The 55,406-nt window shown below is 66.5% G+C and carries 51 protein-coding genes and 1 tRNA gene (2 of these 52 only partly in view); 28 read left to right on the top strand and 24 right to left on the bottom strand.

From position 1 onward, the window contains the following. From AC56DV_RS19150 to AC56DV_RS19130, 5 genes are all read left to right on the top strand, one after another. On the top strand, window positions 1–79 hold the 3' portion of the coding sequence (locus tag AC56DV_RS19150) for a hypothetical protein (protein ID WP_496315833.1). 101 nt of this gene lie to the left of the window's left edge; the window shows 79 of its 180 coding nt (coding positions 102–180); its start codon lies beyond the left edge, outside the window; it ends in the stop codon at window positions 77–79. A 118-nt stretch (window positions 80–197) separates the two neighbouring features. Further along, window positions 198–524 (top strand): PEP-CTERM sorting domain-containing protein, encoded by a 327-nt coding sequence (locus tag AC56DV_RS19145; RefSeq protein WP_496315832.1) that lies wholly within the window; start codon window positions 198–200, stop codon window positions 522–524. Window positions 525–629: 105 nt separating this feature from the next. After that, window positions 630–2,432 (top strand): FAD-binding oxidoreductase, encoded by a 1,803-nt coding sequence (locus AC56DV_RS19140; RefSeq protein WP_496315831.1) that lies wholly within the window; start codon window positions 630–632, stop codon window positions 2,430–2,432. A gap of 122 nt (window positions 2,433–2,554) precedes the next feature. Further along, window positions 2,555–2,839, top strand: coding sequence for a hypothetical protein (locus tag AC56DV_RS19135; RefSeq protein WP_496315830.1), 285 nt, complete (start codon window positions 2,555–2,557; stop codon window positions 2,837–2,839). Window positions 2,840–3,375: 536 nt separating this feature from the next. Beyond that, a complete protein-coding gene (locus AC56DV_RS19130) occupies window positions 3,376–4,887 on the top strand; it encodes a CYTH and CHAD domain-containing protein (protein WP_496315829.1) in 1,512 nt (503 codons plus the stop codon). On the opposite strand, the gene AC56DV_RS19125 is transcribed toward AC56DV_RS19130, so the two are convergent. After that, window positions 4,880–5,611, bottom strand: a complete 732-nt coding sequence (locus AC56DV_RS19125; protein ID WP_496315828.1) for a sulfite exporter TauE/SafE family protein — start codon at window positions 5,609–5,611, stop codon at window positions 4,880–4,882. The two genes, AC56DV_RS19130 and AC56DV_RS19125, sit on opposite strands and share 8 nt — an antisense overlap. A 322-nt stretch (window positions 5,612–5,933) precedes the next feature. On the opposite strand from AC56DV_RS19125, the gene AC56DV_RS19120 reads away from it, so the two are divergent. Beyond that, window positions 5,934–6,251, top strand: coding sequence for a hypothetical protein (locus tag AC56DV_RS19120; RefSeq protein ID WP_496315827.1), 318 nt, complete (start codon window positions 5,934–5,936; stop codon window positions 6,249–6,251). A gap of 53 nt (window positions 6,252–6,304) precedes the next feature. Here AC56DV_RS19120 and AC56DV_RS19115 read toward each other — a convergent pair. Then, window positions 6,305–6,381, bottom strand: a tRNA-Pro gene (locus AC56DV_RS19115). A 62-nt stretch (window positions 6,382–6,443) separates the two neighbouring features. On the opposite strand from AC56DV_RS19115, the gene AC56DV_RS19110 reads away from it, so the two are divergent. Next, window positions 6,444–7,286, top strand: a complete 843-nt coding sequence (locus AC56DV_RS19110) for an SIR2 family NAD-dependent protein deacylase (RefSeq protein ID WP_496315826.1) — start codon at window positions 6,444–6,446, stop codon at window positions 7,284–7,286. Here AC56DV_RS19110 and AC56DV_RS19105 read toward each other — a convergent pair. Together AC56DV_RS19105 and AC56DV_RS19100 are read right to left on the bottom strand one after the other, a co-directional pair. Further along, window positions 7,283–8,005 carry a fumarylacetoacetate hydrolase family protein gene (locus tag AC56DV_RS19105; RefSeq protein WP_496315825.1) on the bottom strand — a complete coding sequence of 241 codons (723 nt, stop codon included), beginning with the start codon at window positions 8,003–8,005 and terminating at the stop codon, window positions 7,283–7,285. The two genes, AC56DV_RS19110 and AC56DV_RS19105, sit on opposite strands and share 4 nt — an antisense overlap. 2 nt (window positions 8,006–8,007) lie before the next feature. Continuing rightward, window positions 8,008–8,622 carry a TetR/AcrR family transcriptional regulator gene (locus tag AC56DV_RS19100; RefSeq protein WP_496315824.1) on the bottom strand — a complete coding sequence of 205 codons (615 nt, stop codon included), beginning with the start codon at window positions 8,620–8,622 and terminating at the stop codon, window positions 8,008–8,010. Between the two features lie 124 nt (window positions 8,623–8,746). On the opposite strand from AC56DV_RS19100, the gene AC56DV_RS19095 reads away from it, so the two are divergent. Further along, the gene (locus AC56DV_RS19095; protein ID WP_496315823.1) at window positions 8,747–9,235 is read left to right on the top strand and encodes a GNAT family N-acetyltransferase; all 489 of its coding nucleotides are present in this window, start codon (window positions 8,747–8,749) and stop codon (window positions 9,233–9,235) included. Window positions 9,236–9,256: 21 nt separating this feature from the next. Here AC56DV_RS19095 and AC56DV_RS19090 read toward each other — a convergent pair whose 3' ends face one another. The 3 genes from AC56DV_RS19090 to AC56DV_RS19080 are packed head-to-tail and all read right to left on the bottom strand — an operon-like array spanning window position 9,257 to window position 15,017. Further along, the gene (locus AC56DV_RS19090) at window positions 9,257–10,678 is read right to left on the bottom strand and encodes an efflux transporter outer membrane subunit (protein WP_496315822.1); all 1,422 of its coding nucleotides are present in this window, start codon (window positions 10,676–10,678) and stop codon (window positions 9,257–9,259) included. Window position 10,679: 1 nt separating this feature from the next. Continuing rightward, window positions 10,680–13,820, bottom strand: coding sequence for an efflux RND transporter permease subunit (locus tag AC56DV_RS19085; protein WP_496315821.1), 3,141 nt, complete (start codon window positions 13,818–13,820; stop codon window positions 10,680–10,682). A 12-nt stretch (window positions 13,821–13,832) separates the two neighbouring features. Continuing rightward, window positions 13,833–15,017 carry an efflux RND transporter periplasmic adaptor subunit gene (locus tag AC56DV_RS19080; protein WP_496315820.1) on the bottom strand — a complete coding sequence of 395 codons (1,185 nt, stop codon included), beginning with the start codon at window positions 15,015–15,017 and terminating at the stop codon, window positions 13,833–13,835. A gap of 302 nt (window positions 15,018–15,319) precedes the next feature. On the opposite strand from AC56DV_RS19080, the gene AC56DV_RS19075 reads away from it, so the two are divergent. Together AC56DV_RS19075 and AC56DV_RS19070 are read left to right on the top strand one after the other, a co-directional pair. After that, window positions 15,320–16,825 (top strand): ATPase domain-containing protein, encoded by a 1,506-nt coding sequence (locus AC56DV_RS19075; RefSeq protein ID WP_496315819.1) that lies wholly within the window; start codon window positions 15,320–15,322, stop codon window positions 16,823–16,825. Between the two features lie 5 nt (window positions 16,826–16,830). Continuing rightward, window positions 16,831–18,336, top strand: a complete 1,506-nt coding sequence (locus tag AC56DV_RS19070; protein ID WP_496315818.1) for a hybrid sensor histidine kinase/response regulator — start codon at window positions 16,831–16,833, stop codon at window positions 18,334–18,336. A gap of 21 nt (window positions 18,337–18,357) precedes the next feature. On the opposite strand, the gene AC56DV_RS19065 is transcribed toward AC56DV_RS19070, so the two are convergent. Further along, window positions 18,358–20,244, bottom strand: a complete 1,887-nt coding sequence (locus AC56DV_RS19065) for an MFS transporter (protein WP_496315817.1) — start codon at window positions 20,242–20,244, stop codon at window positions 18,358–18,360. Window positions 20,245–20,355: 111 nt separating this feature from the next. Beyond that, the gene (locus AC56DV_RS19060; RefSeq protein WP_496315816.1) at window positions 20,356–21,087 is read right to left on the bottom strand and encodes a helix-turn-helix domain-containing protein; all 732 of its coding nucleotides are present in this window, start codon (window positions 21,085–21,087) and stop codon (window positions 20,356–20,358) included. 131 nt (window positions 21,088–21,218) lie between these two features. Between AC56DV_RS19060 and AC56DV_RS19055 the strand changes: the two genes are divergently transcribed. From AC56DV_RS19055 to AC56DV_RS19040, 4 genes are read left to right on the top strand one after another with little or no spacing between them, the layout of a single operon-like run. Continuing rightward, window positions 21,219–21,653, top strand: a complete 435-nt coding sequence (locus AC56DV_RS19055; protein ID WP_496315815.1) for a hypothetical protein — start codon at window positions 21,219–21,221, stop codon at window positions 21,651–21,653. A 1-nt stretch (window position 21,654) separates the two neighbouring features. Next, window positions 21,655–22,449, top strand: a complete 795-nt coding sequence (locus tag AC56DV_RS19050; protein WP_496315814.1) for a DUF2145 domain-containing protein — start codon at window positions 21,655–21,657, stop codon at window positions 22,447–22,449. 20 nt (window positions 22,450–22,469) lie between these two features. Beyond that, window positions 22,470–25,712, top strand: coding sequence for a DUF2339 domain-containing protein (locus AC56DV_RS19045; protein WP_496315813.1), 3,243 nt, complete (start codon window positions 22,470–22,472; stop codon window positions 25,710–25,712). After that, entirely contained in the window at window positions 25,709–27,169 is a 1,461-nt protein-coding gene (locus tag AC56DV_RS19040) for a DUF3999 family protein (protein ID WP_496315812.1), read from the top strand. The genes AC56DV_RS19045 and AC56DV_RS19040 overlap by 4 nt, the downstream gene beginning before the upstream one ends. A 17-nt stretch (window positions 27,170–27,186) precedes the next feature. Here AC56DV_RS19040 and AC56DV_RS19035 read toward each other — a convergent pair whose 3' ends face one another. The 4 genes from AC56DV_RS19035 to AC56DV_RS19020 all read right to left on the bottom strand — a co-directional run bounded on the left by AC56DV_RS19035 (window position 27,187) and on the right by AC56DV_RS19020 (window position 29,980). Beyond that, entirely contained in the window at window positions 27,187–27,780 is a 594-nt protein-coding gene (locus AC56DV_RS19035) for a PIN domain-containing protein (RefSeq protein ID WP_496315811.1), read from the bottom strand. Beyond that, window positions 27,777–27,980, bottom strand: coding sequence for a hypothetical protein (locus tag AC56DV_RS19030; protein ID WP_496315810.1), 204 nt, complete (start codon window positions 27,978–27,980; stop codon window positions 27,777–27,779). The genes AC56DV_RS19035 and AC56DV_RS19030 overlap by 4 nt, the downstream gene beginning before the upstream one ends. A gap of 66 nt (window positions 27,981–28,046) precedes the next feature. After that, window positions 28,047–29,339, bottom strand: a complete 1,293-nt coding sequence (locus tag AC56DV_RS19025; RefSeq protein WP_496315809.1) for a sensor histidine kinase — start codon at window positions 29,337–29,339, stop codon at window positions 28,047–28,049. Next, window positions 29,339–29,980 (bottom strand): response regulator, encoded by a 642-nt coding sequence (locus AC56DV_RS19020; protein ID WP_496315808.1) that lies wholly within the window; start codon window positions 29,978–29,980, stop codon window positions 29,339–29,341. The genes AC56DV_RS19025 and AC56DV_RS19020 overlap by 1 nt, the downstream gene beginning before the upstream one ends. Window positions 29,981–30,127: 147 nt before the next feature. Here AC56DV_RS19020 and AC56DV_RS19015 point away from each other — a divergent pair, with 147 nt between their 5' ends. The 4 genes from AC56DV_RS19015 (at window position 30,128) to AC56DV_RS19000 (ending at window position 32,604) form a co-directional block, all read left to right on the top strand. Then, window positions 30,128–30,760: an energy transducer TonB gene (locus tag AC56DV_RS19015; protein ID WP_496315807.1), complete on the top strand. Its 633-nt coding sequence runs from the start codon at window positions 30,128–30,130 to the stop codon at window positions 30,758–30,760. A gap of 126 nt (window positions 30,761–30,886) precedes the next feature. Further along, the gene (locus AC56DV_RS19010) at window positions 30,887–31,564 is read left to right on the top strand and encodes a CsgG/HfaB family protein (protein WP_496315806.1); all 678 of its coding nucleotides are present in this window, start codon (window positions 30,887–30,889) and stop codon (window positions 31,562–31,564) included. A 9-nt stretch (window positions 31,565–31,573) separates the two neighbouring features. After that, on the top strand, window positions 31,574–31,945 hold the full coding sequence (locus AC56DV_RS19005) for a DUF4810 domain-containing protein (RefSeq protein ID WP_496315805.1): 372 nt from the start codon (window positions 31,574–31,576) through the stop codon (window positions 31,943–31,945). After that, on the top strand, window positions 31,942–32,604 hold the full coding sequence (locus tag AC56DV_RS19000; protein ID WP_496315804.1) for a DUF799 domain-containing protein: 663 nt from the start codon (window positions 31,942–31,944) through the stop codon (window positions 32,602–32,604). Before AC56DV_RS19005 ends, AC56DV_RS19000 begins: the two co-directional genes overlap by 4 nt. A gap of 58 nt (window positions 32,605–32,662) precedes the next feature. Here AC56DV_RS19000 and AC56DV_RS18995 read toward each other — a convergent pair whose 3' ends face one another. From AC56DV_RS18995 to AC56DV_RS18970, 6 genes are read right to left on the bottom strand one after another with little or no spacing between them, the layout of a single operon-like run. Continuing rightward, a complete protein-coding gene (locus AC56DV_RS18995; RefSeq protein WP_496315803.1) occupies window positions 32,663–33,712 on the bottom strand; it encodes an AbrB family transcriptional regulator in 1,050 nt (349 codons plus the stop codon). 5 nt (window positions 33,713–33,717) lie between these two features. Continuing rightward, window positions 33,718–34,785 carry an ABC transporter ATP-binding protein gene (locus AC56DV_RS18990; protein ID WP_496316423.1) on the bottom strand — a complete coding sequence of 356 codons (1,068 nt, stop codon included), beginning with the start codon at window positions 34,783–34,785 and terminating at the stop codon, window positions 33,718–33,720. A gap of 49 nt (window positions 34,786–34,834) precedes the next feature. Next, on the bottom strand, window positions 34,835–36,619 hold the full coding sequence (locus AC56DV_RS18985; RefSeq protein WP_496315802.1) for an ABC transporter permease: 1,785 nt from the start codon (window positions 36,617–36,619) through the stop codon (window positions 34,835–34,837). Between the two features lie 30 nt (window positions 36,620–36,649). Beyond that, the gene (locus AC56DV_RS18980; protein ID WP_496315801.1) at window positions 36,650–37,735 is read right to left on the bottom strand and encodes an ABC transporter substrate-binding protein; all 1,086 of its coding nucleotides are present in this window, start codon (window positions 37,733–37,735) and stop codon (window positions 36,650–36,652) included. A 40-nt stretch (window positions 37,736–37,775) separates the two neighbouring features. Then, window positions 37,776–38,801 carry a tripartite tricarboxylate transporter substrate binding protein gene (locus AC56DV_RS18975; RefSeq protein ID WP_496315800.1) on the bottom strand — a complete coding sequence of 342 codons (1,026 nt, stop codon included), beginning with the start codon at window positions 38,799–38,801 and terminating at the stop codon, window positions 37,776–37,778. Window positions 38,802–38,806: 5 nt separating this feature from the next. Beyond that, the gene (locus AC56DV_RS18970) at window positions 38,807–39,889 is read right to left on the bottom strand and encodes a porin (RefSeq protein ID WP_496315799.1); all 1,083 of its coding nucleotides are present in this window, start codon (window positions 39,887–39,889) and stop codon (window positions 38,807–38,809) included. 201 nt (window positions 39,890–40,090) lie between these two features. Between AC56DV_RS18970 and AC56DV_RS18965 the strand changes: the two genes are divergently transcribed. The 5 genes from AC56DV_RS18965 (at window position 40,091) to AC56DV_RS18945 (ending at window position 45,795) form a co-directional block, all read left to right on the top strand. Then, a complete protein-coding gene (locus tag AC56DV_RS18965; protein WP_496315798.1) occupies window positions 40,091–40,786 on the top strand; it encodes a response regulator in 696 nt (231 codons plus the stop codon). Next, complete coding sequence (locus AC56DV_RS18960) at window positions 40,786–42,258, top strand: sensor histidine kinase (protein WP_496315797.1); 1,473 nt, start codon at window positions 40,786–40,788, stop codon at window positions 42,256–42,258. Before AC56DV_RS18965 ends, AC56DV_RS18960 begins: the two co-directional genes overlap by 1 nt. A gap of 147 nt (window positions 42,259–42,405) precedes the next feature. Further along, on the top strand, window positions 42,406–43,839 hold the full coding sequence (locus AC56DV_RS18955; protein WP_496315796.1) for a sensor histidine kinase: 1,434 nt from the start codon (window positions 42,406–42,408) through the stop codon (window positions 43,837–43,839). Next, window positions 43,829–44,422 (top strand): hypothetical protein, encoded by a 594-nt coding sequence (locus tag AC56DV_RS18950; protein ID WP_496315795.1) that lies wholly within the window; start codon window positions 43,829–43,831, stop codon window positions 44,420–44,422. The genes AC56DV_RS18955 and AC56DV_RS18950 overlap by 11 nt, the downstream gene beginning before the upstream one ends. Further along, window positions 44,422–45,795: a sigma 54-interacting transcriptional regulator gene (locus tag AC56DV_RS18945; RefSeq protein ID WP_496315794.1), complete on the top strand. Its 1,374-nt coding sequence runs from the start codon at window positions 44,422–44,424 to the stop codon at window positions 45,793–45,795. The genes AC56DV_RS18950 and AC56DV_RS18945 overlap by 1 nt, the downstream gene beginning before the upstream one ends. A gap of 15 nt (window positions 45,796–45,810) precedes the next feature. Here the strand turns inward: AC56DV_RS18945 and AC56DV_RS18940 are convergent, their stop codons facing one another. Further along, window positions 45,811–46,944: a methyl-accepting chemotaxis protein gene (locus tag AC56DV_RS18940; protein ID WP_496315793.1), complete on the bottom strand. Its 1,134-nt coding sequence runs from the start codon at window positions 46,942–46,944 to the stop codon at window positions 45,811–45,813. 423 nt (window positions 46,945–47,367) lie between these two features. On the opposite strand from AC56DV_RS18940, the gene AC56DV_RS18935 reads away from it, so the two are divergent. Beyond that, entirely contained in the window at window positions 47,368–47,694 is a 327-nt protein-coding gene (locus tag AC56DV_RS18935) for a BON domain-containing protein (RefSeq protein WP_496315792.1), read from the top strand. Window positions 47,695–47,782: 88 nt separating this feature from the next. Here the strand turns inward: AC56DV_RS18935 and AC56DV_RS18930 are convergent, their stop codons facing one another. From AC56DV_RS18930 to AC56DV_RS18920, 3 genes are all read right to left on the bottom strand, one after another. Next, on the bottom strand, window positions 47,783–49,093 hold the full coding sequence (locus tag AC56DV_RS18930) for a right-handed parallel beta-helix repeat-containing protein (RefSeq protein WP_496315791.1): 1,311 nt from the start codon (window positions 49,091–49,093) through the stop codon (window positions 47,783–47,785). A 129-nt stretch (window positions 49,094–49,222) separates the two neighbouring features. After that, a complete protein-coding gene (locus AC56DV_RS18925; RefSeq protein ID WP_496315790.1) occupies window positions 49,223–50,545 on the bottom strand; it encodes a homoserine dehydrogenase in 1,323 nt (440 codons plus the stop codon). Between the two features lie 53 nt (window positions 50,546–50,598). Beyond that, window positions 50,599–51,831, bottom strand: coding sequence for a pyridoxal phosphate-dependent aminotransferase (locus AC56DV_RS18920; protein WP_496315789.1), 1,233 nt, complete (start codon window positions 51,829–51,831; stop codon window positions 50,599–50,601). Window positions 51,832–52,020: 189 nt separating this feature from the next. On the opposite strand from AC56DV_RS18920, the gene AC56DV_RS18915 reads away from it, so the two are divergent. The 4 genes from AC56DV_RS18915 (at window position 52,021) to AC56DV_RS18900 (ending at window position 55,383) form a co-directional block, all read left to right on the top strand. After that, the gene (locus AC56DV_RS18915; protein ID WP_496315788.1) at window positions 52,021–52,398 is read left to right on the top strand and encodes an Mth938-like domain-containing protein; all 378 of its coding nucleotides are present in this window, start codon (window positions 52,021–52,023) and stop codon (window positions 52,396–52,398) included. Between the two features lie 117 nt (window positions 52,399–52,515). Beyond that, complete coding sequence (locus AC56DV_RS18910; protein WP_496315787.1) at window positions 52,516–52,980, top strand: peroxiredoxin; 465 nt, start codon at window positions 52,516–52,518, stop codon at window positions 52,978–52,980. A gap of 205 nt (window positions 52,981–53,185) precedes the next feature. After that, window positions 53,186–55,024: a PhoH family protein gene (locus AC56DV_RS18905; RefSeq protein WP_496315786.1), complete on the top strand. Its 1,839-nt coding sequence runs from the start codon at window positions 53,186–53,188 to the stop codon at window positions 55,022–55,024. A 158-nt stretch (window positions 55,025–55,182) separates the two neighbouring features. Then, entirely contained in the window at window positions 55,183–55,383 is a 201-nt protein-coding gene (locus AC56DV_RS18900) for a heavy-metal-associated domain-containing protein (RefSeq protein WP_496315785.1), read from the top strand. 15 nt (window positions 55,384–55,398) lie between these two features. Here AC56DV_RS18900 and AC56DV_RS18895 read toward each other — a convergent pair whose 3' ends face one another. Next, window positions 55,399–55,406 carry the 3' end of a glutathione S-transferase gene (locus tag AC56DV_RS18895; RefSeq protein WP_496315784.1) on the bottom strand. The gene runs 700 nt beyond the window's last position, so the window shows 8 of its 708 coding nt (coding positions 701–708); its start codon lies beyond the right edge, outside the window — the gene reads right to left on this strand; the stop codon is at window positions 55,399–55,401.

Here is a 55,406-nt window from a genome sequence, read left to right as displayed (position 1 = left end):
CTACATGCTGCACAAGGCCGTCCCGGCCGGGGTGATCACGCGCGTCCTTGCCTACCCGGAACAGCGTCGGCGCGGGTGATCAGGAAACTTTTGCATCGCAGCAGAAACATTGTATATTTGCAATTATTAATCAAGCGACATGCCGGCTAATTTCGTGCTAAGGTGAGTTCAGATACGCAATCGCTCTGGGAGTCACCATGCACACTGTATTGAAGAAAACCCTGCTTGCGCTACTGCTGGCAGGGGCCGCTACCGGCACCGCACGCGCTGCGGATATTTTGTACCAGGCCGGCAACAAGGCCATGCTGCCGCCGCTGCCTGGCGAAGCGAACTACCTCAACGAAGCGGACCTGATCAGCCTGGCCAACGCGGCGCCTGCCGCCAGCGCCGCGCAAGCGCAGCTCGTCCCCGTCAGTCCCATTCCCGAACCGCCCGTGTACATCATGCTGCTGATCGGCGTGGGCCTGGTCAGCCTGGTGGCGCGGCGGTCGATGCCGCCGCCAAAATTCAGTACGGAGACATAAGCTTCCCGGCCGGCCCCGCCCTGCCCCGGCTCGCCCCATTTCGTTCGATCCAGCGAGCACTTTCCTCTAATCTGGCTTCCGTCATGAACTGCCGGAGACGGTCAGATGAAAAGAAGAACCTTGCTGAAACTGGCGGCGCTGCCGCTGGCCCTGTCCACGCTGCGCCCTGCGCTCGCCAGCGTGATCGCCCCGCAAACCGGCCTGCGCGCCCGCGTCCGCCCCGGCGATCCGGGCTGGCCGTCGGCGTCCAGCTGGGCCGGCTTGCGCCGGAGCGTGACGGGCAAGCTGACCAAGCTTGAACCCTTCTTTGCCGGCTGCCAGGCTGCAAAGACCAGCCCGGCATGCACCACCGCGCTGGCCCGCCTGGCCAACACATTCGAGATCGGCGACCAGCCTGCCCTGACACAGACCAGCGGCTGGATCGACGCATGGACCTCGCAGCCCAGCGCCTATGCGCTGGCCGCCGAAAACACGGCCGACGTGGCGGCCGCCATCAACTTCGCCCGCACGCACAAGCTGCGCCTGGTGGTCAAAGGCGGCGGCCACAGCTACCAGGGCACCTCCGGCGCGCCCGATTCGCTGCTGGTATGGACGCGCCGCATGAACGAGGTGCGCCTGCACGACGCCTTCGTGGCGCAGGGCTGCGCGGATGCGCCGCAGCCGGCCGTCAGCATGGGCGCCGGCGCCATGTGGATCGACGCCTACGACGCCGTCACCACGCGCGGCGGGCGCTACGTGCAGGGCGGCGGCTGCACCACGGTGGGCGTGGCCGGGCTGGTGCAAAGCGGCGGCTTCAGCAATTTCTCCAAGAACTACGGCACGGCGGCGGCCGGGCTGCTGGAAGCGGAAGTGGTCACCGCCGACGGCCAGGTGCGCATCGCCAACGCCTGCACCAATCCGGACCTGTTCTGGGCGCTCAAGGGCGGGGGCGGCGGCAGCGTGGCCGTGATCACGCGGCTGACCTTGCGCACGCGCGAACTGCCGGCCACGTTCGGCGCGGTCTTCTTCAAGGTCAAAGCCGCCTCGGAGCAGGCCTACCGCGACCTGATCGCCCGCCTGGTCGCCTTCTATGCCAGCGCGCTGTTCAATCCGCACTGGGGCGAGCAGATCTCCTTCAACGCCGACTCGGTCGACGTCTCGCTGGTGTTCCAGGGACTCAGCCAGCAGCAGGCCGATGACCTCTGGGCGCCGCTGCTCGAGTGGCTGCGCGCGCGGCCCGGGTACGTTTTCGAAAAACCCTACCAGTCGCTCGCCCTGCCCGCCCGGCACTTCTGGGACGCGGACTTCTTCCGGAAGAATGCGCCCGGCTTCATGGTGCCCGACCGGCGGCCCGGCGCGCCGGCCCACCACGCGCTGTGGAAAGGCGACCTGGAGCAAGCGGGCTGGTACATCCACGGCTACAAGTCCGCGTGGATGCCCGCTTCGCTGCTGCAGGCGGACCGGCAGGCCGCGCTGGCGGACGCCATCTTCCGCGGCAGCCGCCTGTGGCAGCTGGGCTTCCACTTCAACAAAGGCCTGGCCGGCGCGCCTGCCGCCGAAGTCGAAGCGGCGCGCCACACCGCCATGAACCCCGCCGCGCTGGACGCTTTCGCGCTGCTCATCGTCGCCGGCGGCGAGGGGCCGCAATTCCCCGGCATGCCGGGCAGCGGCCCGGACCAGGCGCACGCAAGAAACCGCGCCCGCCGGATCGGCAAGGCCATGGACGAGATGCTGAAAGTGGCGCCTGGCGCAGGCGCCTACGTGTCCGAAAGCGATTATTTCCAGTCCAACTGGCAGAGCGCCTTCTGGGGCAGCAACTACCAGCGGCTGGCGCAGGTAAAGCAGAAATACGATCCGCAAGGCCTGTTCTTCGTCCACCACGGCGTGGGCAGCGAGCGCTGGAGCGGCGACGGCTTCACGCCGGCCTAAGGCGTGGCGCCTGCATGGCGGCTTGCAGCGGTCAAGATGAGGTCATAATTTCTCGCTATCATCTGGCACAGAAGCAGCCGCTCCGCTGGTCGGAGGTATATTCATGTGACTGTGGGGAATTCATGCAACGACCGGATCAGATCAGCACTGCGCGCATCATCGCACAGGGCGTTGCCATTGACGCCGAAAAGGGGACCGCGCATGCCTGGGTCTTCCTGCTTTTTCACGGGGTACCCAGGCACGTCGCCGCCCAGGTGCTGGCCGAATCGGGGCGCCGACGCGCCGCCGGGCCGGGAGGCCTAAGCCATGCCGATACCTGTTGCCTCGGCGCGCGGCTTGGACCGGCGTTCCGGATACGGAAGAGCGGCGACTTGACCCAAGTCGGCACAGGCGGCGGTCAATTCTAGGACCGCCAGCGGTTCGCTCCACGGCAAGTCCGCCGCCGGCGTCAAACGCCCGTCATATTTGACCGTTATGATACAAGCCGGTTCAGCAACCGAACCACAATCCAGCGCCATCCGATGGCAGCTCTACCGGCGCCGGCGGTCGGGAAACATACCGGCACCAATTCCTGTCCGGGCTCGCGAGCAAGGGCACCGGCACTGAGGGCTTGCATGAAATTCAGGTGTACTTACAAATACTGTGGCCGGGTTCTACCGCTGGCGGCCATTGCGCCCGAGCAGACTGCGGACGGCTGGCGCTTTGCCTGTCCCGTGTGCGCCCACCAGTCGCCGATATTGAACATGGCCGCCCCATGCCACCCTCCCCTGTTCGTGGAGCCGGATGAAGCCGAACCGCCGCCAGGCTTCAGCATCGTCTCGCCTTAGGCCGTAGCCGGCGGCAGCCGCCATGCGTTGCCCGAGCGGCCTCGCAACGCACCGTACCCAAGCGCAAGAGCATCCGCGCCCCCTCCAGGTGTATAGTCGGCAGATGGAGGACAACAATGGAAACCGAACTGAAACTGACGCTAAGCCCCGCCGACTCGGAACGCATGCGGTCGCATCCCGTGCTGGCTGCACATGCCACGGCCGGGCCGACAGAGCATGAGCATACGGACATCTATTACGACACGCCGGAACATCAGCTGTGGCAGCACGGCGCGACGCTGAGGGTACGCTCGACAGCGGACAGCTTTATCCAGACCGTCAAAACGGTCGACAGGCATGCCACCGCGCTGCACCGGCGCGGCGAATGGGAGTGCGAGCTGCCTGATGGCCGAGTCCAGCCTGCCATGCTGGCGCGCCAGATCAAGGACGCCAAACTGGCCCAGCTGCTGTCGTCCCCGGAAATTCTCCACCGCCTAGAACCCATGTTCTCCGGCACCACGCGGCGCACCACGTGGCAGCTTCGCCTGCCTGGCGGCGAAGAGGTCGAGTGCGCCATCGACGCCGGCGATTTTCGCGGCGGCGAACGCCATGCCCGCATCTCCGAACTGGAGCTGGAATTGAAGGACGGCGCGCCGGAGAAGCTGTTCGACTTTGCGCTCGCCCTGCACCGCGAGATTCCATTGGAGCTGGCCAATGACAGCAAGGCCGCGCGCGGCTATGCGCTGCTCGGCTCCCCCGGCCCCTCGGCCGCCAAGGCCAGGCCGGTCAAGCTGGGAAAAAAAACCGCGACGGAGGACGCGCTCCGGCGCATCAGCGTGAACTGCCTGGAACAGATGGAAGCGAACATCGCGGGCGTGCTGGCCAAGGATGTGGAAAGCCTGCACCAGATGCGCGTCGGCCTGCGCCGCCTGCGCGCGCTGCTGAACATGTTCGAACCGCTGATACTGGCGCCGCAGGATATCAGCGAAGGCCTGGACTGGCTGGCCGGCGAGCTGGGCGCCACCCGGGACTGGGACGTGCTGTCCAGCGACACCATAGACCGCATCGACGGCGCCGACATGCCGGCCTTGCGCGATGCCGCCCGCGTGAAAGCCGCCAAACTGCATGGGGCGATGGTGCAGACGCTGCACATGCCGCGCTTCACGGAACTCATGCTCAGGCTGAACAGCTGGATACGCGGGCACGAATGGCGCGATCACGCCACCCCTGCCGGCCACGCCGCCATGGGCAAACGCGCTATCCGCAGCGCCATGCCGCTGTTGCGCAAGGCGGAAAGGCGGCTGCGCAAGCGTATCGCGGCGCTGGCGCCGCAGGATCCGGCGGCACTGCACCGGGTGCGCATTGCCGCCAAGAAGGCACGCTACGGCGCCGAATTCTTCCGCGACCTGCTCGACGGGAAAAGAACGGCACGCTATGTCGATCGCCTGTCCGGGCTGCAAGACCGGCTCGGCTTGCTGAACGACCTGGCCGTGGCCGACAGGCTGCTGCCGGAGCTCCAGCACGGCCACGGCCAGCTGGCGCGCGAGGCCGCGTTCACGCACGGCTACCTGTCGGCGGAAGCGAAGCACGGCATCGATCGGCTGGGCCCGCCGCTGAAAGCGGTGGCGAAGCTGCGCCTGATCAAATAAAGGCGGCGGTCCGGTGCAGCAGTCCCATGCTGCCATCCCACAGCAGCTTGAGCGCCGTGACCACCAGCAGGCCGTAGCAAATGCGGTAGAGCTGCTCCTGGTTCAGGCGTCCGTGCAATTTCCAGCCGCCCCAGACGCCGAACAGCGCTGCGGGCAAACAGATGGCCATCAGCCTCCATGAGCCGTCGGACATGTCTCCGACGGCAAGCCAGGGGCCGGCCTTCAGCAGATTGCCGATGGTGAAAAACAGGCTGGTGGTGCCCGCGTAGACTTCCTTCGACAATCCCAGCGGCAGCAGATACATCGCCAGCGGCGGCCCGCCGGAATGGGCAACCATGGTGGTGACACCGGACGCGGCGCCGGCCAGCAGCCCCTTGCCCCTGGAGCGCGGACGCGCCACTGCGGTACTCCTCCCCCGCCACCACAGGAACGCGAACAGCAGCGTAGTGACCGCCATCAGGATTTCGACCACATGCCGGTCCAGGTATTCCAGCAGGAAGTAGCCGCTGCCAATGCCAACCACCAGCCCCGGGACCAGCAAGGCGAGGTCAGGCCTGGACCAGGTGTGCGGACGCCAGAAGCGCAAAGCGTAGAGGTCCATGGCAACGAACAGCGGGGCCAGCAAGCCGCCCGCCTTGATGGGGTCCATCACCAAGGCAAGCAGCGGTATGCCGATAATCGCAAAGCCGCCGCCGAACGCTCCCTTCATGAATCCGATGGCCATGACGGCCGCCATGGAAACGCTAACCACCTGTAGGCTCAATTGCATGATGTTGTGATACGGCGAGACTAAAAGTTAAATTTTAGTCGTAAAACGGCCCGTAGAATCCCTTGCCGCCGTAATTGATAAATTCACACAAAGCGCGCTGGCCGCAGTCAAATCAAATGCTTAGCGCAGCGTCATTCGCTTGAAACGAGGGCCAAGTGTAGCAATCGGCTTGAGCCCGCCTGCGCCTGCCGCTCATACTATGGGTCACCATGCCGGCGCGTCCGGCCTGATCGTGGTAAGCTAGCCACTCCGTGTTAGCGCTATATATTAGTACGGCATGAAGGATTTCCACGAAGATGAGGAGCGCTTTGGCGTCCCCTCCGAGAACATGAACGCCGCGTTGCGCCGCCAGGCTGGCAGCACGCATAAACGCCGCCCATGGCATACCAAGGTGCCGACCAGGAACGAGGTATTGCGCCTGCCGCAGGAAGAGTTGACTGCGCTGCTGGTGGCATGGATGGAGCACAGCCCGGTTGAAATCATTCCCAGCGCGGCCCAAATACAGCTGGTCATCGAAGTACTGCTGACGCGGCCCGACGCCCGCACGCTGGAGCCGCTCGTGTCCATGTGCAGGAACTACACCAACGCGGCTTGACGGCCAAAAACGAAAAAACCGGCCAAGGCCGGTTTCGCTGAATCTTTAGTTGTTGGTCGGGGCGAGAAGATTCGAACTTCCGACCCCTTGCACCCCATGCAAGTACGCTACCAGGCTGCGCTACGCCCCGACGAACGAAAGCATTATAGCAGCAGGTTTGGGATTTTGGTAAGAGTGCTTTATGCTTAACTTATGATTAATTCCATCAACTATGCCGCCGAGCTGGTCTCCCAGGCGGATGCGCTCATCGTTGCCGCCGGCGCCGGCATGGGCGTGGACTCCGGCCTGCCGGACTTTCGCGGCAACGAGGGTTTCTGGAAGGCTTACCCGGCGCTGGGCCGCGCGCGGCTGGACTTCAGCAGCATCGCGTCGCCGCAGGCCTTCCGGGACGATCCGGCGCTGGCGTGGGGCTTCTATGGCCACAGGCTGGCGCTGTACCGCGCCACCGTGCCGCACGAAGGCTTCGCGCTGCTGCGCGCCTGGGGTGAGCGCATGGAGCACGGCGCCAGCGTCTTCACCAGCAATGTGGACGGGCAGTTCCAGCTGGCGGGATTCGACCCGCAGCGGGTGCTGGAGTGCCATGGCTCCATCCACCACCTGCAGTGCATGCGCCCGCGCGGCGATGATTCCTGCCGCGATATCTGGAGCGCGGACGGCTTCGTGCCGGAGGTGGACGCACAGGCCTGCCGCCTGCGAAACGCGCCGCCCACCTGCCCTCACTGCGGCGGGCTGGCGCGGCCGAATATCCTGATGTTCGGCGACGGCGAATGGCTGGAGCGCCGCGTGGCGGCGCAGGAGGCGCGCATGCAAACCTGGCTGGCGCGCGTGCGCCGGCCGGTGGTGGTGGAGTTGGGCGCGGGCACGGCGATTCCGTCTGTGCGCCACTTCAGCCACAGCGTGGTGCAGCACCATGGCGGACGGCTGCTGCGCATCAATCCGCGCGAGCCGCAGGTGCCTGGCGCGCGCGACGCAGGCATCGCCATGGGTGCGCTCGACGGCCTGCGGGCCATCGCCGCCGCCCTGGAAAAGCTTTAGACGACTTTCAGCGCGATCGGCGCCAGGCCTTCGATTTTCGCCACCATGGTCTGGCCGCGCACAACCGCGCCCACGCCTTCGGGCGTGCCGCTGAAGATCAGGTCGCCCGGCTGCAGGGTGAACAAGGTGGACAGGTTGGCGATGGTTTCGCTGATGGACCAGATCAGGTGCGAGATGTGGCTGGACTGCTTCACCGCGCCATCGACCTCCAGCGTGATGGCCGCCTGCGCGATGCCCTCCGCTTCGGCCGCGCGCGTGATCGCGCCGATGGGCGCCGAGTAGTCGAACGCCTTGCCGATTTCCCATGGCCGCCCGGCGTCCTTCATCTGGCCCTGCAGGTCGCGCCGCGTCATGTCCAGGCCGACCGCGTAGCCGAACACGTGCTGCAGCGCGTCCTCCACCGCGATGTCGCTGCCGCCCTTGCCGATGGCCACCACCAGTTCGCACTCGTAGTGGTAGTTGCTGGTCCTCGGCGGATACGGCAGCTCGGCCACGCCTTGCGGCGGCACCGGCAGCACGGCCATGCCGTCGCCCGGCTTGCAGAAGAAAAACGGCGGCTCGCGGGTGGGGTCGGAACCCATTTCGCGGGCGTGGCCGGCGTAGTTGCGGCCGACGCAGTAGAGCCGGCGCACCGGGAACAGCGCGTCCGTGCCGGCCACCGGCAGGCCCACGATGCCGTGTGCGGGGAAGATGTAGGGAGAGCTCATCGTGTCCTTCATGTTCATTCCGAGAACAGCATCGCCTTCATGGCGATGCCCATATAGCGCGCCAGCGCCGCCTCGTTCAGCTTGGGATTGTGCACCACGCGCAGGTCCAGCCCCTGGAACAGGCAGATCATGGCCTCGACCAGGCCGTCCATGGTGTCGTCGTCCACCGCCAGGCCTTTCTGCTCGCGCGAGGCTTTGAGGATGGCGCGGAACTGCACGCGTCCGCGCAGGTCGGCGTCGTGCACCACTTCGGCGATCTTGGGATTGCGCGCCGCTTCGGCGGAAATCTCCAGCGCCAGCGGCCAGGTGTTCGGGTCCAGGTGCTCGCTCACATGGCGCGGTGCGTCGTCCACCATCGATTGCAGCGGGTCGGCCTGCTGCTCCAGGTCGCGCATCAGCTGCGACACGCGCTCCACGTTCTGCTCGACGAAGGCGGCGATGATGGCGTCCTTGCTGTCGAAGTAATTGTAGATATGGCCGGCGCTCATGCCGGCCGCCTTGGAAATCTCGGCCATGCTGGCGCCATGAAAGCCGCTGCGCCCGAAACAGGCGGCCGCTGCGTCCAGCACCTGCTTGCGGCGCACCAGCGCGCGCTCTGGGTCGGTATGGCGTTTTTCGGTGGTGCTCATCAGGGTTCCTTGGGTTCGATGCGGTACTGTGGCCAACACCGCGCATTTTGTCAATTTGGCGTGCAACAGCGGGCAGGATTGGTGATACCATAAAGACAACAGAAACCAGCCCAGGGTGCCGCCCATGATGACCTACAAGACCGCGCCATCGATCGAGCTGCGCCCCGCCACGCGGGCCGACCAGCCCTTCCTGCTGCGCCTCTATGCCAGCGCGCGCGGCACCGAGTTCCGCCTGCACGGCTGCGACGCGGCCACCGAGGCGATGTTGCAAAATGTCCAATTCAAGGCACAGCAGACCGATTTCCAGCTGCAGTATCCGGACGCCGAATCGACCATCATCGTCGAGCGCGAGCGCCCCATCGGCCGCCTGTACGTGCAGTACAGCGACGACGAGGTGCGGCTGATCGACATCACGCTGCTGCCGGAATACCGGGGGCGCGGCATCGGCCGCGGCTTGCTGCGCGGCCTGCAGGCGCACGGCCAGCGCCTGCACCTGCCGGTGCGGCTCAATGTCCTGATCGGCAATCCTGCGCAGCGCCTGTGCCAGCGCTGCGACTTCATCATGCAGGGCCTGGACGGCCTGCACGCGGCGATGGAGTGGCGGCCGTCCTGAGCCCGCCGTCCCGGCAGCTCCTTACTGGTAGCCGCCGCCCAGCACCTTGTACAAGGTGACCTGGTTGCCGGCGCGCGCCAGGCGGGCCGAGATCAGGCTTTGCTGCGCCGCGTACAGCGCGCGCTGCGACACCAGCGCGTTCAGGTAGGACTCCGAGCCCTTCTGGTAGCGCGCCTCGTGGATGCGGAAGCTCTTCTGCGAGGCGTCGGCCAGCGCCACCTGCGAGGCCAGGCGCTCGTCCAGCGTGCCGCGCTGGGCCAGCGCATCCGCCACTTCGCGGAAGGCCGCCTGGATGGACTGCTCGTAGCGCGCCACGGCGATGTCGCGCTCCACCTTGGCCACGGTCAGGTTGGCCGTGTTGGCGCCGCCGTTGAAGATGGGCAGATTAATCTGCGGCAGGAAGCTCCAGGTGCCCGAACCGGCCTTGAACAGGCCGGACAGGTTGCTGCTGGCGCTGCCGGCGGTGCCGGTCAGCGAAATGCTGGGGAAGAAGGCCGCGCGCGCCGCGCCGATATTGGCGTTGGCCGCCTGCAGCGTGCGTTCCGCGCCGAGCACGTCCGGCCGGCGCTGCAGCACTTCGGACGGCAAGCCTGCAGGCAGCTCGGCCATCGCCGCCACGCTGGCCAGCGGCGCCTGCTGCTGTTGCAGCTCGGCCGGCACGGCCGCGCCCACCACCAGCGCCAGCGCGTTCTCGCCCTGCGCCACCTGCGCGGTGTAGACCGCCATGTCGTTGCGGGCCGCTTCCACGCTGGTCTGCGCTTCGTACATGTCCAGGCCGGAGGTGGCGCCGGCGTCGAAGCGGCGCTTGCTCAGTTCATAGGTGATCTGCTGGCTTTTCAGCGTGTCCGCCGCCAGGCGCAGGCGCTCGCGGTCCGCCTGCAGCGTGAGCCAGGTGCTGGCCACTTCGGCCACCAGGCTGATTTGCTGCGCGCGGCGCGCTTCCTCGGTGCCCAGGTACTGCTGCAGTGCCGCCTCGGACAGGCTGCGCACCTTGCCGAAGAAATCCAGCTCGTAGGACACGCCGAGGTTGGCGGTGTACTGGCGGCTGATCTGGCCTTGGCCGCCAGCGCTCATATTGTCCGCCGTGCGGGTGGCGTTCTGGCCGCCGGACGCGGTCACGCTGGGTACCAGTGCGGCGCGCTGGACGCCGTACTGCGCGCGCGCCTTCTCAATATTGAGCGCCGAGACGCGCAAGTCGCGGTTGTTGGCCAGCGCCAGCGCGATCACTTCGCGCAGGCGGTCGTCGGCGAAGTAGTCGCGCCAGGCGATGTCGGCGGCCGGCTTGGCGTCCGCCGCCACCGGGGCCGGCTTGTAGGCGTCGCCTTGCGGCCAGCCTGCCGTCACCGGCGCGGCCGGGCGCTCATACACCGGGGCCAGGCTGCACGCGCTCAGGAAGGTCGCTGCGAACGTGGCAGCGGCCAGGGAAACTAAAGTCTTTTGCATATCAATGCGCTCCTGCTGCGGTGCTGGCAGCGGCGGCGGCTTTCCGGTTCTGGAACAGGCCGCGCACCAGCACGAAAAATACCGGCACGAAGAAGATGCCGAGGAAGGTGGCCGTCAGCATGCCGCCCAGCACGCCGACGCCGATGGCGTTCTGGCTGCCCGAACCGGCGCCGCTCGCAATGGCCAGCGGCAGCACGCCCAGGCCGAAGGCGATGGAGGTCATCAGGATGGGGCGCAGGCGAAGGCGCACCGCCCTCAAGGTGGCTGCCTTCAGTTCCATGCCCTGCTCCTGCAGCTCCTTGGCGAATTCCACGATCAGGATGGCGTTCTTTGCCGCCAGGCCGACCACGGTCAGCAAGCCGACCTGGAAGTACACGTCGTTCGCCAGGTGGAAGCCCCAGGTGGCCAGCACCGTGCCGATCACGCCCAGCGGCACCACCAGCAGCACCGAGAACGGCACCGACCAGCTTTCATACAGCGCGGCCAGGCACAGGAACACCATCAGCAGCGACAGGGTGTACAGCACCGTGGTCTGCGAACCGGAGTCGCGCTCTTCCACCGACAGGCCGTTCCATTCGAAGCCGATGCCGGGCGGCAGCTGGGCCGCCAGCTTTTCGATTTCGGCCATGGCGGCGCCCGAGCTCACGCCCGGCGCAGGCATGCCCTGCACGTTCACCGACGACAGGCCGTTGAAGCGCTCCAGGCGCGGCGAGGCGTAGATCCACTGGCCGCTGGCGAAGGCGGAGAACGGCACCATCTCGCCGGCGCTGTTGCGCACGAACCATTTGCCCAGGTCTTCCGGCGCCATGCGCGAATCGGGCTGGCCTTGCAGGTACACCTTCTTCACGCGGCCGCGGTCGACGAAGTCGTTCACGTAGGACGAGCCCCAGCCGGTGCTCAGCACGCGGTTCACGTCGGCGATGGACAAGCCCAGCGCGGTGGCCTTCTGCTGGTCCACGCTGATCTTGTATTGCGGCGTATCGTCCTGGCCGTTGGGGCGCACGCCCACCAGCAGCGGGCTCTTGGAGGCCATGCCCAGCAGCTGGTTGCGCGCGCCCATCAGGGCTTCGTGTCCCAGGCCGGCCTGGTCCTGCAGCTGCAGGTCGAAGCCGCTGGCGTTGCCCAGTTCCAGCACCGCGGGCGGCGCGAAGGCGAACACGAAGGCGTCGCGGATCTGCGAGAAGCTGCCCATGGCGCGGCCGACGATGGCTTTCACACTGCCCTCGGCGCCCGGACGCTCGGACCAGTCCTTCATGCGCACGAAGGCGATGCCGGTGTTCTGGCCGTTGCCGCCGAAGCTGAAGCCGGCCACGGTGAAGATGGAAGCCACGTTCTGTTTTTCATTGGTCAGGAAATGCTGCTCGACCTGCTCGATCACTTTCAAGGTGCGCTGCTGCGTGGCGCCGGCCGGCAGCTGGATCTGCGCGAACAGCACGCCCTGGTCTTCTTCCGGCAGGAAGGACGTGGGCAGGCGCATGAACACCACGGCCAGGATGGCGACCAGCACGCCGTACAGCAGCATGGAGCGCTTGCCGCGTTTCAGCATGCCGCCCACCCAGCCTTCGTACTTGCTGCTGCCGCGCTCGAAGGTGCGGTTGAACCAGCCGAAGAAGCCGGTGCTGGCCGGCTGGTGGCCCTTGGCCACGGGTTTCAGCAGGGTGGCGCACAGCGCCGGGGTGAATACCATGGCCACCAGCACCGACAGCACCATGGCCGACACGATGGTGACGGCGAACTGGCGGTAGATCACGCCGGTGGAGCCGCCGAAGAAGGCCATCGGCACGAACACGGCCGACAGCACCAGGGCGATGCCCACCAGCGCGCCGGTGATCTGGCTCATGGACTTGGTGGTCGCCTCTTTCGGCGGCAAGCCCTCTTCCGTCATCACGCGCTCGACGTTTTCCACCACCACGATGGCGTCGTCGACCAGCAGGCCGATCGCCAGCACCATGGCGAACATGGTCAGCGTGTTGATGGAGTAGCCCAGCACGGACAGCACGCCGAAGGTCCCCAGCAGCACCACCGGCACGGCCATGGTCGGGATCAGGGTGGCGCGGAAGTTCTGCAGGAACAGGTACATCACCAGGAACACCAGGATCACCGCTTCCACCAGCGTCTTCACCACTTCTTCGATGGACAGCGTGACGAAGGGCGTGGTGTCGAACGCCACTTCGGCCTTCATCCCGGCCGGGAACTGCTTGGACAGCTGTTCGATCTTGGCGTTGACGGCCTTGGCCGTGTCCAGCGCGTTGGCGCCGGTGGCCAGTTTGATCGCCACGCCGGTGGCGGCGTTGCCGTTGAAGCGGGCCACGGTGTTGTAGCTCTCGCTGCCCAGCTCCATGCGGGCCACGTCGCGCAGGTGCACGGTGGCGCCGCTGGCGGTGGTCTTCAGCAGGATGGCGCCGAACTGCTCGGCGGTCTGCAGGCGGCTCTGCGCGGACACGGTGGCGTTCAGCTGCTGGCCCGGCACGGCGGGCGCGCCGCCCAGCTCACCGGCCGACACTTCCGTGTTCTGCGCGGTGATGGCGGCCGACACGTCGGCCGGCGTCAGCTGGTAGCTTTGCAGCTTGGTCGGGTCGAGCCAGATGCGCATGGCGTACTGGGAGCCGAACAAGGTCACGTCGCCCACGCCTTCCACCCGGCTCAGCGGGTCGATCACGTTGGCGGCCACGTAGTCGCCCAGGTCGGCCTGCTTCATGCTGCCGTTTTCGGACACGAAGCCCAGCACCATCAGGAAGTTCTTGGTGGACTTGGACACCACCAGGCCCTGCTGCGTGACGGCGGCCGGCAGCAGCGGCGTGGCCAGCTGCAGCTTGTTCTGCACCTGCACCTGCGCGATGTCCGGGTTGGTGCCGTTGTTGAAGGTCAGCGTGATGCTGATGCCGCCGGTGGAATCGCTGCTCGAGCTCATGTAGCGCAAGCCGTCGATGCCCTTCAGCTTCTGTTCGATCACCTGGGTGACGGCGTCTTCCACCGTCTTGGCCGAGGCGCCCGGATAGGAGCCGCTGATGGTGATGGCGGGCGGTGCGATGCTCGGGTATTGCGCGATCGGCAGGCCGAGGATGGCGATCAGGCCGCCCAGCATGATGACGATCGCCACCACCCAGGCGAAGATCGGCCGGTTAATAAAGAAACGTGCCATGGTCTACCTTCCTTACTGCGCCGCGCGCTTGGTGGCGGCGGCTGCCGTGCCGGGCGTGGCCGGGGCTGCCGGGGCTGCGGCAACCTGCGCCGGCGCGCCCGGGCGCACCTTCTGCAAGCCGTCGATGATGACGCGGTCGCCCGCCGCCAGGCCGGACTTCACCAGCCACTGGTCGCCCACGGTGCTGCCGGTGGCCAGCACGCGCTGCTCCACCTTGCCCTCCTTGTTCAGGATCATGGCGGTGGCTTCGCCTTTCGCGTTGCGGGTCACGCCTTGCTGCGGCACCAGGATGGCCTGCTCGTCCACGCCGCTGTCGACCACGGCGCGCACGAACATGCCCGGCAGCAGATCATGCTTCGGGTTCGGGAACAGCGCGCGCAGCACCACGTTGCCGGTGCCGGGATCGACGCTGGCGTCGGCGAACTGCAGCTTGCCTTCCTGCGCGTACTTGCTGCCGTCGGCCAGCAGCAGGGTCACCCTGGCCTGGCCGCCGTTTTGCTTCAGGCTGCCGTTTTCCAGCTCGCGCTTCAGGCGCAGCATGTCGGTGCTGGACTGGGTCACGTCCACGTAGATCGGGTCCAGCTGCTGCACGGTGGTCATGGCGCCGGCCTGGCCGGCGGTCACCAGCGCGCCCGGCGTCACGTTGGAGCGGCTGATGCGGCCCGAGATCGGCGCCGCCACCCTGGTGTAGTCGAGATTGATGCGGGCCGTGTCCAGCGCCGCCGCAGCCGCTTCCACGTCGGCCTTGGCCTGCTCGGCGGCGGCCACCGCGTCGTCATAGTCCTGGCGGCTCACGCCTTCGATCGCCACCAGGTCCTTGTAGCGCGCCACTTTCGGCGTGGCGGCCATCAGGTTGGCCTTGGCCTTGGCCAGCGCGGCCTTGGCCGAGTTGTAGGCCGCCTGGTAGGTGGCCGGGTCGATCTGGTACAGCTGCGCGCCGGCTTTCACGTCCGCGCCTTCGGCGAACAGGCGCTGCTGGATCAGGCCGCCCACTTGCGGGCGCACTTCGGCCACCTGGTAGGCGGTGGTGCGGCCCGGCAGTTCGGTGGTGATGGCCAGGCTGCGCGGGGCCACCGTGTGCACGGCCACGGCCGCCACCTGCGCCGGTTGCCCGGCGCCAGGTGCTCCGGCAGTGGTGGGTTGGCAGCCTGCGCTCAGCGCGGCTGCGGAAATCAGGAGCAGGGAAATAGGTTTCATCGTTCGCCTTCGACTATGTTCAAATTTTTGTCTTTTTATAGAATGAACGATCATTCTAAGTCTGTCAAGAAAAAAAACCCGCCAGCGGCGGGTCGGAAATGCTGCAGCAGGGGAACTGCAGCGGGGAGTAAAACCAGGTTTTACTCGCCCATTGTAATAAAACGGCAACGCTGCAACCGGGACAATTGTAACCATATGTAGTTTTCCAAAATCAACTAATTGCCAAATGTGCTCTAACGTACAGTGCCTTTTTTTAAGCTGCGCTATATTTTGAGGACCTCTCCCCCATTCGCACAACCACTATGGAACAGCAAAATACCGATTCGAGCCGCTTTCTTTCCTCCGGCGTTCCCGGCCTGGACAATATCCTGGCAGGCGGCCTGACGCGCGACCGTTTGTATCTGGTCGAGGGCGAACCCGGTACCGGCAAGACCACGCTGGCGCTGCAATTCCTGAACGAAGGCAAACGCCAGGGCGAATCCGTGCTTTACATCACGCTGGCGGAGACCACGGTGGAACTCAGTTCGGTGGCGCAGTCGCACGGCTGGACCCTGGACGGCATCCACATCGAGGAAATCATTCCCGACCAGGCCTCGCTCGACCCGGACCAGCAGTATTCGATCTTCCATCCGTCCGAGATCGAGCTGGGCACCACCACCCAGCGCATCCTGGCGGCTATCGAGAAATACAAGCCCACCCGCGCCGTGCTCGACTCGCTGTCCGAGCTGCAGCTGCTGGCCGAAAGCCCGCTGCGCTACCGGCGCCAGGTGCTCGCGCTCAAGCAGTACCTCGCCAGCCGCAACTGCACCACCATCTTCCTGGACGACCGCACCGCCCTCAGCACCGACCTGCAAGTGCGCAGCGTGGCGCACGGCGTGGTCACGCTGGAGCTGGCCAGCCAGTCCTACGGCAGCGAACGGCGCCGCCTGCGGGTGGTGAAATACCGCGGCATCGCCTTCCGCGGCGGTTCGCACGACTACCGCATCCTGCACGGCGGGCTGCACGTGTTCCCGCGCCTGGTGGCGGCCGACTCGCGCGTCTCCAGCACCCGCCGCCAGCTCTCCAGCGGCCTGCAGGCGCTGGACGAGCTGCTGGGCGGCGGCCTGGAGGAAGGCATGAGCACCCTGGTGGCCGGGCCGCCGGGCAGCGGCAAGTCCACCGTGGCGGCCCAGTTCGTGTCGGCCGCCTGCCGGCGCGGCGAGCGCGCCGCCATGTTCCTGTTCGAAGAGTCGCGCAACAATATGCTGAACCGCGCCGAAAGCCTGGGCCTGCAACTGAAGCAGGCCATCGCCGACGGCCTGCTGACGGTGCAGCAGGTGGACCCGGCCGAGCTGACCCCGGGCCAGTTCACGCAGGCCGTGGTCAGCTCGGCCGGCGCCGGCGCGCGGGTGATCGTCATCGACAGTTTGAACGGCTACCTGAACGCGGTGCCGGACGAGCGCTTCCTGTCCACCTATCTGCACGAGCTGCTCACCTACCTGGGCCAGCGCGGCGTGGTCACCATCGTGGTGGGGGTGCAGGCCGGCATGATAGGCGGCGCCATGACCACGGCGGTGGACGCCAGCTACATCGCCGACAACGTCGTCATGCTGCGCTATTTCGAAGCGGAAGGCGAAGTGCGGCAAGCCATTTCCGTGTTCAAGAAGCGCGGCAGCCGGCACGAACGCACGCTGCGCGACTTCAACATCGGCAAAGACGGGCCGCAGGTAGGGGCGGTGCTGACCGGCTTTCACGGCGTGCTGACCGGCGTGCCGACCTATCTGCACCCCTCCACCGACGCGGCGCACGGCTCCGCCAGCCAGCCCTGACAGCCATGGAAAAACGCATCCTCGTCTACGCGCCCGCCGGCCAGAACGCCGCCTTGTGCCAGAAGGTGCTGGACATGGCGCGCATCCAATGCCACGTGTGCGAAACGGTGGGCGAACTGCGGCAGGAACTGATGCAGGGCGCCGGCGCGGTGCTGACGGTGGAAGAGGCGCTGTCGGCCAGCGGCTTCCGGCTGCTGGCCGAGTATGTGGAGCAGCAGCCCAACTGGTCCGACCTGCCGATCCTGCTGCTCACCCACCGCGGCGGCGACTCGCTGCTGGTGCGGCGCGCCGTCATCAGCCTGGGCAACCTGACGCTGCTGGAGCGCCCGGTGCGCACGGTGACCCTGATCGCCGCGCTGCACGCCCAGCTGCGCGCGCGCGACAAGCAGTACCAGATGCGCGAAGTGACGCGCCGCAAGGATGAATTCCTGGCCAGCCTGGGCCACGAACTGCGCAACCCGCTGGCGCCGATCCGCACTTCGGCCGCGCTGCTGCCCAACCTGTTCCCGGGCTCCGAACCGGCCGAGCACATCAAGCAAGTGATCGAGCGCCAGGTAGTGCACCTGACACGGCTGGTGGACGACTTGCTGGACGTGGCGCGCATCACCAGCGGCAAGATCGAGCTGCAGTACGGCGCCATCGAGTTCGGCATGGTGATGCGGCACGTGCTGGAACTGAGCCAGCAGGCCGCCGCCGCCAAGCGCATCCACCTGGAGCAGGACTTGCCGCGCGAGGACATCGTGCTCGACGCGGACTACGCGCGCGTGGTGCAGATCTATTCCAACGTGCTGTCGAACGCCATCAAGTTCACGCCGCAGGGCGGCCGCGTGGCGCTGCGGGCATGGCGCGAGGCCGGCATGCTGTGCGTGAGCGTGCGCGACACCGGCATCGGCCTGGACGCCGAGGCCATCCCCAAGATTTTCAATATGTTCGAACAGAGCCGCACGGTGACGGGGCAGATGTCGAGCGGCCTGGGCATCGGCCTGAGCCTGGCGCGCCAGTTCGCGCACATGCACGGCGGCAGCATCGAAGCGCACAGCCCCGGCACCGGCCAGGGCAGCGAATTCATCATCAAGCTGCCGCTGCCGGGGCAGCCGACCGCCGCGCCGGCCGAGGCGCAGCCCTATGCGGCCGAACCGGCCGTGGCCCGGCGCACCAAGGTGCTGGTGGTGGACGACAACCGCGACGCCGCCGACTCGCTGGGCGCGCTGTTCGAGATGGAGAATTTCGACGTCAGCACCGCCTACGACGGCTACGCGGCGGTGGCCGCCGCCACCCAGCAGCGGCCGGACCTGATCATAATGGACCTGGGCATGCCGGGCATGGACGGCTACGAGGCGGCGCGCCTGATCCGCCAGCAGCCCGGCGGCGAGGCGATCCGGCTGGTGGCGCTGACCGGCTGGGGCCAGAGCGACGCCCGCCGCCGCACGCTGGACGCCGGCTTCGACCAGCACCTGATCAAGCCGGTGGACTTCGACGACCTGCTGCGCCTGGCCGCCCCGCCCCACTAACTCCGGCCCATTTGTCCCGCACTACTTCCAGTCGCCGCGCAGTTCGGCCACCTGGGCGCGCAGCAGTTCGGGGGTGGCGTCCAGCGGCGCCACCGGCTGGCCGACGGCCAGCGCCAGCCGCGAACGCCAGCCTTTGCGGAAGGCGCGCTCGAACACGTTGTCGTTGCTGCGGCTGAGCAGGTGGCCCCACAGCCCGCGCAGCGCCATCGGGATCACCGGCACTTTGCTGCGCTCGATGATCTTGGCGATGCCGCCGCGGAATTCGTTCAGCTCGCCCGTGGTGGTGAGCCGCCCTTCCGGGAAGATGCACACCAGGTCGCCCTCGTGCAGCGCCTGCGCGATGTCGATGAAGGCTTTTTCCATCAGCCACGGGTCTTCCTTGGCCGGCGCGATCGGGATCGCCTTGGCGGTGCGGAAGATCCAGCCCAGCAGCGGGGTCTTGAAGATGCGGTGGTCCATCACGAAGCGGATCGGGCGCGGACTGGCCGCGCCGATGACGATGGCGTCGACATAGCTGACGTGGTTGCACACCAGCACCGCCGGGCCGCTTTCCGGAATCCGGTCGGCGTCGATGGTCTTCACGCGGTGCAGCGTGTGGATCAGCATCCAGGCCAGGAAGCGCATCAGGAACTCCGGCACCAGCGAGAAGATGTACACCGCCACCAGCGCGTTCAGCACGGCCGTGGCCAGGAACAGTTCGGGGATGCTGAAGCCCTGCCCCAGCAGCACGATGGCGACGCCGGCGGCGGCCACCATGAACAGCGCGTTCAGGATGTTCATGCCGGCGATGGTGCGCGACAGGTGCGCCGGCGCGCAGCGCACCTGGATCAGCGCGAACAGCGGCACGATGAAGAAGCCGCCGAACACGCCTATCATCACCACGTCGAACAGGATGCGCAGCGCGCTGTCCTGCGCCATGAAACCGAGCCACTGCACCGCGCCGGTGTTGGCGTAGCCCAGGCTGGCGAAGTACAGGTCCACGCCGAACAGCGACAGGCCGATGGAGCCGAACGGCACCAGGCCGATCTCCACCTTGTGCCCGGACAGGCGTTCGCACAGCAGCGAGCCGGTGCCCACGCCCAGCGAGAACACCGTCAGCAGCAGCACGAACACGCTGTGGTCGCCATGCAGGTAGTCCTTGGCGTACACCGGGAACTGCGCCAGGATCAGCGCGCCGTAGAACCAGAACCAGGAGTTGCCCAGCATGGACAGGAACACGGTGCGGTTCTGCTTCGAGAAGCTCAGGTTGCGGATGGTTTCGCTGACCGGGTTCCAGTTGATTTTCAGCTCAGGCGCCGGGGCCGGCGTGAGCGGCACGCGGTAGCTGGCCAGCAGGCCGATCACCGCCACCGCCAGGGTGGCGCCAGCCACCAGTTCGATGCCGATATTGCCGTAGGCCACCAGCACCGCGCCCAGCACCTGGCCCAGCAGGATGCCGACAAAGGTGCCCATCTCGATCACGCCGTTGCCGCCCATCAGTTCCTCCGGCTTGAGCTGCTGCGGCAGGTAGGCGTATTTGACCGGGCCGAACAAGGTGGAGTGCACGCCCATGCCGACCACCGCCGCGATCAGCAGCCACAGCGTGTGCGACATCCAGCCCACGCCCGCCATCAGCATGATGCCCACTTCCAGCCACTTCACCAGCCGCGACAGGCCGGCCTTCTCGAACTTGTCGGCGATCTGGCCGGCGGTGGCGGAGAACACCACGTAGGGCAGGATGAACAGGCCGGGGATCAGGTTGGTCACCGTGGAGGCGGACATGGTGGTCCAGCTGGCCGCCTCGAAGCCCAGGATCACCATCAGGGCGGTCTTGAACAGGTTGTCGTTGAAGGCGCCCAGGAACTGGACCCAGAAGAACGGGGCGAAGCGGCGCTGCGTCAGCAGGGAGAACTGGCTGGGCTTGCTCATGGTCGTGGTCTTTGCAAAAGTAGAATGTTGACAAAATACATCAGGAACCCCGGGCCGACAACCCGGTTTACCGCAACTGCGCGCAAGGCCGGAATGATCTAGCGCAATGGCCTAGCGCATCAAAGCCTTAAATGCCGTCGGCATCCAGGGCCGCGCCGCCAGCATGAAGGTCAGCGAGTGGCGCTGATCGTACGGCAGCCGGGCGTCGTCCTGGTGCTGCCGGGAAAACTCGTCGGCCACCTGCTTGAGCCGCTCCAGCAGCGCCCTGGTGGAGCGCGGCGACAGCATCACGCTCACCAGCTTCATGATTTCCTGCTCGCCGGCGAAGCGCGCGTCCAGGAAGTCGCCGTAGGCTTCGCCCCGGAACCAGGTCTGGATCGGGCCGTTCGGTATCCAGCTGAAGGTGCGCGCCACCAGCAGCTTGACGCGGTTGTTCGGCAACAGCGTCAGGAAACCGATCTTGTCCAGCCGCAGCAAATACTTCACCGCTTCCGCCTCGCTGATCTTATACACCGCCACGATCTGCTCCAGCGGTATCAGATTCAGCGCCGCCACCGCCACCACCAGCAATTTCATGTCGCCGATGATTTCCTGCTCCTGCGCATAGGTCAGCTGCGCAATCAACTGGGGCGCGTCGGTGGCCGCCTGCACCAGCTCGGCGAAATCCATGCCGACCGCCTCCAGTATCTGCTCCAGCCGCTCCAGCGTGAAGCTGCGCTGCGCAAACATTCGCTTGACGCTCGCTTCGGACAGGCCGATGCGCCTGGCCAGCTCCGCGTACGTCACGGCTTTCAGTTTCAATTGCCGTTTCAGTGCATCGATCATGAGGCTGGAATTGGACATGGCGGTAGTTTTTAGCGATAAGTATCGAAAAATAATACCACTCGCGCAAATTATGACAACTAGTATCGCAAATATTGCCATCGGCGTGACCCGGGGCCATGATGCAGGCCATCAACCAACCGGAGACTCACATGAAACGCCTGCTGCTGATTTCCCTGCTGTCCCTCACCGCCATCGCCACCACTTCGGCCCGCGCCGCCAACGGCGCCGGCGGCGGCGAATCGTCCGAACTGTCGCGCGCCTCGGAAGCGCTGTCCGGCGCGGCCGGCATTATCGTGCTGGGATCGATGTCGGCGGTGGCCGCGTCCGGCTACGTCGTCATCGCCAGCGTGGACGCGGCGGCCGATGGCAGCGTGGTGGTGCTGAAAGGCGCGTCCGACGCGGCCACCGCGTCGGTCAAGCTGAGCGCCAAGGCGGCCGAGGGCCTGTCGCGCGCGGTGGGCCAGGCGGTAACGGTGACGGCCATCTCCACCGGCTACGTGCTGGTCATGTCGGGCAAGGCCATCGCCTTCATTCCGAACGAGGTGGGGCAGGCGCTGATCCACCACAGCCGCGTGGGGCAATAATATGCGCCGCCTGCTCTTTTGCGCCGCCGCCGCGCTGGCCGGCCTGGCCCTGCTGGCGCCCGCCGCCCGCGCCGGCAACAGCTGCGAAGACAAGCCGCTGGAATTGCAATCGGTGGTCAAAGGCATGGACCTGGCGCTGCGCACCAGCCGCGCGCTGGACGACAGCGGCGCGCAGATCGCCTTCATCGCGCGCGCCGGGCAGGACCTGAGCAAATACCGGCTGCGCTACTCGCACATGGCGCTGGCGTGGCGCGACCAGGAGCGCGGCCGCTGGCTGGTGGTGCACGAGCTGAACGACTGCGGCAGCGCCACTTCGGCCCTGTTCAACGAAGGCCTGGGCAATTTCTTCCTCGACGATATGTTCCTGTACGAGGCGCAGCTGGTGATACCGGGCCAGGACGTGCAGGCGCGGCTGGCGCGCGTGCTGTCCACCAGCACGCCGCGCCGGCTGCACCAGAGCAGCTACAACATGCTGTCCTACGCCTACTCCACGCGCTACCAGAACTCCAACCAGTGGGTGCTGGAGAGCTACGCCGCCGCCAGCGCCGAACCGGGGCAGGTGGAAACCCGCGCCGAAGCGCAGGCCTGGCTGAAGCAGGCGGGCTTCCGGCCCATCACCGTCGAGATCCCGGCCATGACGCGCCTGGGCGCGCGCATGTTCCGCGCCAACGTGGCCTTCGACGACCACCCCTACGAGCGCCGCATGGCCGGCCAGATCGACACCGTGACAGTGGATTCGGTCGTGCGCTTCATCAAAGCGCAGGACAAGGAAGCACGTACGATCACGATACGTTGAGCACATCGACGGAGGCAGTCATGGAACTGATCATCGTGGGACTTTTCGCGGTGGCGCTGTATTTGATCGGGATGCCGGTCTATTGCATCGCAGCCGCCAGCCGCGCCAGCCGGCAGGCGGCCGACAACGACAGGGAAATTCTGCAATTGCGCCACCTCGTGGGCGAATTGCGGCTGCAGGTGCGCGAACTGACCGCTGAACGCGCGCAGCCCTCAAGCCCGCAGGCGCGGGAAGCCGCCGCGCCAGCTCCGGCACCCGCCGCCGCCACGCCCCCGCCCGCGCCGGTCGCGCCGGTCGCCGCCGCTGCCCCGGACGAGGCGCCAGCCGCATCCACCTCGCCCGCACCTGCGCTCCCGGCCCCGCCTGCGGTTCCGGCCTCCACGGCTGCCCCTGCCGCGCCTTCCGCCCCCAGCCCTGGCACACCCTCCTCGCCCCACGTGCCAAGCCATGGCGCGCCGCCGGCGTGGCTGGTGGCCGCGCGCGAATGGCTATTGGGCGGCAACATCGTCGCCAAGCTTGGCCTGCTGATCCTGTTCATGGGCGTGAGTTTCCTGCTCAAGTACGCCGCCGCCAATTTCAACACTCCCATCGAACTGTGCCTGGGCGCCGTGGCGCTGGCCGACCTGGCCCTGCTGGCCTGGGGCTGGCGCATCCGCGGCAGCCGGCCCGGCGTCAGCCTGCCCGTGCAAGGCACGGCGATTGCCGTGTTGATCCTGACCACCTTCGCCGCCTTCCGCATCTACCACCTGCTGCCCGCCACGCCGGCTTTTGCCCTGCTGACCATCTTCGTCGCCTTCGCCTGCATGCTGGCCGTGCTGCAAAACGCCGTCTGGCTGGCCGTGTTCGGCATCATCGGCGGCTTCGCGGCGCCGGTGCTGATCTCCACCGGCAGCGGCAACCACATTGCCCTGTTCAGCTACTGCGCCATCCTCAACGCCGGCATCCTCTACATCGCAACCAAGAAATCCTGGCGCGCCCTCAACGTGCTCGGCTTCGCGTGCACCTTCGTGCTCGCCACATCCTGGGGCGTGCTGCGCTACGCGCCGGAGCACTACCTGTCGGCCCAGCTGTTCCTCGGCCTGTTCCTGATGATGTACATCGCCATCGCCGTGTTCTACGCGCAGCGGCAAGCGCCGAAACTGGCGCACTACGTGGACGGCACGCTGGTGTTCGGCACGCCGCTGGCCGCCATCGGCCTGCAGCATGGCCTGGTGCAGCCCATGGAATTCGGCATGGCCTGGTCCGCCCTGGCCATGGGCCTGCTCTACACCGGCCTGGCCCTGGCGCTGTGGCGCCGCATGGGCGCAACGGGCCGCCTGCTGTGCGAATCCTTCCTTGCGCTCGGCGTGGTGTTCGGCACGCTGGCCCTGCCCTTCGCGCTGGACGGCCGCTGGACCGCCACCGCCTGGGCGCTGGAAGGCGCAGGCGTGGTGTGGGTGGGCCTGCGCCAGCAGCGCAAGCTGGCATGGACCTTCGGCCTGCTGGTGCAGGCCGCAGCCTGGATCGGCTTCCTCGGCGACATCATCGACCTCGATGCCGGCATCATGGTCAGTTCCAACATCTGGCTCGGCTTCCTGGTCCTGGCCGCCAGCACCTTCATCGCCGCAGTGCAATTGCGCGGCGCCGACAAAGCCGTCCCCGCCACCCTGCGCGACCCGCTCGCCACGCTGCTGCTGGCGGTGGCCGCCGCCTGGCTGCTGGCCGGCACCTGGTACGAAGTGGCCAGCCGCAGCAGCGGCGCCACGCAGCTCAACCTGCTCACCGCCAGCGCGCTGGTGGTGGCAGCCTTACTCGGCGTGATTGCCGCCCGCATGCGCTGGCGCATAGCCGGCTCATACACCGTGGCCGTGCAGCTCCTGGCCGCCGGCGTGTTCCTGTACCGCACGCGCTGGGACTGGCTGGACACCCGGGTGGGCCTGCTCGACGGCCCCTTCCTCAGCGCCGCCATGCTGGGCGCCGGCCTGTTCCTGTCCAGCCTGTCCTTCCACCGCCACGCCGGCCGCAGCGCGGACCAGGACGACCGCGCCTCACTCGCCCTCACGTCCGACGCGCTGCTGCCCGGCGTGGGGCTGGCCTGGTTCGGCATGGCGCTGGCGCCGCTGGCCGCCAGCCTGGCGGACCAATACTACCTGCGCCTCAACTTCCAAAGCATGCCGCGCACCTTCGATCTGCCGGCCATGCTGTCGTTCTACGCCATACTCGCCAGCCTGCTGGCCTTGCTGGCCCAGTATCTGGCGCGCCGGCTGGACTGGAGCGGCCTGCGCGCGCTGGCGGCGCCGGTATGGCTGGCGCAGGCCGGCATCGGCGCCGCCCTGCTGCTGGTGATGTACTTCACCGGCCACACGCCCGGCGCGCTGGCCTGGTGCGCCTACGCCACCGCCTGGGCCGCGTCCGAGTACACGCTGCGGGTGTGGACGCGCATGGCGTGGCCGCTGCCGCGGGCCGCACTGACCGCCCTGCACCTGCTACGCATCGCCGTGCCGTGGCTGATGATCTGGCCCGTGCTGAATCACGCCATCGCCGGCTGGCTGCTGGCGGGCGGCACCGAACAGCAAATCGGCATGCTGCTGGAAGGCTGGGAAGCCAGCGGCGGCTGGGCGCGCTACCTGCCCGCCTGGGGCATGATGGCCGCCACCGCCTTGCTGCTGCGCTGTCCGGCTGAAGCATGGCCGCTGCAGCCGCTGGCCGCCTGGCATCGCCGCTTCCTGCTGCCCGCAGCCGCCGTCTGGACCCTGCTGCTGGCCGCGCGCTGGAACCTGCTGTACAACGGCGCCATGGCGCCGCTGCCCTACCTGCCGCTGCTTAACCCGTTGGACCTGAGCACCGGCTTCGCCCTGCTGCTGGCTGCGGAGGCGTTTCGCCGGCACCGCTGCGCCGCGCAGCTCAAACTGGCCGCAGCAGGCGCGGGCTACGTGTGGTTCAACCTGATGCTGCTGCGTTCCGTATCGAACTACCTGGATGTGCCCTACCAGTTCCACGCGCTGATGGCGTCGCAGTTCGTGCAAGCGCTGCTTTCGCTGGTGTGGACCGTGAGCGCCATGGTGCTGATGCAGGCCGCGTCGCGGCGCGGCCTGCGCACGCTGTGGGGCGTTGGCGCGGCGCTGCTCGCAGTGGTGGTACTCAAGCTGTTCTCGGTGGACCTGTCCAACGCCGGCGGCATCGAGCGCATCGTGTCCTTCATCGGCGCCGGCTTGCTGATGGTGGCCATCGGCTACGTCGCCCCGCTGCCCCCTGCCGCCCCGCGCGCCGAGGTGGCGCGATGAGCGCCCTGCTGCGCCGCGCCGCCGCAGCGGCATTGTTGCTGGCCGGCGCCTGCCAGGCAGCCGCGCCGGCGGACAGCGCCGCCGGCTACAGCCACACCATGCCGGTCAGCGTGCAAAAGGACAGCGGCCTGGCTGCGCTGCGCCTGCCGCAGCAGGTCTACCTTGGCTCCCGCTCGCCAACGCTGGACGACCTGCGCGTGTTCGACCGCAACGGCGCTGCCGTGGCGTTCGCGCTGCTGGCGCCCCCGGCGCAAACGCGCACCACCGTGACCGATCTGCCGGTGCGCATCTTCCCGTTGAAATCCGCCGTGAGCACGGCCAGCGGCGCCGCAGGCTCGCGGCTGGACATCCGCACCGACGCCAGCGGCCGCCTGCTGTCGGTCGCCAGCAATCCGGCATCGCCAACCGCCGCCGCACAGGAAAGCCTGTCGCACCTGATACTGGAGATCGGCGCAGGAAAGGACGCGCGCGGCGATGCGCCACCGGTGTCCGCGCTACGCTTCGAATTGCCACCAGGGACAGCCAGCTACAGCGCGCAGCTCTGGCTCGAAACCAGCAGCGACCTGCAGCACTGGGAACCCGCCTGCGCCGCTGAACTGAGCTGGCTCTCGAACGCGGATGCGCAAACGCTGTCGAACAGCCGCATGGCGTTCCAGCCCACACAGTTCCGCTACGCGCGCCTCAGCTGGCGCAGCGGCACGCCGCTGGTGTTCGCGCGCATCGTGGCCGAAACAGAAAATACGGCCGACGCCAGCCCGCCCATGGAGACGATGACGCTGCAGCCCACGCTGGCAAAAAACAGCACGGATCTGGTCTACCGCAGCAGCATCGCGATCCCAACCGAGCGCCTCGGCATGCAGCTCGAGGCCGCGAACGCCGTCTTCCCGGCGACCTTGGGCCGCTACGAATCGGCGCCGGCCCGCCACCGCAGGCGCCAGCCCGAGTGGTACTTTGTTCCACTGCTGAGCACCACGTTCTACCGCATCAGCCAGGAAGGCGTGGAACGCAAGTCGGGCGACGCCGCCATCGCTGAAACGCACACCGAGACCTGGGTGGCCAAGAGCCGGCAAGCACCGGCGGCGCGGCCGGCGCTGCGGGTTTCCTGGACGCCGTCCACGCTGCTGCTGCTCGCCAACGGCAACGGCCCGTACCAGCTCGCCTTCGGCCGAGACGGCGCCCAACGCACTGCGCTGCAACCTTCCCAGCTCGCCCCCGGCTTCAGCGCCGACGAGCTGCGCGCCCTGCCGCATGCGCAAGCCGCCGTGCCCACGGCGCAAAGCTCCCCGGGCGCCGCTTCGCCCTCCGCAGCGCTCCCGCCGTCAACCATGCCGCATGAATCAGGCGCCACACAGCGCACCGTCGTCCTGTGGACGGTGCTGCTGGCCGGCATCGCCCTGCTGGCCTCCTTCGCCCGCACGCTGCTGCGCCAGATGAACGACAGCCAAGAGCCGAAGTAGGAAGCTGGCGCGAGGAATCAGGATTCCCTGACGGGCGCCAACCTGGACAACCAGCGCCGCTTGGCCTCTTCCGCACCGGAAGTGGCGCGCAGGTCATCGCGAGTAACTTCCGGGCCGCGTACCGTGACGGCACGCTGCAGAACCGCATCGGCATCGGCCAGCAATCCGCGCCGCTGCAGGCCGTGCAGGTAGGCTGAGGTACTCATCAGCAGCACATTGTCCGGCATGCGCCTAAGGAAATTGGTTTTGCGAAGCGCGGAATCTTCAAAGAGCAAGATGGCGGCATCTACTTGATTCAACAGTTCACGGGCCAGAACCTCGCCTGCGGCCAACTCGCCCCGGCCACGGCTGCGCAAATCCGGCCGCAGTGCAAGCAAAGCCAGAAACTCGTCGAACACCTCCGTTTCGCCGATCTCAACGCGATCCCGGTGCAGCGCGAGCCAGTCCATCACTTCGCGTGCACCCGGCTTGTCCGCATGGCTGACCACTTCGTACTCCACCATATCCGGCACGATCACGGGCACATTCAACAACAGCAGAGTATCCAACGCGTCCGCAATGGCCAGCGTGATGAGCGGCCCGGCGTCGGTCACGATCAGCGAGACTCTCATGTGAATATCTCCCCATGCAGTGCGCGTTGTGCCGGGCTAAAATCGGCTACGCTGTCCACACGCGGCAATGGCAGGCCGCGCTCGGCCAGCGCCGCGAGAATGTCGCCGCACCACAGGCCTGTGATCTCCTGCAGGGACAACTGGTCAAGCTCGCCTGCGGAATAGGCTTGCAGCAACGAATCCAACTTGGAAGCATCCATGGCGCGCTCCGGCGGCGGCGAAAATTTAACTATACGCCGGCGCGCCGCGCGCCGCTTTGATGCAAGTCACCGCGCCAGCGGCAGGCGGATCGTGATGGTGGTGCCTTCGTGGCCGGTGGCGATGGCGAGGCTGCCGCCGAAGGCGTCGGCGCGCTCGCGCATGCCGATGATGCCGATGCCGGCAGACGCTTGCGCCGGGTCATAGCCTTTGCCGTTGTCGGCGATATCGATCAGCAGCGCGCTGTCCTGTGGCGCTGCGGCGCGCCGCAGTGTGACCACTACGCGCGTGGCGCCGGCGTGCTTGACCACGTTGGACAGCGCTTCCTGCACCGTGCGGTAGGCGGAGATGGCGACCGCGCTGTCCAGCCTGGAGAAGTCGCCCTCGGCATGGAACTCGAAGCGGCAGCCGGCGCCGGCGCGGTCGTAGTGGCGCACCATTTCTTCGATCGCGCCCTGCAAGCCCAGCATGTCCAGCACCTCGGGCCGCAAGCGCCGCACCAGCGCGCGGCCGCTGTTGTACAAGCCCAGCGCCAGCTGGATCACGCCCTGCGCGCGGGTGGCGATTTCCTGCGCTTCGGCGCCCTGCTCCAGCTTGCGCGACAAGTCCACGATGCGCTGCGACTCCAGCCGCACCGCGATCAGCGTGGCGTTCAGCTCGTCGTGGATTTCCAGCGCGATGCTCTTGCGCTCCTCCTCCACCGCGCTGTTCACCTTGCGTATCAGGCGGCGCTTCTCGGCGTCGGCCTCGCGCAGCGCGCGGATGGAGGTGTTCAGCGAATGGTTGAACTGCTTCGCCAGCTGCCACGCCAGCAGTGCGCACACCAGCAGCCCCAGGCTGGCCACCAGCAGCGCGAAGTAGAAGCGGCCGGTCTGCTTGCGCAGCATGGCGGTGGAAGACATGGTCACCCGCACATGCCCCACTGTCTCCACCGTCATGCCTTCCGGGCCGGGCGCGCGGGTCTGCATGTTCATCCAGATCAGGCGCCGCAGGATGGGCGCCTCGTAATAGCCGGGCTCCGGCTGGCCGCCGCTGCGGCTGACGAATTGCAGCAAGGGCTTGCGCGCCTTGTCGAACAGCTCCACCTTGTGGATGCTGCTGTCCGACTGCAGCATGCGGCTGATGCTGGCCTTGAGTTCATCCAGCTTGCCGGCGGTGATGCTGTATTCGCTGCTGTCGGCCAGCACTTTGGCCACCAGCGGGCCGCGCTCGGCCAGTTCCTCGTGCACCTCGGTCAGGCGCGACTGCCAGGCGTACGCCACGAAGGTGACGAACATGTACGCCGCCGGCACGATGATGATGGACAGCAGCCGCGTGCGCACGCTCCAGCCGCGCCAGCCTTGCCAAAGCGCGAACGCCATTAGGGTTCAATCAGCCCGTGCTTGACGGCCAGCCGCGTGATCAGCGCCGGACGGTGCACGCCCAGCTTTTCCTTCACCGCCTGGCTGATATTGCTGATGGTCTTGGTCGATACGTCCAGCTTCTCGGCGATCTCCGCGTTGGTCCAGCCCTCGGCCATCAGCGTGAAGATCTCCAGCGCGCGCTCGTCGAGCTGCGCCTGCGGCGACTGCTCGCCCTGCACGGACAGCTGCGCCAGGCGCTCGGCGATCTGCGGCGGGAAGTACAGCCCGCCCTCGTGTGCGCGCCGCACCGCCGCCGCCAGGTCGGCCGGGTCGCAATCCTTGGTCAGGAAGGCGCGCCCGCCGAGGCGGTAGGTTTCCTTGATCAGGCTGTCCTGGTCGAACTGGCTCAGGAACACGATCTTCGCGGCCGGGGCCTGCGCCAGTACTTGCTTGGCAACGTCCATCCCGGTCAGCTCCTCGCCGAAGCGGATGTCGAGCACCAGCACGTCCGGCTGCACCGCCGCGAACTGCGCGATGGCGTCGGCCGGCGTGCGCGCCTGCCCCACCACTTCCATGCCATGGCTTTCCAGCGACATGGCGAAGCCCGTCATCACGATCGGATGGTCATCCGCCAGCAAAACCCGTATTTTCCGCTCCATTTCCATCCCATCGCAAAATTACTTCCATTGAGAGGAAGCATATCACACCTTTCACTTCCATAGAAATTGCTATCCAACTTCCTTTTAATGGAATAATATCCTTCCATAACCTAGCAATTCTAGGTTCCACACGAATACGGAGCGCACATGAAAAACGAAAAAAACCTGACTGGCATCACCGTTGTCGCGGCCCTGCATATCGCGCTGGCCGTGCTGGTCATGAGCAGTTCCAAGATCACCGTGTTCCGCCTGCCCGAGACCACGGTGGACCTGGTGCAGGACCTGAAAGAGCCGCCGCGCAAGGTGGAATACACCGACCTTCCGATCGACGCGCCGCGCCAGCCGGACATCTATGTGCCACCGGTACCGGACAATGTCCCGCAGCAGCCATCCAATGTCACCACCAAGCCGCTGACAGACCGCGCGCAGCCATCGGTGCCCGGCCCGGTGGCCGCGGCGGACACCGGCGGCGAGCGGCCCGCGCCGGCGAAGGGACCGGTGCACGTGGCCGCCGTGGTGGACGCGGCCAACTGCGCCAAGCCGGACTACCCCAAGAACGCGCTGCGCAACGGCGATTCCGGCGCCGTGACCCTGGCCCTGCTGATCGGCACCGACGGCCGCGTCGCCGATTCGAAGATTGAGAAATCCAGCGGCTTCCGCGACCTGGACCGCGCCGCGCAAGTGGGCCTGGGCCTGTGCAGGTTCAAGCCCGGCACCATCGACGGCGTGCCTCAGCAGTCCTGGACGCGCATGCAGTATGTGTGGAATCTGGACGAGTGAGTGCCGGGGCGGGAGTGACTATTGGATAGATTGTGAGGTCATGCAATCAAGTAAAATTGCCTGGTAGAAATTGCACCCGCGCTGTCCGCAATTCCACCCACCTATTCACTCCTCCCGGGATACATCATGAAAATCTACCAATCCGGCGTCCTGCTGGCCGCCGTGCTGGGCGCGTCCGCGCTGTCCGGCTGCGCAACCGAAAGTTCCCAGGCGCTGGCCGTGCCCACCGTAGCCAGTGCCGCGCGTCCGTACGCAGGCGTGCGCAGCCCTATCGCGGTGGGCAAGTTCGATAACCGCTCCAGCTTCATGCGCGGCATTTTCTCCGACGGCGTGGACCGTCTGGGCAGCCAGGCGAAGACCATCCTGATCTCGCACATGCAGCAAACCAACCGCTTCAACGTGCTGGACCGCGACAACCTGAACGAAATGAAGCAGGAAGCCGGCTTCAAGCAGCAGACCCAGAACATCAAGGGCGCCGACTTCATCGTCACCGGCGACGTGACCGAGTTCGGCCGCAAGGAAGTGGGCGACCATCAGCTGTTCGGCATCGCCGGACGCGGCAAGACGCAGGTGGCCTACGCCAAGGTCACCCTCAACGTGGTCAATATCGCCACCTCGGAAGTGGTGTACTCCAGCCAGGGCGCCGGCGAGTACAGCCTGTCCAACCGCGAAGTGCTGGGCTTTGGCGGCACCGCCAGCTACGACGCCACGCTGAACGGCAAGGTACTGGATCTGGCCGTGCGCCAGGCGGTGGACCAACTGGTGGCCGGCGTTGAAGCCGGCGCACTGACTGTCCGCAAATAAGGAGCGCGCATGAATCACACGATGACCAGGCGCGCCGCCGCCGTGCTGGCGCTGGCCGCCAGCGCCATGCTGACCGGCTGCGCTTCCGCGCCCAAGACCCTGTACCAGTGGGAAGGCTACCAGCCGCAGGTCTACCAGTACCTGAAAGGCGAAAGCCCGGAGCAGCAGATCGCCGCCATGGAGAAGGACCTGCAGCTCATCAGCGCCAAGGGCAATATGGTGCCGCCGGGCTTCCACGCGCACCTGGGCATGCTGTACTCGGTGGCCGGCACGCAGCAGCAGGTAATAACGGAGTTCGAAACGGAGAAAAAGCTGTTCCCGGAATCCGCCGCCTATATGGACTTCCTGCTCGGCAAAACGAAAAAAGGTGAAAAATTATGATGCGCCGATTCCTGAAACTGGCCGCCTGCCTGGCGCCGGCGGTGTTCTTCGTCGGCTGCGCCACGCAGAAGGCGCCGTATGACTACACCGCGTTCAAGGCCGCCAAGCCGCGCTCCATCGTGGTGCTGCCGCCGCTGAACAACTCGCCGGAAGTGAAAGCCACCAACAGCGTCTACGCGCAAGTGACGTATCCGCTGGCGGAAGCCGGCTACTATGTGCTGCCGGTAGCCGTGGTCGGCGAGACCTTCAAGCAGAACGGCCTGACCAACGCTGCCGATATCCACGCGGTCGACATCAAGAAGCTGGATGAGATCTTCGGCGCGGATGCCGCGCTGTATGTCACCATCTCCAATTACGGCGCCACCTACACGGTGCTCAACAGCGTGGTGGTGGTGTCGGTCGACGCCAAGCTGGTGGACGTCAAAACCGGCAACGTGCTGTGGACCGGCGCGGCCAGCGCTTCCAACAACGAAGGCGGCAACAGCGGCGGCGGTGGGCTAGTGGGCGCGCTGGTGGCGGCAGCGGTCAAGCAGATCATCAACAGCGTCAGCGACACCTCGCACCCGGTGGCGGGCGTGGCCAATGCGCGCCTGCTGACAGCCGGCCAGGCCAACGGCATCCTGTACGGTCCGCGTTCGGAACACTATCTGAAGCAATAAGCGCAATCCGTGCAGTAAGCGCGAAGCCGCAAGGCCTGCCGATCCGGCAGGCCTTTTTTTATCCGCCGGTCCGAATCCGCCGCATGCGCCGGAACAGCGGCCCTATCGCCAGCACCAGGATCACCATGCGCGACACGTGGAAGGCGGTGACGATGGGCACGCCGAGGTGCAGGGTCTGCGCCGTGAACGACATTTCGGCGATGCCGCCAGGCGAAGTGGCGAGGATGGCGGTGCCGGGGTTCAGGCCCGCCAGCTGCGCGAGCAGCAGGCCGAAGGCGGCGGCCAGCGCCAGCGCCAGCGCGCTGCAGGCGGCCACGCTGGCCAGGTAGCGCGGCGCGGTGTGCAGGAAGCCGGGCGTGAAGCGCGTGCCCAGCGAGATGCCGATGAACAGCTGGCCCGCCTTCACCATCCATTCCGGCAGGCGGCTCAGGTGGATGCCGAAGGCAGTCAGCAGCATGGCCGCCAGCAGCGGGCCTATCACCCATGCATTGGGCAGCTTGCCTTTCTTCAGCGCCAGCGCGGCGCCGCTGGTGAGCAGGACCAGCGCCAGCAGGCCCAGCGGCTGCACGTTGCGCGCGCCCGGCACGAACAAGTCGGTGCCCAGGCCCAGGCCGTGCCGGCCCCAGTACTGGATCGAGAACGGGATAATGCCGACCACCATCATGATGCGCAGGCTGTGCGCGGCGGCCACCCGTTCGACGTTGGCGCCGTGGTGTTCGCCCTGCACCGCCATTTCGGACGCGCCGCCGACGGCCATGGCGAAGAAAGCCGTGGTGCGGTCGGTGCGGGAGAGTTTGTGCAGCAGCCAGCCGCAGAAGCAGCCCAGCGCCAGCGCGAAGGCAACGGCGGCGGCGATCCAGCCCGCCTGCGCCGCCAGCACGGCCAGCACCGGCGCCGTGAAGTACAGGCCAAGCGCCGTGCCGATGGCCCACTGCCCCGCTTCGCGCACGCGCACCGGCACGCTGAGATCCAGGCCGCACAGGCGCAGCGCGGCGGTGGCGAACAGCGGTCCTATCATCCACGGCAGCGGCGTGTTCAGGTACACGCACAACAGCGCGGCAACCATGCCGGCCGCCAGCGCGGAGAGAAAGGCCCGCGCGGCTTTCACGCCGCTCAGAACACCCAGAGCCTATCGGCCGGCAGCTGCAGCCAGTAGCTGCCCGCGTCCAGTTTGTACTTCGAGTAGGCGCGCAGGCTGATGTCGCCGCTGGCGCTCTTGAACAGGCATTCCCAGCGGTCGCCCAGGTACATGCAGGTCAGCAGCGGGATCTCGAGGGCGTTGTCCACTTGCGCCGAACTGATCCGCACCTCCTCCACGCGGATCAGCGTGGCCGGTTCGGCCATGCCGGCGCCGCGCGCCGTGCCTTGCAGCCTGGCGCCGTTCACTTCCAGCGTCACCCTGGCGCCGTCGCGCGACAGCACCTTGCCCGGCAGGCGGTTGTTACTGCCCATGAACTCGGCCGTAAACAGCGTCTCCGGCGTTTCATACATGCTTTGCGGCGTGCCCTGCTGCTCGATCTTGCCGTTGTTGAGCAGCAGGATGCGGTCGGAAATCGCCATCGCCTCGGCCTGGTCGTGCGTCACCATCAGCGCCGACAGGCCCAGGCGCACGATCAGCTCGCGCAGGAAGGCGCGCGCCTCCTCGCGCAGCTTGGCGTCCAGGTTGGACAGCGGTTCGTCCAGCAGGATCACGGGCGGGTTGTACACCAGCGCGCGGGCGATCGCCACGCGCTGCTGCTGGCCGCCGGACATCTGGTGCGGATAGCGCTCGCCCAGGTGGCCCAGGCCGAGCTGCGTCAGCACCTCCATCACGCGCTCCTTGATCTCGGAGGCGCCCATCTTGCGCAGCTTCAGGCCGTAGGCCACGTTGTCGAACACGGTCTTGTGCGGCCACAGCGCGTAGGACTGGAACACCAGGCCAAGGTTGCGCTGCTCGGCCGGCATTTCGAACGATCTCGATCCGTCGAACATATTGCGGTCGCCGATGTGGATGGTGCCCAGCTTCGGGCTCTCCAGGCCGGCCACCGCGCGCAGCAAGGTGGTTTTGCCGCTGCCCGACGGTCCCAGCAGGGCAACCACTTCGCCCTTCTTCAGGTGCATCGACACGCCCTTGAGGATGGGGTTGGCGGTGGCGCCCTGGCCGTACTCCAGGTGCAGGTCGTTGACGCTTAATTCGTTCATGGCGAGGTCTCGTTTCATGATAGTTCTCTCAGCTCGTTTAGTTATGCGCTTAGTTGTGCAGCTTGACGCCGAAGCGCAGCGCAATGCCGAGGCCCACGGCCACCAGCGAAATGTTAATGAAGGACAGCGCCGCCACCAGGTCGGTCGAACCGCCCGCCCACAGCGACACCAGCATGGCGCCGATCACCTCGGTGCCCGGCGACAGCAGGTAGACGCCGGTCGAGTATTCGCGCTCGAAGATCAGGAACACCATCAGCCAGGCGCCGAACAGGCCGTACTTGATCAGCGGCAGGGTCACGTCGCGCGTCACCTGGCCGCGCTTGGCGCCCACGGCGCGCGCCGCCTCTTCCAGTTCCGGCCCCACCTGCAGCAGCGCGGTGGAGATCAGGCGCATGCCGTAGGCCAGCCACACCACCGAGTACGCCAGCCACACCGCGAAGATGGTGGAGCGCAGCGAGCGCAGCGCCGGCACCAGGTGCTCGCTCAGCCACAGGGCCAGGCCGTTGTCCATGCCCTTCAGCATGCCGTCCAGCCAGGACGGCACGAACAGGAACACCCACAGGAAGGCCAGGCCGGCCAGCAGGCCCGGCACGGCGCGCGGCACCAGCACGCTGTAGTCCAGCGCGCGGGTGATGCCGTCCGGCTTGCGGTGCATGGCCAGCGCGATGGCGCAGTAGCAGGCCACGGCCAGGCCGCCGCCGATCACGCCGATCAGCACCGTGTTGACGATGCCGCGTATCAGCGACGGTTCCGCCAGGATGTCGCGGAAGTGGTTCAGCGTCAGCACGTCGGCCAGGTGCACGCCCTCGCCCCAGTACTGCACGAAGGAGCGCAGCACGATGCCGGTCAGCGGCATGACGATGGTGAACAGCAGCCAGGCGGCCAGCAGGCCGAAGGCCAGCCATTTCCATTTACCGAGCGGCATGGCCTTGCTGCGCGCGCCCTTGCCCTTGATGGACACGTACTTGTTGGCCGACTTGAGCAGCCAGCGCTGTATCATCACCAGCGGCAGCGTCACCATCACCAGGCACACGGCGACGGCGGCCATCAGGTGGTAGGACGGGGTGCCAAGCTTGTTGGTCAGCTTGTACAGATAGGTCGGCAGCACCAGGTGGCCCTCGGGGTCGCCCAGCACCAGCACCAGGCCGAACACCTCGAAGCCGAGGAAGAACACCAGCACGCCGGCATAGGCCAGGGCCGGCATGATCATCGGCAGCGACACGTTCACCATCACTTGCAGCGGCGAGGCGCCGGCCACGCGGGCCGCCTCCTCCACGTCCGAGCCCAGGCTTTTCAGCGCGGACGAGGCGTACAGGTAGACGTGCGGCACGTGCGTCAGGCCGGCGATGATGACGATGCTGGTGAAGGAATAGATGTTCCACGGGACGAAGCCGAGCAGCTCCTTGGCCCAGGTGGAATAGAAGCCCACCGGCCCCATCGACACCACGTAACCGAAGCCCATCACCATCGGCGAAACGAAGATCGGCACCAGCAGCATGGGCGCAATCCAGCTCCGGCCCGGCAGGTCGGTGCGTATCATCAGGAAGGCCAGCGCGCCGCCCAGCGGCACGGCGATCAGGGTCAGGCCCGTGGCCAGCGTCAGGCCGTTCTTGAAGGCCATGGCGAAGTCGGGGTCGTCGATGATGAAACGGTACGCGTCCAGGCCGAGCACCTTGTCCGGCATGAAGAACGGCGCCGACAGGAAGCTCTGGTAGAAGATCAGGAACAGCGGCAGGAAGATGGCGATCGCGGTCAGCGTCACCACCACGCCGCGCGGCCAGTTCAAGCTTCGGCGGCCGCTGCCGCTGATGCTGGATGGGGTCAATGTTTGCATGATAGTGCCTCGGTTCTCAGCGTGCTGGGGTTACTTCTTGCCCGCGGTTTCTTTCCACTGCTTCAGGAAGGCCATGCGCTTGGCCGGCCCCAGGAACTGCAGCACGATCGGGTGCACCGGAACCGGCTTGACGTTGTCCTTGCCGATCTGCTTGATCAGGTCGGCCGAGGTGGTTTCACCGGCGACGTCGGCGCGGATCGCGTACAGCTTGGAGTCGTTGGCGATCACGGTCTGGCCGCGCTGCGACAGCATGAAGTCCAGCCACAGCTTGGCGGCGTTGACGTTCTTGGCGGCCTTGTTGATGAACACCACGCGCGACAGGATCAGCGTGTAGTCCTTCGGCAGCACCACGCCGATCGACGGGTCGGTCTTGGCGCGCACCAGCGCGTAGGAGCCCAGCACGTTGTAGCCGATCAGGTTCTCGCCCGAGGAAATGCGCTCCATCATGGTGCCGGTGGACGACTGCACGCGCACCTTGGCCACGCCGAAAGCGTTCTGCAGTTCGAGGAACTTCGGATTTTCGCGCGCATCCTGCGTCATGAACATGAAGCCGACGCCGGATTTTTCGATGTCGTAGGTGGTGACCTTGTCCTTGAACTTGGGCTGCTGGATCAGCTTGGCGAAATCGGCGTGCGTCTGCGGCACTTCCTTGGGATCCAACAGGCGCTTGTTGTAGACGATGGCGGCCGGCTCGAAGGTGGTGCCGTAAGCCTGGTCGTCCCACATGGCCCAGCCGGGGATCTTCGGCGCTTCCACCGATTTGTATTTCATCGCGTGGCCGTCCGAGGCCAGGCGCATCTGCAGGTCCATCGCGGAGGACCACACCACGTCGGCGGTGTTGCCGCCGGCGGCCGCTTCGGAGATGAAGCGGTTGTACACCTCGGTGGAATTCATGTCGTTGTACTCGACCGAAATGCCGGGGTACATGGCGCTGAATTCCTTGATCAGCGGCTGGGTCGCCTTGCTGTCGGTGGCGCCGTAGACCACCAGCTTGCCCTCCTTTTTCGCGCCGTCGATCAGCTTCTGGTAGTCGGCCGGGTAGCCGGCTGGTACTTGTGCAAATGCTGCGGACGCAACGAGGGAGGCCGCGACGGCCAGGGTCGATTTGATGAACATGTGAATCTCCAGTTAAGTTGGTTTTTTGTAGCTAGCTTGCTTAGCGCACCAGGCCGAATTCGCTGGCGCGCTTGCCGTAGTCGTCCACGGCCTTGCGCACATGGTCGGCGAGCGCGTCGCCGGTCAATACAAAGGGATACAGGCCGTAGGCTGCGCGGGCCTCGGCAAATTGGGGCGTGGCCATCATGCGGTCGAACAGGCTTACCCATTGGCGGTAGTCCGCCTCCGGCACGTGGGGCCCCATCCACACGCCGCGGATGATGGGCCAGACCACGTTCACGCCTTGTTCGCGCGCGGTGGGCACGCCGGCCAGCACGCCCGGCAGGCGCTGTTCGGACAGCACCGCCAGCACGCGGGTCTTGCCGTTGCCGGCGTACAGCGTGGCCTCGGACGCGTCGCCCGACACCACGTGCACATAGCCCGCGTCCATCGCCGTGAAAGCCTCTCCGCCGCCTTCCAGCGCCACGAAACGCAGCACTTTCGGGTCCACGCCGGCGGTGCGCATCACCAGCGCGATCTTCAGCCAGTCCTGGCTGCCGATGGTGCCGGACACGCCGATCAGCACTTTCTCGGGATGCTTCTTCAGCGCCGCCACCAGGTCGCCCAGTGTTTTGTAGGCCGAGTCGGAACGCACGGCGATCATGCCGTAGTCCGCGCCCAGCGCCGCCACCCAGCGCACGTCGTCCGCCTTGGCCTTGCCGAACTTGCCCTGCGCCAGGTTGAGCAGCGAGCCGCCCGAGAACACCACCAGCGTGTTCGGATCGGCGCGCCGGCGCGTCATCAGCGAATGCCAGGCCACCGCGCCTATGCCGCCGGGCACATAGCTGATGTGCACGTCGCGCGGTGCGCCGCCGGCCAGCGCCTGCAATCCCTTCTGCGCCAGCTTGCAGGTCAGGTCCATCGCGCCGCCCGGCTTGGACGGCACGATGCACTCGACGCGGCCCGGCACGGCGGCAGTGGCAGCGGCAGGCTTGGCCGGCTTGGCTGCGTTGCCGGAGCCGGCCGCCGTTGCGCCCGCCGTCGCCAGCACGGCAAGCGAGAACAGGAAGGAGGACAGGGCTTGCATGGCGTTTAGAAGCGGTGCTGGATGCCGGTGACGACGCCGCGCTGGTTGGTGTCGAAGCCTGCGTCGTCGCGCGACAGGCCGGTCAGCTGGCCGTTCTTGGACTTGGCGTAGGCCGCCGCCACGTAGACGTCGGTGCGCTTGGACAGCGCGTAGCGGTAGCGCGCCACGAACATGGTCGGATCGGCGTCCTTGCCGGTGGCGACGTTCTTCACATTGACACGGTACACCGCGCCGGTGAGCGTGGTGTTGGGGATGCCCTTGTAAGCCACGCCGGTCCACCAGGTGGTGGCCTTCACGTCCGCCGTGGCGGCCTTGCCGGATACCAGCTTGTAGTCGCGCATCACGCCCCAGAACTTCAGCGGGCCGGTTTCGTAGCTGGCGCCCAGGTGGTAGACGGTGGTCTCGTCGCGGTTGCCGGTCGCGGCCACGGTGTTGCCGTTGATGCGCTCCCAGGTCGTCATCAGGCCCAGGCCATTGGCGGCGTAGGCCACGTTGCCCGCCATCTTGCGGCTGTCGGACTGGCCGGTGGTCTGTTCGCCCATGCCGTAGGTAGCGCCGTATTTGAAGCTGCCGGTGCTGCCGCTGTACTTGATCAGGTTATCGAAGGCGGTGGTGAAGCCGTATTTGCCGGGCCCCGTGGCAGGGCCGCTGGTGGCCCACGAATAGTACGGCGCGAAGCCCATCGGATCATAGGAGATCACGGTGTCGTATACGGAGGTGAAAGAGCGGCCGATGACCACGCGGCCGAAGCTGCCCTCCAGGCCAACATTGGCCTGGCGCTTGAACAGCGGGCCGTCCTGGGCGCCGCTGTCGAGCAGGATGCCGCCTTCCAGCTGGAACACCGCTTTCAGCCCGCCGCCCAGGTCCTCGGTGCCGCGCAAGCCCCAGCGCGACGTGTTCATGCCACCGGAGATCACGCTGGTCTTGGCCCCTCCGGTCGGCGTGGCGTTGGAAGCGTTTTCGACGCCGGCGTCGATCAGGCCATAGACCTGCACGTTCGACTGCGCGTGAGCCGCACCGGCCAGCGCGCAGGCCGCCGTGGCGGCAAGCGCGTTGGCCAGGGCCAGTGTCAAATTGGACTTCTTCATGGGTGTCTCCTATAGATATAATTGTTGGTGATATGCCTGATCACTGAAATCAGGGCTCCACTATAGGTTTCACTTCCTTTCAATTCTCTTTCACTGCGAATTCACTGCGAATCTTGTCGTCGTGTCACCACAAGGAATTTACTTTTGGCGGCGCGGCGGGGAAGATGCAGGCCTGAGCATACACCTGGCGGCACCAACATCATGCGCATTCTCCTCGTCGAAGACCATACCGAACTGCAGCACTGGCTGGCCAAAGCCCTGCGCGACTCCCACCTGACGGTGGAGTGCGCGGACAACGGCGCCGACGCCGACGCCCTGCTGCACACGCAGGAGTACGCGCTGGTGATCCTCGATCTCACCCTGCCGCGCATGGACGGCCTGGAAGTGCTCAAGCGCCTGCGAGCGCGCGGCGGGCCGCGCGCCAAGACCCCGGTGCTGATCCTGACCGCGCGCGGCGGGCTGGAAGAGCGCGTGCAGGGCCTGAACCTGGGCGCCGACGACTACCTGGCCAAGCCCTTCGAACTGGCCGAACTGGAAGCGCGCGTGAAAGCGCTGCTGCGCCGCAGCGTCGGCAACGAGGCGCTGGTGCACAGCTGCGGCGCGCTCAGTTTCGACACCATCACCCGCATGTTCAGCTACCACGGCGCCGCGCTGGCGCTCACGCCGCGCGAGCACGCGGTGCTGGAAGCGCTGATCAGCCGCAGCGGACGCGCCGTGTCGAAGGAAAAGCTGTTCGACGAAGTGTTCGCGCTGGCCGACGACGCCAACCTGGACGCGATCGACCTGTACATCCACCGCGTGCGCAAGAAGCTGGAAAGCAGCCAGCCCGGCGCCGCCGCCATCACCACCCTGCGCGGCATCGGCTACCTGCTGCAGCCGCGCGAGCCGGCCGAGTAATGGAACGCGCACCGGACCGGGCAACGGAACCCGCAGCGAAAGCAGGCGGCGCGCCCGCAGCGCCGCTGGGCAGCCTGCGCGGCCAGCTGATGCGCTGGCTGCTGGTGCCGCTGATCTTCCTGATGGCGCTGGACGCCGTCTCGGTCTACCGCAACGCGCTGGACGCGGCCGACATGGCCTACGACCGCTCGCTGCTGGCCTCCACCCGCGCGTTGGCCGAGCGTGTGTCGGTGCAGGACGGCAAAGTGGTGGCCGACGTGCCCTACGTGGCGCTGGACAGCTTCGAGACCGACACGCTGGGCCGCATCTTCTACAAAGTCAGCGGCATCAACGGCGAAACCGTGTCCGGCTTCGCCGACCTGCCTGCGGTGCCGGCCAACGTGCCGCGCTCGGAAGCCTATCCGGCGCTGGTGCGCTTCTACCACGCCAAGTACAACGGCCAGCCGGTGCGCATCGCCGCGCTGCTGCAGCCGGTATACGACGACAGCATGCGCGGCATCGCCCTGATCCAAGTGGCCGAAACGCTGGACGCGCGGCGCGGCCTGTCGAACCAGATCCTGTTCGACACGCTGCTGTGGCAGGCCGGCCTGATCCTGGCCACCGCGCTGCTGGTGTGGTTCGCCGTGCGGCTGGTGCTGAAACCGCTGATGCGGCTGAAAGTGGAGGTCGAGACGCGCAGCGTGTCCGACCTGTCCGACGTCGATCCGGCGCTGGTGCACAAGGAAGTGCGGCCGCTGGTGGAAGCCATGAACGGCTCCATGTCGCGCATCCAGAGCCTGATCGCCAGCCAGCGCCGCTTCATCGCCGACGCCTCGCACCAGCTGCGCACCCCGCTCACGGTGCTCAAGACCCAGGCCGAGCTGGCGCTGCGCGAAGCCGGCCGCGCCCCCTGCGACACGGCCGCGCTGCGCAGCATGGTGCAAGGCATCGCCACCACCACCGACTCGGCGGTGCACCTGGCCAACCGCCTGCTGATGCTGGCGCGCATCGAGCACAGCGGCGGCGTGGAGCCGGTGCCGGTGGAACTGCGCGCGCTGATGCAGCAGGTGGCGCTGGAACTGGCGGTGCCGGCCGTGAGCCGCAACATCGACCTGGCGCTGGAAGCGCAGCACGACGCGGTGGTGCCCGGCCAGGCGCTGCTGCTGCACGAAATGGTGGCCAACCTGGTCGACAACGCGCTGCGCTACACCCCGGACGGCGGCAGCGTCACCCTGCGGGTCGGCCCTGGCAAGGGTGCTTCCGGCACCGTGTTGGAAGTGGAAGACAGCGGCCCCGGCATCCCGCAAAGCGAGCGCGAGCGCGTGTTCTCGCCGTTCTACCGCGCCGCCGCCTCCATGCAGCGCAACCCCGGCGGCGCCGGCCTCGGCCTGGCCATCGTGCGCGATATTGCCGCACTGCACGGCGCCACCATCACCCTCGGCGACGGCGCCCACAACCAGGGCCTCAAGGTTACCGTTTCCTTTCCCGCCTAAAGCATCCTCCTACAAGCGAGCTGAGCCGCATTCGGGGTCAGACCCCGAATGCGGCTCAGCTCGCCAGGCGCAATCGGACGCGGAGTTTGGGCGTTTTCCCCTATGATGCCCGGGATACGCTGCTGAGCCGTCCGGCCCTTGTTTCCTATGTTTCCCAAGCTGTCATTCCGCCATCTGCTGCTGGGCGTGTTCTTGCTGATCGCCGTACTGCTGAGCGCGACATCGGTGCACGCCCTGCTGACCCTGGACCGCCTCGCCGCCCATAGCCGCGAGGCGGGCCAGCACGCCATCGCGCTGACCGAGAACGCGCAGCGCCTGGCCGAGCGCAGCGTGGCCATGGAACGCAGCGCGCGCCAGTTCCTGGTGCTGGACGACCCGGCTTTTCGCCAGCGCTACGCCGAGGCCTGGCGCGACGCGCAGGCGGCGCTGGCCGCCGTCGCCGCCGGCCTGCCCGGCGCGCCGCCGCAGACCTTCGCCGACTGGAACCAGCGCAGCGAGGCGGCGTGGACCGTCCTGCAGACGCCGCGCGCGCGCCGCGCCAGCCGCCAGCAGGCGCTGAACCAGGCCCTGAACCAGGCGCTGGGCGGCCTGCCCGCCATCAGCCAGGCGCTGGAGGACGAAGTAAAGCGCGAGGTGGAGCGCCGCAACCAGATGCTGCTCGATGAGCTGGACCAGCGGCGCGGCGTGCTGACCGGCCAGGTGGCGGCCGCCATCGCCGTGGCGGCGCTGCTGGCGGTCGGTTTCGGCGCCTGGGTGTCGCGCCCGCTCAAGCAGATCGAACAGGCCATCCACCGCCTCGGCGAGAACCGCTACGGCGACGCCATCGCGGTCGAAGGGCCGAACGATTTGCGCCGCCTGGGCCAGCAGCTGAACTGGCTGCGCCAGCGCCTGTCCGACCTGGAGGCCGACAAGTCGCGCTTCCTGCGCCATATTTCGCACGAACTGAAAACGCCGCTGGCCGCGCTGGTGGAAGGCGTGGCGCTGCTGGAAGACCAGGTGCTGGGCGCGCTGTCGCCGCAGCAGCGCGAAATCGCCGCCATCCTGCGCCAGAACACGGCTTCGCTGCAGAACCAGATCGAGGACCTGCTGCGCTACAACGCGGCCAACTTCGAGGCCCAGCACTTGCTGCGCGCCCCGTACGAACCGGCCGCGCTGCTGCGCGAGGTGATCGCCAACCAGCAGCTGCAGCTGCAGGCGCGCGGCCTGGTCGCGAGAGTGGACGGCGCGCCGCGCGCCATGCCGATGGATCACGACAAGATGGCCGTCGCGCTGGCCAACCTGCTGTCGAACGCGGTGCGTTTCACCCCGCAGGGCGGCACGGTGCGCTTCGCCTTGGACGAGCACCAGGGCCTGCTGCGCATCGACTGCATCGACCAGGGGCCGGGCGTGGCCGAGGAAGACGCCGAGCGCGTGTTCGAACCCTTCTACCAAGGCGAGCGCCAGCCGCCGGGCGCGCGGCGCGGCAACGGCATCGGCCTGTCCATCGTGCGCGAATACGTGCAGGCGCATGGCGGCAGCCTGCAACTGCTTCCCTCCCAGGTGGGAGCCCATTTTCGGATTGAACTGCCTTATGACCATTAAACCGCCGTTCCTGCTAGCCCTGCTGCCCTTGCTGCCCTTGCTATTCCTGGGCGCCTGCATGACGCCGGCCCCGCCGCCGCCACCGCCGTCGGTGATGCCGGCGCCGCCGCCGGTGGCGCCGCTGGCGCAAACGCCGCTCACGCACGTCTCGCCGCAGGACGAGGCCGCGCCGCTGCTGGCTTACCACCAAAGCCTGCGCCGCATGGCGCAAGGCGAGCTGCTGAAGGAATTGAGCGGCTTGAGCCTGCAACAGTCGACACCCAAGCTGTCGCTGCAGATCGGCATGATCCTGATGCTCACGCGCGGCAGCGGCGACCTGGCGCGCGCGCAGGCGCAGTTCGACAGCGTGGCCACGTCCAACGAGCAGGCGGCGCAGTCGATCAAGCCGCTGGCGCAGCTGCTGTCGAGCCACTGCGCGGAGGCGCGCCGCCTGTCCGAGGCCAACGAGAAGCTCACCGCGCAGCTGAAGGAAAACCAGCGCAAGACCGAGCAGCTGAACGACATGCTGGAAGGCTTGAAGGCGATCGAGCGCAACCTGCCGGTGCGGCCGCCGCCGCAATCGTCGGCGCAGGGTGGCCGCTGATGGCCGGCGCGCACATCCTGCTGGTGGACGACGATCCGGACTTGCTGCGGCTGCTGTCGCTGCGCCTTACCGCCAATGGCTACCGCGTGACGGCGGTGGGCAGCGCGGAAACGGCGCTGGCGCGTCTGTCGATCGAGCTGCCGCAGCTGGTGGTGAGCGACATCCGCCTGCCGGACCGCGACGGCATGGCGCTGTTCCAGGAGATCCGCTCGCAGTACCCGGCGCTGCCGGTGATCCTGCTGACCGCGCACGGCACCATCCCGGACGCGGTGGAAGCGACCACCCTGGGCGCCTACGCCTACCTGACCAAGCCGTTCGACGCCAAGGTGCTGCTGGAGCGCATCGAGCAGGCGCTGAGCCTGACCGCGCCGGCGCCGGTGCACGGCGGCGGCGACGAAAGCTGGCGCGAGGAGATCATCAGCCGCAGCCAGGCCATGGCCGAGCTGCTGGCCGAGGCCAAGCTGGTGGCCGCGTCCGACGCCAGCGTGCTGATACGCGGCGAGAGCGGCACCGGCAAGGAGCTGCTGGCGCGCGCCATCCACCGCGCCAGCCGGCGCGCGAAAGCGCCCTTTATCGCCGTCAACTGCGGGGCGATCCCGGAGCAGCTGCTGGAATCGGAACTGTTCGGCCACGTGAAGGGCGCCTACACGGGCGCCGTGAACAGCCGCGAAGGCCTGGTGCAGGCGGCCGACGGCGGTACCCTGTTCCTCGACGAAATCGGCGACATGCCGCTGCTGCTGCAAGTGAAGCTGCTGCGCGTGCTGCAGGAGCGCGTGGTGCGCCAGCTCGGCTCGGACCAGGGACGGCCGGTGGACGTGCGCATCCTGTCGGCCACCCACCGCGACCTGGACGCGGCCATGCTGGAGGGCCAGTTCAGGGAAGACTTGTATTACCGGCTGAACGTCATCACGCTGGCCTTGCCGCCGCTGTCGGAGCGGCGCGAGGACGTGGCGCTGCTGGCCACGCGCTTCCTGCACGCGCTGGCTGCCAAGTACCAGAAGACCGTCAGCGGCTTCGCGCCGGGCGCGCTGGAGGCGCTCACGCGGGCCTCCTGGCCCGGCAATGTGAGGCAGCTGTACAACGTGGTGGAGCATGTGTGTGCGCTGGCCACGGCGCCGCTGGTGCCGCTCACGCTGGTGCAGCGCGCGCTGCGCGTGCCGTCGCTGGAGGTGCTCAGCTACACCGAGGCCAAGCAGCGCTTCGAGCGCAACTACCTGGTGCAGCTGCTCAAGCTCACCGACGGCAACGTGGCCGACGCGGCCCGCCTGGCAGACCGCAACCGCACCGAGTTCTACCGCCTGCTGCAGAAGTACGATCTCAACGCGGCCCAGTTCCGCGCCGACGGCGTGCCCGATTCGCAGGGCGGGCCGTAACCCTTCCCTGCCGGTTCACCTGAGCGCCAGGGCGCGGCTGGAGGCCGGGTTGTGGGCGTGCTGGCGCGCGGCGCCGGCTTCGATCTTGAACACGCTGACCGCTTGCGCCAGGCTGGCCGCCTGGTCCTGCATGGCCTTGGCGGCGGCCGCCGCCTGCTCGACCAGCGCGGCGTTCTGCTGCGTGACGTGGTCCATTTCAATAATCGCCTGGTTCACCTGCTCCACGCCGGTGGTCTGCTCGCTGCTGGCCAGCGCGATCTCGCCGATGATGGAACTGACGCTCTGCACGCTGTCCACCACTTTGGTCATCGTGGCGCCGGCCTGGCCCACCAGCCTGGCGCCCTGGTCCACGCGCTCCACCGAGTCGCTGATCAGCGCCTTGATTTCCTTGGCCGCCGCCGCCGAGCGCTGCGCCAGGATATTGGTCTGGAAGGCGATGCCGTCGATCACGCCGGTAATGTCCTCGATCTTGCGCGAGGCGTCATTGATGCCCTGCATGGTGGACACCACCTGCGCCACCACTTCGCCGCCGCGCACGGCCACGCTGGCCGCGTTGGAGGCGAGCTGGTTGGCGTGGCGCGCGCTGTCGGCCTTCTGCTTGACCGCCGAACTGATTTCCTCCATCGGCGCGGCGGTTTCCTCCAGCACGCTGGCCTGGCTCTCGGTGCGCGCACTCAAATCCTGATTGCCCTGCGCGATCTCGGCGCTGGCGGTGGCCACGCCGTCCGCGTCCTCGCGCACCGTGGCCACGATGCCCTGCAGGCTGGCGTGCATGTTTTCCAGCGCCTGCAGCAGCTGCGCCGTCTCGTCCTTGCCCTCCACCTGCATGGCGACGGTCATGTCGCCCTCGCTCATGCGGTGCGCGCTGCCGACCGCCACCGCCAGCGGATTGGTGACGCGGCGGCTGACCGCCAGGCCGAGGAACACCCCCGCCGCCAGTCCGGCCAGCACCAGCACGATGGTGACGTTGCGGCTGCTGGCGTAGAGTTCCGTGTTGGCGTCGGCGACCGCCTTCGCTTCACTTTCCTTGAGCTGGGACAGCCTGGTCATGGCCACGCCCAGCTGCACGCTGGGCTGGACCACGTTGGCGCGCATGTAGTGCTGCAGCTCGCTGTCGGCATGCATTTCGCTGCTCTTGATGCGTCCCATCAGGCCGTCTTCATGTTGTAGATCGCATAGGCGCCCAGCAGCGCGCCTATGGTGGCCACCGCGATGAATGCCAGCACCAGCTTGGTGGAGGTTTTGTAGTTGGACAATTGCATGAGCGGCTCTCCTTGGACGGGGTGTTCAGACTCTACCCAATGGCCGCGCGGCGAGCCATAGTGTTTTTCATGTCGTCACATGGCGACACAAAAAAAACCTTTGTTTTCAACGGCTTAAGAAATGCGCACTGAAAGGTGTCGCTGTATCACGACAAATCATGTCGCAAATTTGCTGCCTGTCGGCAAGTTAATCTTGGCGAAATTGCCAAACCATTGATTTCATTGAAGTTTTAAAAGCTGGCACACCGCTTGCAATAGGGTGGATAACGTCACAAGGCGTTCCTTTAAAAACCTTTATGGAGTAGCAAACATGACGAATACCAAAATGATCACCCGCCTGCTGGCCGCCGCAACCCTGAGCGCCGCCTCGATCACCGCCGCCTACGCTGTGCCACAGCAAGAAGGCGCGATGGCTGGCGTCGGCACTGCCGCCACCGCCACCGACAGCGCGCTGAGCAAGAAAGTCCAGGCCGCGCTGGGCGACTACAAAGGCGTGGGCGTCACCGCAGCCCAGGGCGTGGTCACCTTGACCGGCCAGGTCGCCAACACCGACATCGGCACCAAAGCTATCCAGGCCGCCTCCGCCGTCGAAGGCGTGAAGGAAGTGAAAAGCGAACTGACCGTCGCCAGCAAGTAATTAAGTTTTTTCGTAGCACCTGCAGTTGATGTTGTAGTACCTACCCAGAGTAAGACCTTTTCGCCGGGCCGCGTTTCGCGCAGCCCGGCTATTTTTTTGCCTGCGCGCCGGGCTCGAACGCCCCCAGGCCGGGCGCGGCGCCGCTGAAGGGCTGGCCGACGTCCACGCCTTTGGCTATCAGCTGGCTGCCGGCGCGCGGCCGGTAGTTGGGCAGGATGGGCAGGCTGCCGTCGGCCTGGCGCGGGGCGTCCCAGCCGGCCGCGGAGACGCTGTCGAAGTCCGCATCGCGCAGAATGAGCGGCAGGGTCCAGCTGTTGTGGGCCTGGTCGGCGCCGGCGGCGTTGCGCACGGTGCGGCCGATGTTGTTGCGCAGCAGGCCGAAGCTGGCCGGCGCGCCGGCCGGCGCCACGCCGCGCATGTCGTAGTCGGCGCCGTTGCCGAAGGCGGTGTTGTTGAAGAAGTCGAGCGCCAGCGGGTGGTGGTTGGCGTAGAAACCGGCGGCCTTGTTGTTGAAGGCGACCGAGAAGCGCACGCTGTGCTTGACGCCGTTGGCGACGTATACGCCGCCGTAGCCGCCGGCCTTGATGCCGTTGCCGTTGCCCGCCGCCAGCGGTGTGCTGGTGCCGGGCAGGTAGCCATGCTGCCAGGCCCACGAATACTCGATCGTCACCGGGGAATAGGCCTTGATGAGGTCGAAGCCGTCGTCGGTGTTGGCCCAGGCGCGGCAGCCGCGGAACACATTGCCGGGCTGGTTGGCCTTGATGTGGGCGCCGAATCCGTCCGCGCTCTGCCCTGCGCCGTTGGAGGTGTAGGGATCGTAGTTGTGGTGCGAGTCGCTGTTCAGCACCAGGTTGTGGCTGCCGTCCGCGATGAACACGCCGGGGCCCATGTTGTGGTGGGCGTTCAGCTGCTCGAACACGTTGTGGCTGCCCTTGATCCACAGCCCCCAGGACTCGTGGTTGAGGCGGTTTTCCGGCTGCTGCGGCGCGCCGGTGATTTCCAGGCCTCTCAGGTGCAGCCAGCTGGCGGAGACGTTGATGCCTTTCACGCGGCAGTCGTCCTTCATGCCCGAGAAGTCGAACACCGGCGTTTCGCCGGGGTAGGCCCAGTAGCGGATGGGGGCGCCTTCGCTGCCGCTTTTGTTGAGCGTGATGGCGTCCACCACGGCGGTGCGGCTGGCGCAGGTGCTGGTGGCGGCGCTGTAGGCGTAGCGGCCGCCACGGAAATAGATGGTGTCGCCGGGCGCGGCGGCGCTCTGGGCGCGGGCGACGGTTCGCCAGGGGGCGTCCTGCGCGCCGCTGGCGGCGTCGTTGCCGCTGGGAGAAACGTACCAGGTGGCGGCACTGGCTTGGCCGGCGGCCAGCAGCAAAAGGAAGAGTGGCTTCGAGAGTGGCTTCAAGACGGGCTCCGGTGAGAGCGCCAAGATTAGCATCGGCCGCCGGCGGCGGATGATCGAATTGCTGATTATTGCGGGCGAAAAAAAGGCGAGCCACGGCCCGCCTTCACCTTCCCTTTCAGCCGAAGCCGGTCAGCTCAGGTTTTCCAGGCGGATCTTGGTCACGCTGCCCACCACCGTGGACAGGCCTTCCATCTTGGCGATGGCCGCGTTGACGTTCTTCTCCTGGGTCTGGTGCGTCAGGATGATGATGTCGGTGCGGGTCTCGTTGTCGGCCGGCTCCTTCTGCATCATGGCGTCGATCGAGATGGCGCCGTCGGCCAGGATGCGGGTCAGGTCCGCCAGCACGCCCGGCTGGTCCACCACGTGCAGGCGCAGGTAGTAGCTGGTGGTGATCTCGGCCATCGGCAGGATCTGGATGTCGGTCATGGCGTTCGGCTGGAAGGCCAGGTGCGGCACGCGGTGTTCCGGGTCGGCCGTGGCCAGGCGGGTGATGTCGACCAGGTCGGCGATCACAGCCGAGGCGGTCGGCTCGGCGCCGGCGCCCTTGCCGTAGTACAGCGTGGCGCCGACGGCGTCGCCCTGCACCAGCACGGCGTTCATGGCGCCTTCCACGTTGGCGATCAGGCGCTTGGCCGGGATCAGCGTCGGGTGCACGCGCAGCTCGATGCCTTCGGTGCCGTTGACCTTGGCGCGCTTGGCGATGCCCAGCAGCTTGATGCGGTAGCCCAGCTGCTCGGCGTACTTGATGTCCACCGCGCTCAGCTTGGAAATGCCTTCCACGTGCGCCTTGTCGAACTGCACCGGGATGCCGAAGGCGATGGCCGACATGATGGTGGCCTTGTGCGCCGCGTCCACGCCTTCGATGTCGAAGGTGGGGTCGGCTTCGGCGTAGCCCAGTTCCTGCGCCTGCTTGAGCACGGTGCCGAAGTCCAGGCCTTTGTCGCGCATCTCGGACAGGATGAAGTTGGTGGTGCCGTTGATGATGCCGGCGAACCACTCGATGCGGTTGGCGGTCAGGCCTTCGCGCAGCGCCTTGATGATGGGGATGCCGCCGGCCACGGCCGCTTCGAACGCCACCATCACGCCCTTTTCCTGGGCCGCGGCAAAGATTTCATTGCCGTGCACGGCCAGCAGCGCCTTGTTGGCGGTGACCACGTGCTTGCCGTTGGCGATGGCTTGCAGCACCAGCGCCTTGGCCTCGTCGTAGCCGCCGATCAGTTCGACGACGATATCGATTTCCGGATCGTTGACGATGTCGAACGGGCTGGCGACCACTTTCACTTTGCCGCCAGTGCGCTGCTTGGCGCGTTCCAGGTTGCGGGCCGAGACGGCCACCACTTCAATGCCGCGCCCGGCGCGGCGGCGAATTTCTTCCTGGTTGCGTTCCAGTACGTTGAACGTGCCGGAGCCGACATTGCCGACGCCTAACAGGCCTACTTTGATGGGTTTCATAATGGTGAGTTCCTTGCAGCGCGGCCGGCGGCGCCGGCGCGGCGCTGTGATTATCAGATGGGGCTGCCGTGGCGCTTGCGATAGCCTTCCATGAAGCGCGCGATACGTCCGAACGCTTCCGTCATGTCGTCGGTGTTCGGCAGGAACACGACGCGGAAGTGGTCGGGCGCAATCCAGTTGAATCCGGTGCCCTGGACTATCAGTACTTTGGTTTCTGCCAGCAAGTCGTAGGCGAATTGCTGGTCGTCCGCGATCGGGTAGATCTTCGGATCAAGACGCGGGAACATGTACAGCGCCGCTTTCGGCTTGACGCAAGTGACGCCCGGAATCTCGGTCAGCAGCTTGTAAGCCAGGTCGCGTTGCTTTAACAGGCGCCCGCCGGGGCCCACCAGGTCTTGTATGCTCTGGTAGCCGCCGAGCGCAGTCTGGATGGCAAACTGGCCCGGCGCGTTTGCGCACAAACGCATCGAGGCCAGCATGTTCAGGCCCTCGATGTAATCTTTTGCATGGCGTTTCTCGCCCGACACCACCATCCAGCCGGCGCGGTAGCCGCAGGCGCGGTAGTTCTTCGACAGGCCGTTGAAGGTCACCATCAGCACGTCGTCCGCCAGCGAGGCGATCGAGGTGTGCTGGGCTTCATCGTACAGCACCTTGTCGTAGATTTCGTCGGCGTAGATGATCAGCTGGTGCTGGCGCGCCAGTTCGATGATCTGCTGCAGCACTTCCACCGGGTACAGCGCGCCGGTGGGGTTGTTCGGGTTGATGACGACGATGGCCTTGGTGTTGCTGGTGATCTTGCGGCGCATGTCCTCGATGTCGGGGAACCAGTCCTGCTGCTCGTCGCACACGTAGTGCACCGGGGTGCCGCCGGACAGGCTCACGGCGGCGGTCCACAGCGGATAGTCGGGCGCCGGCACCAGCACTTCGTCGCCGGTGTTGAGCAGCGCGTTCATCGACATGACGATCAGTTCGGATGCGCCGTTGCCCAGGTAGATGTCGTCGATCGCCACGCCGGCGATGTTCTTGCCCTGCGTATAATGCATCACCGCCTTGCGCGGCGCGAACATGCCCTTGGAATCGGTGTAGCCGGCCGCGCCGTGCAGGTTGACCATCATGTCGTGCACGATTTCGTCCGGCGGATCGAAGCCGAACACGGCCAGGTTGCCGATGTTCAGTTTGGTGATCTTGTGGCCTTCTTCTTCCATCTGCCGCGCCTTCTCCGGCACGGGGCCGCGGATTTCATAGCAAACTTCGGCCAGCTTGTTCGACTTGTTAATCGGTCGCAAAATCTAATCCTATCCAGATAAAGGGGCGATGCGCGCAAATGGTGCATTGCGAAAATACCCATTCTGCCGAAAGCGCTTGATTAAATCAACCTTCGCGGGCCGCAGATCAAGGGAAAACGTTACAATAACGGTCTGAATCGCGTCCCTTTACGCCACTTTACGTACAGATACTTACGCATAAACTTTATTATGAAGCTCCACCCCAACAGCACCCAGGCCTACCAGACCGTTACCGGCTACTTCGCCGGCGGTGTGGAAATCAACGCCCAGCCCTACGACTACAGCCTGATCGTGCTGCCGGAAGCGCCGCCGCGCGCCTGGCCGGTGGCCAGTTTCGAGCAGCTGACGGTCGAGCATTTTGAACAACTGCTGGCCGACGCGCCGGACGTGGTCATCCTCGGCACCGGCGAGCGCCAGCGCTTCGTGCACCCGAAGCTGAGCGCGCCGCTGGTGAGCAAGCACATCGGCGTGGAGTGCATGGACACCAACGCCGCCTGCCGCACCTACAACATCCTGATGGCCGAAGGCCGCAAGGTGACGTTGGCGCTCATCATCGAAAAGCAATAACAAATATCAACCGAACAAGCTTGAATAACAGTAATTCGTCCCCATCTACGCGCCGCTGGGTACGCTGCCAGCACCAACAATGCCCACGCACCAGCGCCACCGTCCAGGAGAGCACCTGTGGCTGATAGCCCATCCGTAGCAACCGTCGCCGACTTTTCCGCCGCCATGACCAGCGGCCAGACCTTCCAGCTGTCCGGCCGCCCGGCCAAGCACACCGTGCTGTTCTTCTATCCAAAGGACAACACCCCAGGTTGCACGACGGAAAACATGGCCTTCCGCGACCTGCACGAGCAATTCCAGGCCGCCGGCGCCGAAATCTACGGCATCAGCCGCGACTCGCTGAAGTCGCACGAGAACTTCAAAGCCAAGCTGGGCCTGCCCTTCGAGCTCATTTCCGACCCCGACGAAGCCGTGTGCCAGGCCTTCGGCGTGATGAAGATGAAGCAGATGTACGGCAAGACCGTGCGCGGCGTCGAGCGCAGCACGTTTGTGATTGACGGTAGCGGCCGATTGGTGAAAGAATGGAGAGGCGTGAAGGTTCCCGGTCACGTCGATGAAGTACTGGAATTTGTAAAATCATAGAGCACATAACCCTGATTTTGAGTCTGCAAAGTTCTCCCACCAACTGTACCCGGTGGCTGCGGCCACCAACCGGTACATTCAACGGGCGTTACCCGCCCGCGGCAGTTCTTATATTTCTTTTCGTCAGCATCCACCCCATGCGCCGCTATCTGCGCGGCGTGTCCAATGGGCGGACCCTTCCAGCATTTTTTAGATCGAGATCCTGATGCCACTGCCAAAACTGCCTACCAAGCCGGCAACCCTGTTGCTCGCGAAAGATTACCCGAAGGCCAGCGGCGTTCGTCCCCAGCCTTTGCCCGTTGTTGAACTGGCGCCTGCCGCACCGAAAAAAGCCGTCAAGGCGGCGCCTGCGGCCAAGGCCGCCAAAGCTGTTGTTGTACCCGCTGTTGTCCCTGTCCCTGCACCTGTAGCGCAGGTGGCCGCAGCCGCGCCCGCCAAGGCGCCGGCAAAACCGAAGAAAGCCGCGCTGCTGCAGGCCGCGCCTGCGCCGGCCGCCGCTCCCGCCGCACCGGCGCCGAAGGCCAAGTCGCCGCGCGGCAAATCCGCGCCGGTGCTGGTCGAAGCGCCGCATCCCGCCAAGCACAAGCCTGTCGAGGTGGTGCTGAAATCGTCCACCAGCCGCCACGCCGACCAGGAAGGCAGCACCAAGCTGTTCGTGCTCGACACCAACGTGCTGATGCACGATCCATCGTCGCTGTTCCGCTTTGAAGAACACGACGTCTACCTGCCGATGATGACGCTGGAAGAGTTGGACAACCACAAGAAAGGCATGACCGAAGTGGCGCGCAATGCACGCCAGGTTTCGCGCACGCTGGACGCGCTGGTGGGCAGCACCGACGACGACGCCATCGAAAGCGGCATCCCGCTGTCCAAGCTGGGCAACAAGGACGCCAAGGGCCGCCTGTTCTTCCAGACCAAGCTGCAGATCGCCGAACTGCCGTCCAGCCTGCCGCAAGGCAAGGCCGACAACCAGATCCTCGGCGTGGTGCGTTCGCTGGAAGACGAGCAGCCGGGCCGCGCCGTAGTGCTGGTGTCGAAAGACATCAACATGCGCATCAAGGCGCGCGCGCTGGGCCTGCCGGCGGAAGACTACTTCAACGACCACGTGCTGGAAGACACCGACCTGCTGTACTCGGGCATCGTCCAGCTGCCGGACGACTTCTGGAACAAGCACGGCAAGGACATGGAATCCTGGCAGGAGAACAAGAACGGCCAGAGCGCCACGTTCTACCGCGTCACCGGCCCCGTCATCCCGACCCTGCTGGTGAACCAGTTCGTGTTCCTGGAGCCGGCCAACGGCGAGGCGCCGTTCTACGGCCAGGTCAAGCAGATCAACGGCAAGACCGCCGTGCTGCAAACCCTGCGCGACTACAGCCACAACAAGAACAGCGTGTGGGGCGTGACCGCGCGCAACCGCGAGCAGAACTTCGCGCTGAACCTGCTGATGAACCCGGAGTGCGACTTCGTCACGCTGCTGGGCCAGGCCGGCACCGGCAAGACCCTGCTGGCCTTGGCGGCCGGCCTGGCGCAAGTGCTGGAGACCAAGCTGTACAACGAGATCATCGTCACCCGCGTCACGGTGCCGGTGGGCGAGGACATCGGCTTCCTGCCGGGCACCGAGGAAGAGAAGATGTCGCCGTGGATGGGCGCCTTCGACGACAACCTGGAAGTGCTGAACAAGTCCGACAGCGACGGCGGCGAATGGGGCCGCGCGGCGACGCAGGACCTGATCCGCTCGCGCATCAAGATCAAGTCGCTCAACTTCATGCGCGGCCGCACCTTCGTCAACAAGTTCCTGATCATCGACGAGGCGCAGAACTTGACGCCGAAGCAGGTCAAGACCCTGGTGACGCGCGCCGGCCCGGGCACCAAGATCCTCTGCCTGGGCAACATCGCGCAGATCGACACGCCGTACCTGACCGAAGGTTCGAGCGGCCTGACCTACGTGGTGGACCGCTTCAAAGGCTGGTCCCACAGCGGCCACGTGACCCTGGCGCGCGGCGAACGCTCGCGCCTGGCCGACCACGCTAGCGACGTGCTGTAACACCCCGCTGCGGCCCGCGCCGCGGCATCGGCATCCCCGCCGGCTTCAACGCCGATCAAGCCCCGCCCGCTTCACCGCGCGCGGGGCTTTTTTTATTTGCCTTGACCTTCCCATCGTGGGAAGGCCTACAGTAAACACATCACAACAAGGAGGTCGATATGTATCAGCTGCAAGTGGAAGAGATGAGCTGCGGGCATTGCGTGGCGAGCGTGACCAAGGCGGTAAAGGCGGTCGATGCACAGGCGTCGGTCGAGGTTGATCTGGCCGCCGGGCAGGTGAAGGTGGAGTCCAGCGCGGCGCTGGAGGCGGTGAAGGCCGCCATCGCCGGCGCGGGCTTCCCGGTCAGCGCGGCGCGGTAAGCTGCACAGCCAGCCTCATTCCA

The sequence above is a fragment of the Massilia sp. BGA-UO-ETr-WB1 genome (assembly GCF_059567845.1).
The sequence above is the reverse complement of the archived record's forward strand: the minus strand, read 5'-3'. Positions and strand labels throughout refer to the sequence as shown.

What these genes read in the sequence shown, in the direction of transcription:
- AC56DV_RS18980 (WP_496315801.1), bottom strand. Translation starts at nt 37,735, where the DNA reads ATGTTCATCAAATCGACCCTGGCCGTCGCGGCCTCCCTCGTTGCGTCC.
- AC56DV_RS19015 (WP_496315807.1), top strand. Translation starts at nt 30,128, where the DNA reads ATGAAAAACGAAAAAAACCTGACTGGCATCACCGTTGTCGCGGCCCTG.
- AC56DV_RS19035 (WP_496315811.1), bottom strand. Translation starts at nt 27,780, where the DNA reads ATGAGAGTCTCGCTGATCGTGACCGACGCCGGGCCGCTCATCACGCTG.
- AC56DV_RS19090 (WP_496315822.1), bottom strand. Translation starts at nt 10,678, where the DNA reads ATGCAAAAGACTTTAGTTTCCCTGGCCGCTGCCACGTTCGCAGCGACC.
- AC56DV_RS19085 (WP_496315821.1), bottom strand. Translation starts at nt 13,820, where the DNA reads ATGGCACGTTTCTTTATTAACCGGCCGATCTTCGCCTGGGTGGTGGCG.
- AC56DV_RS19055 (WP_496315815.1), top strand. Translation starts at nt 21,219, where the DNA reads ATGAAACGCCTGCTGCTGATTTCCCTGCTGTCCCTCACCGCCATCGCC.
- AC56DV_RS19010 (WP_496315806.1), top strand. Translation starts at nt 30,887, where the DNA reads ATGAAAATCTACCAATCCGGCGTCCTGCTGGCCGCCGTGCTGGGCGCG.
- AC56DV_RS19105 (WP_496315825.1), bottom strand. Translation starts at nt 8,005, where the DNA reads ATGAAGGACACGATGAGCTCTCCCTACATCTTCCCCGCACACGGCATC.
- AC56DV_RS19000 (WP_496315804.1), top strand. Translation starts at nt 31,942, where the DNA reads ATGATGCGCCGATTCCTGAAACTGGCCGCCTGCCTGGCGCCGGCGGTG.
- AC56DV_RS19100 (WP_496315824.1), bottom strand. Translation starts at nt 8,622, where the DNA reads ATGAGCACCACCGAAAAACGCCATACCGACCCAGAGCGCGCGCTGGTG.
- AC56DV_RS19065 (WP_496315817.1), bottom strand. Translation starts at nt 20,244, where the DNA reads ATGAGCAAGCCCAGCCAGTTCTCCCTGCTGACGCAGCGCCGCTTCGCC.
- AC56DV_RS19135 (WP_496315830.1), top strand. Translation starts at nt 2,555, where the DNA reads ATGCAACGACCGGATCAGATCAGCACTGCGCGCATCATCGCACAGGGC.
- AC56DV_RS18905 (WP_496315786.1), top strand. Translation starts at nt 53,186, where the DNA reads ATGCCACTGCCAAAACTGCCTACCAAGCCGGCAACCCTGTTGCTCGCG.
- AC56DV_RS19110 (WP_496315826.1), top strand. Translation starts at nt 6,444, where the DNA reads ATGATTAATTCCATCAACTATGCCGCCGAGCTGGTCTCCCAGGCGGAT.
- AC56DV_RS19045 (WP_496315813.1), top strand. Translation starts at nt 22,470, where the DNA reads ATGGAACTGATCATCGTGGGACTTTTCGCGGTGGCGCTGTATTTGATC.
- AC56DV_RS19095 (WP_496315823.1), top strand. Translation starts at nt 8,747, where the DNA reads ATGATGACCTACAAGACCGCGCCATCGATCGAGCTGCGCCCCGCCACG.
- AC56DV_RS18985 (WP_496315802.1), bottom strand. Translation starts at nt 36,619, where the DNA reads ATGCAAACATTGACCCCATCCAGCATCAGCGGCAGCGGCCGCCGAAGC.
- AC56DV_RS18990 (WP_496316423.1), bottom strand. Translation starts at nt 34,785, where the DNA reads ATGAACGAATTAAGCGTCAACGACCTGCACCTGGAGTACGGCCAGGGC.
- AC56DV_RS18945 (WP_496315794.1), top strand. Translation starts at nt 44,422, where the DNA reads ATGGCCGGCGCGCACATCCTGCTGGTGGACGACGATCCGGACTTGCTG.
- AC56DV_RS19020 (WP_496315808.1), bottom strand. Translation starts at nt 29,980, where the DNA reads ATGGAGCGGAAAATACGGGTTTTGCTGGCGGATGACCATCCGATCGTG.
- AC56DV_RS19005 (WP_496315805.1), top strand. Translation starts at nt 31,574, where the DNA reads ATGAATCACACGATGACCAGGCGCGCCGCCGCCGTGCTGGCGCTGGCC.
- AC56DV_RS18925 (WP_496315790.1), bottom strand. Translation starts at nt 50,545, where the DNA reads ATGAAACCCATCAAAGTAGGCCTGTTAGGCGTCGGCAATGTCGGCTCC.
- AC56DV_RS18960 (WP_496315797.1), top strand. Translation starts at nt 40,786, where the DNA reads ATGGAACGCGCACCGGACCGGGCAACGGAACCCGCAGCGAAAGCAGGC.
- AC56DV_RS19145 (WP_496315832.1), top strand. Translation starts at nt 198, where the DNA reads ATGCACACTGTATTGAAGAAAACCCTGCTTGCGCTACTGCTGGCAGGG.
- AC56DV_RS18955 (WP_496315796.1), top strand. Translation starts at nt 42,406, where the DNA reads ATGTTTCCCAAGCTGTCATTCCGCCATCTGCTGCTGGGCGTGTTCTTG.
- AC56DV_RS18935 (WP_496315792.1), top strand. Translation starts at nt 47,368, where the DNA reads ATGACGAATACCAAAATGATCACCCGCCTGCTGGCCGCCGCAACCCTG.
- AC56DV_RS18940 (WP_496315793.1), bottom strand. Translation starts at nt 46,944, where the DNA reads ATGGGACGCATCAAGAGCAGCGAAATGCATGCCGACAGCGAGCTGCAG.
- AC56DV_RS18975 (WP_496315800.1), bottom strand. Translation starts at nt 38,801, where the DNA reads ATGCAAGCCCTGTCCTCCTTCCTGTTCTCGCTTGCCGTGCTGGCGACG.
- AC56DV_RS19130 (WP_496315829.1), top strand. Translation starts at nt 3,376, where the DNA reads ATGGAAACCGAACTGAAACTGACGCTAAGCCCCGCCGACTCGGAACGC.
- AC56DV_RS19025 (WP_496315809.1), bottom strand. Translation starts at nt 29,339, where the DNA reads ATGGCGTTCGCGCTTTGGCAAGGCTGGCGCGGCTGGAGCGTGCGCACG.
- AC56DV_RS19120 (WP_496315827.1), top strand. Translation starts at nt 5,934, where the DNA reads ATGAAGGATTTCCACGAAGATGAGGAGCGCTTTGGCGTCCCCTCCGAG.
- AC56DV_RS18970 (WP_496315799.1), bottom strand. Translation starts at nt 39,889, where the DNA reads ATGAAGAAGTCCAATTTGACACTGGCCCTGGCCAACGCGCTTGCCGCC.
- AC56DV_RS19075 (WP_496315819.1), top strand. Translation starts at nt 15,320, where the DNA reads ATGGAACAGCAAAATACCGATTCGAGCCGCTTTCTTTCCTCCGGCGTT.
- AC56DV_RS19125 (WP_496315828.1), bottom strand. Translation starts at nt 5,611, where the DNA reads ATGGCCATCGGATTCATGAAGGGAGCGTTCGGCGGCGGCTTTGCGATT.
- AC56DV_RS18965 (WP_496315798.1), top strand. Translation starts at nt 40,091, where the DNA reads ATGCGCATTCTCCTCGTCGAAGACCATACCGAACTGCAGCACTGGCTG.
- AC56DV_RS18950 (WP_496315795.1), top strand. Translation starts at nt 43,829, where the DNA reads ATGACCATTAAACCGCCGTTCCTGCTAGCCCTGCTGCCCTTGCTGCCC.
- AC56DV_RS19060 (WP_496315816.1), bottom strand. Translation starts at nt 21,087, where the DNA reads ATGTCCAATTCCAGCCTCATGATCGATGCACTGAAACGGCAATTGAAA.
- AC56DV_RS19030 (WP_496315810.1), bottom strand. Translation starts at nt 27,980, where the DNA reads ATGGATGCTTCCAAGTTGGATTCGTTGCTGCAAGCCTATTCCGCAGGC.
- AC56DV_RS19140 (WP_496315831.1), top strand. Translation starts at nt 630, where the DNA reads ATGAAAAGAAGAACCTTGCTGAAACTGGCGGCGCTGCCGCTGGCCCTG.
- AC56DV_RS19080 (WP_496315820.1), bottom strand. Translation starts at nt 15,017, where the DNA reads ATGAAACCTATTTCCCTGCTCCTGATTTCCGCAGCCGCGCTGAGCGCA.
- AC56DV_RS18900 (WP_496315785.1), top strand. Translation starts at nt 55,183, where the DNA reads ATGTATCAGCTGCAAGTGGAAGAGATGAGCTGCGGGCATTGCGTGGCG.
- AC56DV_RS18915 (WP_496315788.1), top strand. Translation starts at nt 52,021, where the DNA reads ATGAAGCTCCACCCCAACAGCACCCAGGCCTACCAGACCGTTACCGGC.
- AC56DV_RS19070 (WP_496315818.1), top strand. Translation starts at nt 16,831, where the DNA reads ATGGAAAAACGCATCCTCGTCTACGCGCCCGCCGGCCAGAACGCCGCC.
- AC56DV_RS19050 (WP_496315814.1), top strand. Translation starts at nt 21,655, where the DNA reads ATGCGCCGCCTGCTCTTTTGCGCCGCCGCCGCGCTGGCCGGCCTGGCC.
- AC56DV_RS19040 (WP_496315812.1), top strand. Translation starts at nt 25,709, where the DNA reads ATGAGCGCCCTGCTGCGCCGCGCCGCCGCAGCGGCATTGTTGCTGGCC.